General features: G+C 49.9%; 45 protein-coding genes, 2 rRNA genes and 1 riboswitch (1 of these 48 running past the window's edge). Of the genes, 39 read left to right on the top strand and 8 right to left on the bottom strand.

The window, feature by feature from the left end; genetic code table 11:
* The 16 genes from GT1_RS16670 to GT1_RS16745 form a co-directional block, all read left to right on the top strand.
* Positions 1 to 114: ribosomal RNA gene (locus tag GT1_RS16670) — 23S ribosomal RNA — on the top strand; the annotation flags it as partial.
* 204 nt (positions 115 to 318) lie between these two features.
* A 5S ribosomal RNA gene (rrf, locus tag GT1_RS16675) occupies positions 319 to 435 on the top strand.
* A 215-nt stretch (positions 436 to 650) separates the two neighbouring features.
* A riboswitch (SAM riboswitch) is annotated at positions 651 to 758 on the top strand.
* A 162-nt stretch (positions 759 to 920) separates the two neighbouring features.
* Positions 921 to 1976, top strand: a complete 1056-nt coding sequence (locus GT1_RS16680) for a methionine ABC transporter ATP-binding protein (protein ID WP_075752076.1) — start codon at positions 921 to 923, stop codon at positions 1974 to 1976.
* On the top strand, positions 1945 to 2598 hold the full coding sequence (locus GT1_RS16685) for a methionine ABC transporter permease (RefSeq protein ID WP_075752078.1): 654 nt from the start codon (positions 1945 to 1947) through the stop codon (positions 2596 to 2598). The genes GT1_RS16680 and GT1_RS16685 overlap by 32 nt, the downstream gene beginning before the upstream one ends.
* A gap of 58 nt (positions 2599 to 2656) precedes the next feature.
* Entirely contained in the window at positions 2657 to 3853 is a 1197-nt protein-coding gene (locus GT1_RS16690) for a pyridoxal phosphate-dependent aminotransferase (RefSeq protein WP_373325898.1), read from the top strand.
* 183 nt (positions 3854 to 4036) lie between these two features.
* Positions 4037 to 4855, top strand: a complete 819-nt coding sequence (locus tag GT1_RS16695; RefSeq protein ID WP_188399665.1) for a MetQ/NlpA family ABC transporter substrate-binding protein — start codon at positions 4037 to 4039, stop codon at positions 4853 to 4855.
* Positions 4856 to 5182: 327 nt separating this feature from the next.
* Positions 5183 to 6019 carry a 3-methyl-2-oxobutanoate hydroxymethyltransferase gene (gene panB, locus GT1_RS16700; protein WP_188399666.1) on the top strand — a complete coding sequence of 279 codons (837 nt, stop codon included), beginning with the start codon at positions 5183 to 5185 and terminating at the stop codon, positions 6017 to 6019.
* Positions 6020 to 6291: 272 nt separating this feature from the next.
* Entirely contained in the window at positions 6292 to 7251 is a 960-nt protein-coding gene (locus tag GT1_RS16705; RefSeq protein WP_188399667.1) for a bile acid:sodium symporter family protein, read from the top strand.
* 282 nt (positions 7252 to 7533) lie between these two features.
* The gene (locus tag GT1_RS16710) at positions 7534 to 8454 is read left to right on the top strand and encodes a ketopantoate reductase family protein (protein ID WP_075752086.1); all 921 of its coding nucleotides are present in this window, start codon (positions 7534 to 7536) and stop codon (positions 8452 to 8454) included.
* A gap of 236 nt (positions 8455 to 8690) precedes the next feature.
* Positions 8691 to 9959, top strand: a complete 1269-nt coding sequence (locus GT1_RS16715) for a lactate racemase domain-containing protein (protein WP_075752088.1) — start codon at positions 8691 to 8693, stop codon at positions 9957 to 9959.
* A gap of 125 nt (positions 9960 to 10084) precedes the next feature.
* The gene (locus tag GT1_RS16720) at positions 10085 to 10861 is read left to right on the top strand and encodes an IclR family transcriptional regulator (protein WP_075752090.1); all 777 of its coding nucleotides are present in this window, start codon (positions 10085 to 10087) and stop codon (positions 10859 to 10861) included.
* A gap of 170 nt (positions 10862 to 11031) precedes the next feature.
* A complete protein-coding gene (locus GT1_RS16725; protein ID WP_198930876.1) occupies positions 11032 to 11592 on the top strand; it encodes a GNAT family N-acetyltransferase in 561 nt (186 codons plus the stop codon).
* Positions 11593 to 11906: 314 nt separating this feature from the next.
* Positions 11907 to 13181, top strand: a complete 1275-nt coding sequence (locus GT1_RS16730; protein ID WP_075752092.1) for an exonuclease SbcCD subunit D — start codon at positions 11907 to 11909, stop codon at positions 13179 to 13181.
* Entirely contained in the window at positions 13178 to 16384 is a 3207-nt protein-coding gene (locus GT1_RS16735) for an AAA family ATPase (protein ID WP_188399668.1), read from the top strand. The genes GT1_RS16730 and GT1_RS16735 overlap by 4 nt, the downstream gene beginning before the upstream one ends.
* A 60-nt stretch (positions 16385 to 16444) precedes the next feature.
* A complete protein-coding gene (locus tag GT1_RS16740; protein WP_223226324.1) occupies positions 16445 to 17716 on the top strand; it encodes an exo-beta-N-acetylmuramidase NamZ domain-containing protein in 1272 nt (423 codons plus the stop codon).
* A 221-nt stretch (positions 17717 to 17937) separates the two neighbouring features.
* Positions 17938 to 18600 (top strand): DUF1638 domain-containing protein, encoded by a 663-nt coding sequence (locus GT1_RS16745; RefSeq protein ID WP_075752096.1) that lies wholly within the window; start codon positions 17938 to 17940, stop codon positions 18598 to 18600.
* A gap of 160 nt (positions 18601 to 18760) precedes the next feature.
* Here the strand turns inward: GT1_RS16745 and GT1_RS16750 are convergent, their stop codons facing one another.
* Both GT1_RS16750 and GT1_RS16755 read right to left on the bottom strand, forming a co-directional pair.
* Positions 18761 to 20116, bottom strand: a complete 1356-nt coding sequence (locus tag GT1_RS16750) for an MFS transporter (protein ID WP_075752098.1) — start codon at positions 20114 to 20116, stop codon at positions 18761 to 18763.
* A 176-nt stretch (positions 20117 to 20292) separates the two neighbouring features.
* On the bottom strand, positions 20293 to 21984 hold the full coding sequence (locus GT1_RS16755; protein WP_075752100.1) for a sigma-54-dependent Fis family transcriptional regulator: 1692 nt from the start codon (positions 21982 to 21984) through the stop codon (positions 20293 to 20295).
* Between the two features lie 677 nt (positions 21985 to 22661).
* Here GT1_RS16755 and GT1_RS16760 point away from each other — a divergent pair.
* The 7 genes from GT1_RS16760 (at position 22662) to GT1_RS16790 (ending at position 29252) form a co-directional block, all read left to right on the top strand.
* The gene (locus tag GT1_RS16760; protein ID WP_075752102.1) at positions 22662 to 23465 is read left to right on the top strand and encodes a methyltetrahydrofolate cobalamin methyltransferase; all 804 of its coding nucleotides are present in this window, start codon (positions 22662 to 22664) and stop codon (positions 23463 to 23465) included.
* Positions 23466 to 23499: 34 nt separating this feature from the next.
* A complete protein-coding gene (locus GT1_RS16765) occupies positions 23500 to 24135 on the top strand; it encodes a corrinoid protein (protein WP_075752104.1) in 636 nt (211 codons plus the stop codon).
* Between the two features lie 46 nt (positions 24136 to 24181).
* A complete protein-coding gene (locus GT1_RS16770; protein ID WP_075752106.1) occupies positions 24182 to 25336 on the top strand; it encodes a uroporphyrinogen decarboxylase family protein in 1155 nt (384 codons plus the stop codon).
* Positions 25337 to 25487: 151 nt separating this feature from the next.
* Positions 25488 to 26849 (top strand): MFS transporter, encoded by a 1362-nt coding sequence (locus tag GT1_RS16775; protein WP_075752108.1) that lies wholly within the window; start codon positions 25488 to 25490, stop codon positions 26847 to 26849.
* A gap of 260 nt (positions 26850 to 27109) precedes the next feature.
* Entirely contained in the window at positions 27110 to 27862 is a 753-nt protein-coding gene (locus GT1_RS16780; protein ID WP_075752112.1) for an MBL fold metallo-hydrolase, read from the top strand.
* 19 nt (positions 27863 to 27881) lie between these two features.
* A complete protein-coding gene (locus GT1_RS16785; RefSeq protein WP_075752114.1) occupies positions 27882 to 28763 on the top strand; it encodes a diacylglycerol kinase family protein in 882 nt (293 codons plus the stop codon).
* Positions 28764 to 28778: 15 nt separating this feature from the next.
* Entirely contained in the window at positions 28779 to 29252 is a 474-nt protein-coding gene (locus GT1_RS16790) for an 8-oxo-dGTP diphosphatase (RefSeq protein WP_075752116.1), read from the top strand.
* Positions 29253 to 29354: 102 nt separating this feature from the next.
* Here the strand turns inward: GT1_RS16790 and GT1_RS16795 are convergent, their stop codons facing one another.
* Positions 29355 to 29684 (bottom strand): citrate lyase subunit alpha, encoded by a 330-nt coding sequence (locus GT1_RS16795; protein WP_083945325.1) that lies wholly within the window; start codon positions 29682 to 29684, stop codon positions 29355 to 29357.
* Between the two features lie 256 nt (positions 29685 to 29940).
* Here GT1_RS16795 and GT1_RS16800 point away from each other — a divergent pair, with 256 nt between their 5' ends.
* From GT1_RS16800 to GT1_RS16845, 10 genes are all read left to right on the top strand, one after another.
* Positions 29941 to 30300: an OadG family protein gene (locus tag GT1_RS16800; RefSeq protein WP_075752118.1), complete on the top strand. Its 360-nt coding sequence runs from the start codon at positions 29941 to 29943 to the stop codon at positions 30298 to 30300.
* A 46-nt stretch (positions 30301 to 30346) separates the two neighbouring features.
* Positions 30347 to 31468, top strand: a complete 1122-nt coding sequence (locus GT1_RS16805; RefSeq protein WP_075752120.1) for a sodium ion-translocating decarboxylase subunit beta — start codon at positions 30347 to 30349, stop codon at positions 31466 to 31468.
* Between the two features lie 474 nt (positions 31469 to 31942).
* Positions 31943 to 32509 (top strand): tryptophan transporter, encoded by a 567-nt coding sequence (locus GT1_RS16810; RefSeq protein ID WP_075752122.1) that lies wholly within the window; start codon positions 31943 to 31945, stop codon positions 32507 to 32509.
* A 3-nt stretch (positions 32510 to 32512) separates the two neighbouring features.
* Positions 32513 to 33376: an energy-coupling factor ABC transporter ATP-binding protein gene (locus GT1_RS16815; protein ID WP_075752124.1), complete on the top strand. Its 864-nt coding sequence runs from the start codon at positions 32513 to 32515 to the stop codon at positions 33374 to 33376.
* The gene (locus GT1_RS16820) at positions 33369 to 34202 is read left to right on the top strand and encodes an energy-coupling factor ABC transporter ATP-binding protein (RefSeq protein WP_109298175.1); all 834 of its coding nucleotides are present in this window, start codon (positions 33369 to 33371) and stop codon (positions 34200 to 34202) included. Before GT1_RS16815 ends, GT1_RS16820 begins: the two co-directional genes overlap by 8 nt.
* Positions 34195 to 34866 carry an energy-coupling factor transporter transmembrane protein EcfT gene (locus tag GT1_RS16825; RefSeq protein ID WP_075752126.1) on the top strand — a complete coding sequence of 224 codons (672 nt, stop codon included), beginning with the start codon at positions 34195 to 34197 and terminating at the stop codon, positions 34864 to 34866. Before GT1_RS16820 ends, GT1_RS16825 begins: the two co-directional genes overlap by 8 nt.
* 205 nt (positions 34867 to 35071) lie before the next feature.
* On the top strand, positions 35072 to 36304 hold the full coding sequence (locus GT1_RS16830) for an LL-diaminopimelate aminotransferase (RefSeq protein WP_075752128.1): 1233 nt from the start codon (positions 35072 to 35074) through the stop codon (positions 36302 to 36304).
* A gap of 337 nt (positions 36305 to 36641) precedes the next feature.
* On the top strand, positions 36642 to 38270 hold the full coding sequence (locus GT1_RS16835) for a hypothetical protein (RefSeq protein WP_143558939.1): 1629 nt from the start codon (positions 36642 to 36644) through the stop codon (positions 38268 to 38270).
* Positions 38271 to 38673: 403 nt separating this feature from the next.
* Positions 38674 to 39978, top strand: coding sequence for a magnesium chelatase (locus GT1_RS16840; RefSeq protein WP_223226325.1), 1305 nt, complete (start codon positions 38674 to 38676; stop codon positions 39976 to 39978).
* Complete coding sequence (locus GT1_RS16845) at positions 39971 to 41656, top strand: VWA domain-containing protein (protein ID WP_188399670.1); 1686 nt, start codon at positions 39971 to 39973, stop codon at positions 41654 to 41656. Before GT1_RS16840 ends, GT1_RS16845 begins: the two co-directional genes overlap by 8 nt.
* A 50-nt stretch (positions 41657 to 41706) precedes the next feature.
* Here GT1_RS16845 and GT1_RS16850 read toward each other — a convergent pair whose 3' ends face one another.
* On the bottom strand, positions 41707 to 43359 hold the full coding sequence (locus GT1_RS16850) for a serine hydrolase (RefSeq protein ID WP_075752136.1): 1653 nt from the start codon (positions 43357 to 43359) through the stop codon (positions 41707 to 41709).
* 40 nt (positions 43360 to 43399) lie between these two features.
* Positions 43400 to 45355 carry a DUF5050 domain-containing protein gene (locus tag GT1_RS16855; protein WP_083945327.1) on the bottom strand — a complete coding sequence of 652 codons (1956 nt, stop codon included), beginning with the start codon at positions 45353 to 45355 and terminating at the stop codon, positions 43400 to 43402.
* 722 nt (positions 45356 to 46077) lie between these two features.
* Between GT1_RS16855 and GT1_RS16860 the strand changes: the two genes are divergently transcribed.
* Together GT1_RS16860 and GT1_RS16865 are read left to right on the top strand one after the other, a co-directional pair.
* Positions 46078 to 46665 carry a tryptophan transporter gene (locus tag GT1_RS16860; protein ID WP_075752140.1) on the top strand — a complete coding sequence of 196 codons (588 nt, stop codon included), beginning with the start codon at positions 46078 to 46080 and terminating at the stop codon, positions 46663 to 46665.
* Positions 46662 to 47969, top strand: a complete 1308-nt coding sequence (locus GT1_RS16865; protein WP_188399671.1) for a phenylacetate--CoA ligase family protein — start codon at positions 46662 to 46664, stop codon at positions 47967 to 47969. Before GT1_RS16860 ends, GT1_RS16865 begins: the two co-directional genes overlap by 4 nt.
* A gap of 236 nt (positions 47970 to 48205) precedes the next feature.
* On the opposite strand, the gene GT1_RS16870 is transcribed toward GT1_RS16865, so the two are convergent.
* Positions 48206 to 49285 (bottom strand): HD-GYP domain-containing protein, encoded by a 1080-nt coding sequence (locus tag GT1_RS16870; protein WP_083945328.1) that lies wholly within the window; start codon positions 49283 to 49285, stop codon positions 48206 to 48208.
* 319 nt (positions 49286 to 49604) lie between these two features.
* A complete protein-coding gene (clpB, locus tag GT1_RS16875) occupies positions 49605 to 52211 on the bottom strand; it encodes an ATP-dependent chaperone ClpB (RefSeq protein ID WP_188399672.1) in 2607 nt (868 codons plus the stop codon).
* Between the two features lie 390 nt (positions 52212 to 52601).
* Between clpB and GT1_RS16880 the strand changes: the two genes are divergently transcribed.
* Together GT1_RS16880 and thiD are read left to right on the top strand one after the other, a co-directional pair.
* Entirely contained in the window at positions 52602 to 54551 is a 1950-nt protein-coding gene (locus GT1_RS16880; protein ID WP_188399673.1) for a bifunctional diguanylate cyclase/phosphodiesterase, read from the top strand.
* Positions 54552 to 54555: 4 nt separating this feature from the next.
* Positions 54556 to 55359: a bifunctional hydroxymethylpyrimidine kinase/phosphomethylpyrimidine kinase gene (gene thiD, locus GT1_RS16885; RefSeq protein WP_075752148.1), complete on the top strand. Its 804-nt coding sequence runs from the start codon at positions 54556 to 54558 to the stop codon at positions 55357 to 55359.
* A 74-nt stretch (positions 55360 to 55433) separates the two neighbouring features.
* On the opposite strand, the gene GT1_RS16890 is transcribed toward thiD, so the two are convergent.
* The gene (locus GT1_RS16890) at positions 55434 to 56003 is read right to left on the bottom strand and encodes a hypothetical protein (RefSeq protein WP_075752150.1); all 570 of its coding nucleotides are present in this window, start codon (positions 56001 to 56003) and stop codon (positions 55434 to 55436) included.
* Positions 56004 to 56300: 297 nt separating this feature from the next.
* Here GT1_RS16890 and GT1_RS16895 point away from each other — a divergent pair, with 297 nt between their 5' ends.
* Positions 56301 to 57515, top strand: coding sequence for a metallophosphoesterase (locus tag GT1_RS16895; RefSeq protein ID WP_188399674.1), 1215 nt, complete (start codon positions 56301 to 56303; stop codon positions 57513 to 57515).
* A gap of 58 nt (positions 57516 to 57573) precedes the next feature.
* A protein-coding gene (locus tag GT1_RS16900; protein ID WP_188399675.1) for a mismatch-specific DNA-glycosylase crosses the window boundary here: on the top strand, positions 57574 to 57671 show its 5' portion. It continues 406 nt past the right edge of the window; only the first 98 of its 504 coding nucleotides appear in the window; its start codon is at positions 57574 to 57576; its stop codon lies beyond the right edge, outside the window.

The raw sequence follows: 57671 nt of genomic DNA on the forward strand, positions 1-57671 counted from the left end.
TCTGTCATTCGAAAGAAGTAAGGCCCCTTGTAGACGACAAGGTAGATAGGCCAGATGTGGAAGTGGAGCAATCCATGTAGCTGACTGGTACTAATAGGCCGAGGACTTGACTTAAATACCTCGTTTGCACAAGTGCAAACATTTGATAGAATCTAATTGCGTAATCTTTCTTCTGTGAAGTTTTCAGGGAATACTAGGATTAGGAGGTTCCGCGCTCCGCTTGGAACTAAGCGATTCACGCAAGTTCTAGCGTCGCTAACGCTCCTAATAACTTGGTTCTCTGCTTATCAGGGAATACTAATAAAGTATTTGCCATAATCCAGTGACGATAGCTGTGGGGCTCCACCTGTTCCCATCCCGAACACAGTAGTTAAGCCCATAAACGCCGAAGGTACTTGGCTGGAAACGGCCTGGGAGATTAGGAAGTTGCTGGTTGTAAAAAGCACTCATGAAAATGAGTGCTTTTTACTTTGTATATAAGCTAAAGGTGTAAATTGTTACATGCGAAAATATATAAATAATATGTTCTGCCTGGCTCTGTAATGATTTCTGTGAGGGGAAGGCTTGTGCGGCAGTAGCTTTTTATATAAATAATTCTTGACAGTGGTTTACAGCCTATGTTAATATAACTCATAAACTTAATATAGTATTTTTCATCAAGAGTTGGCTGAGGGACTGGCCCTATGAAGCCGCGGCAACCATCGCAGATGCGAAACGGTGCCAATTCCTGCAACCCGCAAGGGGCTGGCAGATGAGAATAGCATAGTGTGTGTATTATGCCTCTTCTTCTGCGAAGAGGTTTTTTGTTTTTAAGGATGTTCGTTCGTTATCGCTCAGAACTAAGTGACTCACACAAGTTTTTGCGTTGCTAACGCTCCTAAAGACTTGGTTCACTACTTAAAGGAGGAAAACATACAAGCATGATTACGTTAACCGGGTTACAGAAGATATATCAGGGAGAGGCGGGACCGGTAGAGGCTCTTGATAATGTATCTCTTACCATCGAACAAGGTGAGATTTACGGGATTATCGGTAAAAGCGGTGCAGGCAAAAGCACACTTATCCGTTGTATCAATCTTTTAGAACGGCCGACTGCAGGTAAGGTAATTGTTGATGGTCAGGATATGACTGCGTTATCTGAGACTCAGTTACGCGAAGCCCGCAAGAGTATTGGCATGATATTTCAGCATTTTAATTTGCTTTCTTCGCGTACTGTTCTTGAGAATATAGCTTTTCCGCTGGAACTTGGCGGTATCAGTCGCGCTGAGCGGGAGAAGCTGGTTTTGCCACTGCTTGATTTGGTTGGTCTTGCTGATAAGAAGGACGTATATCCTGCTCAGCTCAGCGGCGGACAGAAACAGCGGGTAGGCATTGCCCGGGCATTAGCCAGTCAGCCTAAAGTGCTTTTGTGTGATGAAGCAACATCAGCGTTAGACCCGCAGACAACCGAATCCATTTTGGCGCTGCTTAAAGACATTAACCGGAAACTGGGACTTACCATTGTCCTGATAACTCATGAAATGCATGTCATTAAAGCTATCTGCGACCAAGTGGCCGTGATTGAAGGCGGTCAGCTTGTGGAAACAGGCAAGGTTTTTGATGTGTTTACCAGGCCGCAATCGGATACTGCCCGGGAATTTATTAAGGCTGTTATCAATAACAAGGTGCCGGAAGCGTTGAGCCGATTGCTGTCAGAGGAACCGGTAGCCGGCGGTAATGTTGTCGTAAGACTTTCTTTCTTTGGCGCGGCCACCAATGAGCCGGTTATAGCCGGTTTAATCAGGCGGTTTGCTGTTGATGCCAATATTATTTCAGGCAATATTGATCATCTGCAGGACACTCCATATGGTACGCTACTCATTGAATTGTCCGGTGAACCGGAGGATGTCAAAAATGCATTAAAATATTTACAAGCACGTGATTTAGGAACAGAGGTGATTGGTTATGTCGCAAGACATGCTTATGTTGCTGGTTGAGGCATTGGGTGAGACATTATATATGGTTGCGGTTTCTTCGCTGGTATCGGCAATCCTGGGGATTCCGCTTGGGGTTATATTGGTCATAACCGGTAAAGGACATATTAAAGAGCAGCCGGTGTTGAACCAGACGTTAGGAGCTATTATAAATGCTGCAAGGTCAACTCCGTTTATTATTTTAATGGTAGCCATCATCCCGTTTACCCGGCTTATTGTCGGTACATCTATTGGCACAAATGCTGCTATTGTGCCGCTTACTATTGCCGCCGCCCCCTTTGTTGCCCGTATTGTCGAATCGGCTCTCAAAGAAGTAGATGCAGGACTTATTGAGGCGGCACAAGCGATGGGAGCATCACCCAGCCAGATTATATTGAAGGTACTCATTCCGGAAGCTATGCCGTCCATTGTTTTGGGGCTGACGCTGACAGTTATTAGCCTTATTGGTTACTCTGCGATGGCAGGGGCGATTGGTGGCGGTGGTTTGGGGGATTTGGCCATCCGCTACGGTTATCAGCGGTTTAGAGCTGATGTTATGTTAGCAACAGTAGTCATTCTTATTGCTTTGGTACAAATGGTTCAGTCAAGTGGCGATTACTTTGCTCACAAATTAAATAAAAGATAATGTAAGTCTGTAATCAAATGGCCTGCAAAGGTGTTACTGTATTAGTTGGGAGGTATTTATAGTGCAAAATGTTATTCAGAGTATGGGCGAAGGCGGCTACGCCTCAGCTAAAGCCAGACAGTTTACCGAATCAGTAATCAGGGAAATGAGCCGGATTGCCGCGGCCCATAATGCCATTAATTTGGCACAGGGCTTTCCCGATTTCCCGGCCCCGGAAGCCATTAAGCAGGCTGCTGTAAAGGCTGTTATGGAAGACCACAATCAATACGCGGTAACCTGGGGAACGAAAGGGTTGCGTGATGCCATTGCCGCCAAAGTGGAGCGGGATTATGGCGTCACCATCGATCCGGAACGTCAACTGACTGTGTGTTGCGGTGCTACGGAAGGCATGATCGCCACGCTATTGGCTACTGTCAATCCTGGGGATGAAGTTATTATCTTTGAACCGTTTTATGAAAACTACGGAGCTGACGTAATTTTATGTGGGGCTGTGCCCAAATATGTCAGCTTGACCCCACCGGAATTTAACTTTAACCGTGAGGAACTGATTGCTGCATTTTCCGATAAAACCAAAGCGATTATTATTAATACTCCCAACAATCCTACAGGTAAAGTATTTAACCGCGAGGAATTGGAACTGATTGCCAAACTGTGTATCAAACATGATGTACTTGCTATTAATGACGAGATTTATGAACATATTTTATATGACAATACCAAACATATTCCGCTATGGACTTTGCCGGGAATGGCGGAGCGTACAATTGCGGTAAACAGCGTTTCAAAGACCTTTAGTGTTACCGGCTGGCGGATTGGGTATGTTCAGGCTTCTGCTGAGATTACCGCCTCTGTCCGGAAGGTGCATGACTTTCTTACAGTAGGCGCCGCTGCTCCGCTACAGGTGGCCGCCGCCGCCGCCTTTACTTTTGGCGCAGAATACTATGAAGAGCTATCCGGTTTCTACCGTGAACGCCGCGACTATTTGCTTACCGCTTTAGAGAAGGTTGGTTTTACTTGCGTAAGACCACAGGGCGCTTATTATATTATGGCTGATATTACCCCGTTCGGCTGGGATGATGACGTTGCTTTTGCTAAATATATGGCCAGCGAGATTGGGGTTGCTGTTGTTCCGGGTTCGAGTTTCTTCCGGGCGGAAAGCACAGCCGGTAAAAAACTGATTAGGTTCTGTTTCTGCAAAAAGTTTGAAACCTTAAGCGCTGCTGCTGAACGGTTGCAGAAGCTTATAAGCAGATAAGCAGAGAGCCAAGTTTTTAGGAGTGATAGCGACGCGGAAACTAGTGCGAATCGCTTAGTTCTGAGCGGTAGCGATAAGCAGAGAGCCAAGTTTTTAGGAGTGATAGCGACGCAGAAACATGTGCGAATCGCTTAGTTCTGAGCGGTAGCGAAGAACCTCATCATAACACAAGGAGAGATAAAAATGAAAAAATATATAAAACAAATTGCATTAGCTGCTATTTTAACCTTATCAGTGGCCGGGCTGGCCGGCTGCGGCAAGCAAGCGACGGCTCCGGCAGCAGATAAGCCGCTAAAAGTGGGCGTGACCGCCGGTCCGCATGCTGAAGTTATGGATGTTGTCAAAAAAATCGCGGAAAAAGAAGGCTTAAAAATTGAAGTCGTTGAATTTAACGACTATGTTCAGCCCAATGTGGCATTACATCAAGGTGATATTGATGCCAACAGCTTTCAGCACCAGCCATACCTTGACAATATGGTGCAAGACCGTAAATATGATATGGTATCGGTAGCTAAAACAGTTATATTCCCGATGGGCATTTATTCTAAAAAAGTCAAAGCCATCAGCGAACTTAAGCCAGGCGCAACCATTGCTATTCCCAATGATCCCACTAATGGCGGGCGTGCCTTGCTGCTGCTGGAACAACAGGGGCTAATCAAGCTTAAAGCCGGTGCCGGGCTTAAGGCGGCTGCGGCTGATATTGCCGAGAATCCCAAGAACTTTAAGATTAAAGAACTGGATGCCGCTCAAGTACCGCGGTCGCTGGAAGATGTAGATCTGGCAGCCGTTAATACCAATTATGCCATGACTGCCGGTTTGGTTCCAAATAAGGATGCCCTGGCGATGGAAGACGGCAACTCGCCTTATGCCAATATTATTGCGGTTAAGTCTAAAGATAAAGACAATCCGGCGATAGCTAAGCTTATTAAAGTATACCAGTCCGAAGAAGTTAAGAAATTTATTGAAGAGCACTTTAAAAGCTCGGTAATAGCAGCTTGGTAATCGATTAAGCAAATGTAAAAACCACGGTAAATGAAGGGAACAAGCTTACTTCAATTGACCGTGGTTTTTTTATTACAGATGGCGTATGACAATAGCCTGGCATATACAAAAAACTCTTGACAAATAATGATGAAAGCTATACAATTTGGCTAAATAACAAAATAGTCTGTCAAATATTTAAAAACTATATAAAAATTCAACTTGGGTAAACCAAGTAAATTTTTTCGAAAAAATACGAAACGATCGTTTCGTATAGTGAAACAAAAATGTTTTCCCTGTTTCGCGTAAAGCGGGACAATAAGTATATTTTCGAAGGAGAGGATATCTATGGCAAAGGTAAAAATTACAATTCCACAATGTAAGGCAATGAAGGGCAAGGAAAAAAAGTTCACAATGATCACCGCTTATGATGTTTTACTGGCTTCTGTAATTGAAAAAACTCCGATTGAAATGATTCTGGTGGGTGATTCGCTGGGGATGACGGTATTGGGATATGACAGTACTGTACCGGTTACGATGGAGGATATTATTCATCACACCAAACCTGTGGTCAAAGGAGCACCAAATACTTTTGTTGTTGGGGACATGCCGTTTGGCTCTTACAATACGGGAATTGAAGACGCTGCCCGTAATGCTAACCGCATTATGAAAGAAGGCGGTGCAGATGCCATTAAACTGGAAGGCGGCAAAAATGTTGCACACATCGTAGAAGCATTGGTGAAGGGCGGCATTCCGGTTATGGGTCATATTGGCCTGACACCGCAAACCGCAGGTCAATTGGGCGGCTTTAAGGTCCAGGGCAAAGATGCGGAGGCTGCAAAGCAATTAATCGAAGATGCAAAAGCGCTTGAGCAGGCCGGTGCTTTTGCCATCGTATTGGAATGCATACCTGCACCGGTAGCTAAACGAATTACAGAGGAACTGTCCATTCCTACTATGGGAATCGGAGCAGGACCCTATTGTGACGCGCAGGTGCTGGTTACTCAGGATTTACTGGGAATGTTCGACCGGTTTGTACCTAAGATGGTAAAACAATATGCCAAGCTCAATGCGCAAATGGTAGATGCACTAAATTCCTTTTATCAGGAAACTCAGGCTGGCGTTTTCCCCGGACCGGAACACTCTTTTGGTATGGCAGAGGAAGATTTAAAGAATTTGTATTAAGCAAACCAGACGGTTTAGTGATGTGATTTGTCAGCCCAAATTCCACGATAAGAATAACAGCGGCTTACCGCTTATCGCCAGATTGCGTAAGCCAAGTTTCTTTATGCGTAGTTTAATCCTGTTGCGGTGACAGACTGGAAAGTAAGAAGAGCCATATTGGAATATATAGTTAGACAACCTGGCTTAAAAATGGTGGGCAGCAGGTATCAAATTATACATGAGTGTAGTTGAGCAAAACCAATTTAAAGCAAGGAAATGGAGGAAAACAATAAATGGCGTTTTTAGAAAAAATTGCTATGACAATTACAAAATTATTTCCCGTATGGCTTATCTTCTTTTCCGGTCTGGCGTTTTTGTATCCGGATACAATCAAACATCAGGGACCGCTGGTAACTTATCTGCTGGGAACTATCATGCTGGGGATGGGGCTGTCCATGTCGGTAGATGACTTTAAGCTGGTATTATCCAGACCTAAAGATGTTATTATCGGTATTGTACTCCGGTATTTAATTATGCCAACAGTAGGCTGGGGTGTTGCAAAGCTGCTGGGCTTGCCTCCCGCCCTGGCTGCCGGACTTATCCTGGTGGGCTGCTGTCCCAGTGGTACGGCTTCTAATGTAATGAGTTTTCTGGCAAAAGCCGATACGGCTTTGTCTGTGACAGTTTCCAGTTTTAATATTATTTTGGCACCGCTTTTGCTGCCTGCTACCTTTATGTTGCTTGCCGGAGCGGAAGTTCATGTCAGTGCACAGGCTATGTTTTTGGATGTAGTAAAAATTGTACTGGGGCCAGTTGTATTGGGAATGGTATTGCGTGGTTTGTTTAGCAGCTTTGTTGACCGCATCATGAAGATTGTCCCGGTAATTTCGGTAATTGCAATTATTTGGGCTATTGCAATTGTAGTTGCGATGAGCGCCTCCAAGCTGGTAACAGTCGCTCTTATTGCATTTGCGGCTGTTGCAATGCATAATGCTCTGGGTTTGCTTTTAGGTTATGGAGCTTCGAAGGCTCTTGGTATGGGGGAACGTCAGGCAAGAGCTATTACTTTTGAAATTGGCATTGAAATGTCCGGACTGGCAGTTGTGCTGGCGATAGCCCATTTAGAACCGCTGGCCGCCGTTCCGGGTGCAATCTTTAGTGTATGGCATAATTTCACCGGCTCTATTATTGCAGGTTATTGGGCAAATAATCCGCCTACCGATGGTTCTTTACCAGATTCAACCGGCGTGTAATTTGCCGTAAGGGTTGAGATTAAGTCTATAATTGGCACCAAACATTAATTAACATGCTAAAAACCTGTTATAGCGAGCGAACGTTGTTCTTTAATACAGAACATGTTCGCTCGTTACCCCAAGTGGGAGAATTTAACGGGTTATGCCGGCAGGCTTGACAACAGTCAGAGCGGATTATGGCAGTATATCCGGATTTCTGTGAAAGAGTGGACCAACGGGGCTGAGAAACCGGAAATATGGCGGAAAACGATAAATTACTTTGGCAGGAAGAGGTGTTATAGTATGAAGATTACGGTGGTGGGCGCCGGAGCTATTGGTGGTTTGTTTGGCTCTTTTCTCTGTAAAAGCGGTGAAGAAGTGACTTTTGTTGATATTAACCGGGAGCATGTAGCGGCGATTCAAGCGGCAGGACTGATTATCGAAAGGCAAAGCGGTACCGAAGTACTTACAGTAAAAGCCACTACCAATATCGAAGAGGCCGGTACGCCGGATTTGATTATTTTTTCGGTTAAAGCCTATGATAATCAGCAAGCGGCTGAGGATTGCCTGAAAATCGTCGGGCCTGATACCATTGTACTTACTGTGCAAAATGGGGTAGGAAACGTCGAGACGCTATCTGCCGTACTGGGCGCCGGCCGTATTATCGCCGGTACGACGGCTTTCGGTTGCACTGTCCTGGGACCAGGCAGAATTAAACCCAGTGAAACCGGATCAATCTCAATTGGCGAATTGGATGGCCGGATAACTCCGCGTTTGGAAAGGGTAGTTGCCGCCTTTACTAAGGCAGGGGTTGAAATGCATACAAGTCAGAATGTCGACAGTCTGATCTGGACAAAGCTGCTGGTCAATGTAGGCATTAATCCGCTTGGCGCCATTACCCTGCTGACAAACGGGCAATTGCTGGAGCACGAGGAAACAAAAAGTCTTCAGGCTGCTGCGGTGGCGGAAGGTGCGGCTGTAGCTAAGGCTAAAGGAATTGAATTCATGACGGAGAATATTCTGGAACATGTACGGGGGGTTGCTAGGGGAACCTATAATAACAAAGCCTCTATGCGGCAAGATGTGGAACGCGGCTCCCGGACAGAGGTACTTGCCATTAATGGTGCAATTGTGGCAGAAGGACAGAAACTAGGTATTCCCACACCGGTAAACGAGACATTGACTAAGCTGGTCAAGGCTATTGAAAAACGGGGAAAAATTTAAAGACCTCAGCAGGTCTTTGCCTTTGCGCAAAACCCCGGATTAAGTTAGGCAGGAACTCATTCCTATGGGAGGAATAACAATTTATCCGATGACTAACCCGCTCTAAGACTCTCGCTTCTGCAAGCGGGAGTTAAGAGCGGCTAAGTCCCTGGATAATTCCGGCTAAGATTCAGATGGGGTTAAAACCCCATCTGAATCAAGTTTCCATTTATAAATAAAGTGAAAGAGGGAATGGTATGCGCTTTCCCAGAATGGCATTAGTAAAGCAAAGTTCAGATATACCTGTTATTGAAGACGTGGTAACAGTGGTCAGGCAGGAAATAGCGGCCTTGAACCTGAAGCTGCCCGGCCAAGCCCGCATTGCCATTGCTGTAGGCAGCAGGGGAATTTCCAATCATGCCTTGGTGGTAAAAACCATAGCAGATGAACTGAAAGCCCTGGGTACCAAACCTTTTATTGTTCCGGCAATGGGCAGTCATGGCAGTGCCACCGCCGAAGGGCAGATAATGGTTCTTGAAACACTGGGAATAACCGAAAAAAACATGGGTGTGCCTATCTGTTCCTCTATGGAGGTAGTGCAGCTTGGAACCACCGCAACCGGTATTCCTGTCCTGATTGATAAAATTGCCGTTGAATCTGACGGTATTGTTTTGGTGCACCGGGTTAAAGCGCACACTGATTTTGACGGAGCTATTGAAAGCGGGATGATGAAACTCATTACCATTGGCCTTGGAAATCATCAAGGTGCGCAAATGGCGCACCGGTTTGCCGTACAGCGCGGCTTCAATCAGGTGATACCGGTGGTGGCGCGATTTGTTTTGCAAAAGGCACCGGTGTTGTTCGGTCTGGGTTTGGTAGAGAATTTTTATCATAAAACAGCTATTATTAAAGCAGCAAAACCGGACCAATTGGAAGAAACCGAGAAAGAGTTATTGCGGGAAGCAAAAAAAATGATGGCCCGGATTCCTTTTGTTACGCTAGACGTAGTTATTGTTCAGGAAATCGGCAAAAAGATATCCGGCACAGGCATGGACACCAATGTAGTCGGCAGGATGTATAATGTGGCTGAACCGGAAGCTGAATTTCCTAAATACACGCGGATTGTGGCGCTGGATTTGGCGGAGGATACTTATGGCAATGCAGTGGGTATTGGCATGGCTGATTTAACAACCCGCCGGCTGGTGGATAAAATTGATTATAAGGCCACGGCCATTAATTGTCTGGCTGGTTCGGTCCCGGAAAAAGGCAGGGTGCCGATTACGATGGAATCCGATAAGGACGCAATTACTGCTGCACTTATGCTTTGCGGGCCGGTAACGCAGGAAAATGCCAGAATGGTCTGGATAAAAAATACGCTGGAGTTAGAAAAATTCTATATTTCCGAAGCGCTGCTGCCTGAGATTCGCGGCAATCCTAATATTGAGGTTATCGCCGGTTTGGCGATGCTGCCATTTGCGGCTGATGGTAATTTATCCTGGAAACTACCTGCTGTCAGTATGCCATAATATAGTAATATTTGACAGAAAATAAACTGTACTATAAAATTGAATAGAAATCATACTCTTCGGCAAGCCGCTTTTTCGACGCAGTTGAGAGGGTTTTAATATTTTTATTCAGGAGAGAGCCTAGGATGAATGATTCCTCAATGGTAGTACATTCTGTCGAGAAGGCACTGACTATTTTAGAAACCTTGAGCAGGGTTGAGGAAATGGGTGTCAGCGAACTGAGCAGAGAACTTGGTTTGGGAAAGGCAACCGTTTACCGGATACTTACTACGCTGCGGCTTCACGGTTATGTTGAACAAACAGCTTCAGAAAAGTATAAACTTAATTTCAAGTTATTTGAGATAGGCAATAGAGTAGTTAATAAAATCGGGATTCGCAAAACGGCTCATCCCTATCTGGAACAAATGGCTGCGGTTACCAAGGAGACAGTAAACCTGGCGGTTCTGGATAACTATACGGTGATGTATATTGACCGGATTGAGAGCCGCGAACCGCTGCGGATTGGACTGGATGTCGGAACGCGGTTCCCGGCTTTTTGTACTGCCTTAGGGCTTGCCATGCTTGCCTTCATGAGCCCTGCTGCCGTAGATAGACTGCTTGACCAGACCCTACAAGCAGGTCAATTTACGAAACATACTCCCAATACGGTTACTGATCTTAGTGTAATTAAGCAGCAATTGACGATAATTAGAGAACAAGGCTACTCGATTGACGACGAATATTATTTACCCGGTATTCGCGGTCTGGCGGCACCGATTTTTGATCATTCCGGGAAGGTCAGGGCCGCTATCAGTGTTGCCGGCCCGGCTATACGGATAACCGATGAAGTAATTGCCAGTTTTTTCCCATTAGTAAAGGAAAGTGCCCGCAATATCTCTATGCTGCTGGGCCATTCTGGTTAGCGGTGGAGTGAGCCGGTTGTTCCAGAGTGGGACAAATACCATCTCTGCAAGCCTGTGTCCAGCCGGCAAGAAGCAGTCATAAATTCCGAATAAAATCGGTATTTAGTGACTGCTTTTTAATAAGTATATGTTGATTGTGCTGTGAAGTTAATTTGAAAGGAGAATAAATATTGGCTGCTGGAAAAAATGTATTTTCGGAAATACAAACTAAACGTCTATTGCTTCGGAAGATGGAAATTACAGATGCGTCTGTCTTATATGAATACTGGTCTGATAAAGACGTTACCAGATATATGAATATACTTGGGTTTGAGAGTATAAAGCAAGCAGAAGACATGATCGGTTTGTTAAACTCTCTCGCAGACAGCGAAAAAGCTTTTCGCTGGAGTATAGTATGTAAAGGCAGCAAACAAATTCTGGGTACTTGCGGATTTAATAATTGGGATAAAGAAAATCAGCGGGCCGAGATTGGCTATGAACTGGGAAAGCAGCATTGGGGTCAAGGGTTTATGACAGAGGCATTGGCAGGACTCATTTCCCATGGTTTTGGAATAATGGCACTTAATCGTATTCAGGCACTTGTTGAGCCAGAAAATACAGTATCCCGAAAGGTTTTAATGAAGCTTGGGTTTCAGGAAGAAGGTCTTCTTCGGCAGTATGAGCAAGTAAAAGGCAATTTTATCGATTTAATGATGTATTCTATATTAAAAAATAATAGTGGATTGGTATAAAAATCGGCTACTGAACAATATAAGTGTCAGTGGGGATGGGGTTATTGATAAGTGTAGTGCTTATTTTTAGCAACCTCGTTTTTTTGTTTTCAGAATGCTGTCCATTAGCAGCAGGGAGTAAATGTTTGACTTTTCCTGGAGCAGGAATTTACTTTTCATGGGGCGAAAATCCTTTCAAAGCTATTGTTTTTTGCGCACTTTTATCCAATGACTAACTTGCGTTAACACTTCCGGCTTTCCTGCGTTTTTGGGGCATAAAAGCAGGAGGTTATGTCCCTAGTTGGGCGGTTAACTATTGATTAAAGGGAGAAACCATGAGAATTTTACATACAGCCGACTGGCATTTCGGCAAGACAATTGAAGGACGGGACAGACTGGCCGAGCAGGTGGCTTTTGTTGAGGAACTGTGCGGTATTTGCGTTGAGGAGCGCATTGATCTTGTGCTGGTGGCCGGGGATGTATTTCAGAGCCCCAATCCCAGCGCGGCAGCCGAAGAGTTATTTTACTATGCGGTTGACCGTCTGGCAGACCATGGCAGGCGCGGCGTCGTCATTGTGGCTGGTAATCATGATAATCCGGACAGACTGTGCGCCGCAGCGCCATTGGCCGGACGGTTGGGCATAACTCTGGCAGGCTTGCCGAAAGAAGAGCTTGGGCCAACCTCGCCCGGTGCAGGGCGGGTATACCGGGTTGACGGCGGCCAGGCCTGGCTGGAGCTGGCTGTGCCGGGAGTAGGGCATACTGCCGTTATCGCGGCCTTGCCTTACCCTTCGGAAGGGCGGTTGAAGGAACTGGTAGCGCAATCGCTTGAGGATAAAGATTTGCGCCAGGGCTATAACGACCGGCTGGCCGGATTGTTCGGGGCGCTTAATGCCAGATACAGGCCGGATACAGTCAACTTGGCTGTCAGCCATCTGTATGTGCGTGGCGGCATTGAGTCAGATTCTGAGCAGCAGATTCAAGTAGGCGGCGTATATGCCGTCGACCCGCTGATTTTCCCGGCAAATGCCCAATATATTGCCTTGGGGCATTTGCATCGGCCGCAATATGTGGGTGGTACTCCGGCACCTTGCCGTTATGCCGGTTCGCCGCTGGCCTATAGTTTTTCCGAGACCGGTTATGCTAAGTCGGTAACCATTATTGAAGCTTTGCCGGGGAAAGATGTCAATATCCGCGAAATGCCTGTTGCGTCAGGGCGGCCGCTGGTCCGGTGGCGGGCGGCCGGTGGTCTGGCTGAGGTGCGGCAGTGGGTTGCCGACGGGCGGGACCGTGATGCCTGGATTGAGGTGGAACTGGAAATTGTTAAGGCGCTGGCCTTGGATGAAATCCAGGAGCTCAGGGCCATGCACCCCGGGTTTGTTACTATCCGCCCGGTGTTTAATTTACAGGAGGACAGGACGGGGCAGGAACCGGCCAGACTGAACAGTATGCCGCTCAATGAGCTGTTTATCCGGTTTTATGAACGGCAAAACGGTGGACTCAGACCGGATGATAAACTGGTGGAAATGTTTCTGGAGTTAAGCCAAAGTATTCTGTCAGAGGATGCCGCTGACAACGAAGGCCATGACAGCGGGGAGGCGGCAGGATGAAACCGATAGCACTCAAAATTGCCGGACTGCATAGTTTCCGCGAAGAACAGGAGATCCCGTTTGACAAACTGAGTGAATTGGGCGTGTTTGGTATTTTTGGCCCGACAGGCAGCGGCAAATCGTCTATTCTTGATGCCATGACGCTGGCTTTGTACGGTACGGTGGTCAGAGCCGGGCGGCGCACCCAGGGAATTTTAAATCATGCGGAAAAGCATGTAAAAGTATCACTGACCTTTTCGCTGGGGCAGGGAACGGCCCGTCATGTCTACCGGGTCGAACGGCGGTATGTCCGCAAAGACCAGTTAGCTGTCGGCAATACTCATAGCCGCCTTGTGGTGGTAACAGCTACCGGCGAAGAAGTGCTTGCCGATAAGGAGCGTGAGGTTACCGAACAGGTAACACAGCTGCTTGGCCTGCGGGAAGAAGACTTTACCAAAGCGGTAGTATTGCCGCAGGGAAAGTTTGCCGAATTTCTCAACTTGGGCGGCAAAGAGCGGCGCGAGATGCTGCAACGGCTGTTCTCGCTGGAACAATACGGCAATATATTGATAAAAAAAGTAAATGACCGGTTTGCCACTGCCGAAACAGGCTATATTGAAGTGGAAAGTGAACAGAAAGGGCTGGGGGATGCCTCGCCGGCGGCAGTGGCGCAGGTGTTGGCCATGCTGGCAGCAGCCAGGCAGGCGGAGGAAGCGGCAGTAAGGCGGCATCAGGCGGCGCAGCAGCAATATACAGAGGCCAAAGAGGTAACTGCGCTGCAGCAGGAGCTGATCCAAAAACAGGCAGAGCTTGCTGCGCACCGGCAGCGGGACCAGGAAATCAAAGCGGCGGCAACTGCCCTCGAAATGGCGGAAAAGGCCGGGCGGGCAGCACTTATATGGGAAGAATTAGCAGCCAGTGACGCCTGTGAGCAGGCTGCGGCCAAAAGTAAACAACAGATAACCGGGCAAGTCACCCGGCTGACGGCAGACACTGAGAAGCTGCAGGCTGTGTATGCGGCGGCCCGGGAGAAGCGCCTGCAGCAGGAACCCAGGCTGATTGAGCGGAAGGCGAAATTAGAGGCTGCTATCAGTTTGGAGGCAGAGGCAGCCAAGCTGGCTCAGGCTGCAGCGGACTTAGAGCAGCAGCTGCTGGCGCGGCAGGCTGCCTGCCAGGCAGCCTGTCTGGCGGTAAAACAACAAACTAAGCGCAGCGAAGAACTGACAGCCGGTATCAAAAACCTTGAACAACAACAGGCAGCGGCCAGTATCGGTGCCGAACTGCGGCTGCAGGCGCAAGCCTGCCAGGAGGCAGCGTATGTATTGCAGCAGCAGCTGGTGTCAGCCGACAAGATTAAGCAAGCCGGGGTGTTGCGGAAACAGCACTGCGATGACGCGCAGACGGCCGCGAAACAAGCGGCAGAACAACTGTGCCAGGCGGAGCGTAAGCTTAATGAGCTGGAAGCTGCCGAGGCGAAAGCTGCTGAAGAACAGCTGCAGGCGGCAGCCGCTCAGCTTGACCTGCTGGTAACAGGTGAAAAGCAGGCCGCAGCCGCCCGGCTGGCTGGTGAACTGAAGGAAGGCACTCCCTGCCCGGTATGCGGCTCGACAGCCCATCCGCAGCTGGTCAGTGTTGCCGCCGCTACAAGCCAGGTTAACTTTGAACAGGAAATAGCAGCCGCGAAAGAACATATCGCCAAGCTGACGCAAAGTCTGGCCGAAGCCGGTAAAGCCGTGGCGGCTGAGCGTCAGAACCTGAATCAGGCCCGGACAGCGGCAGCTACGTTGAGTCAGCAGGTTGTGAGCGCGTTGGCCGAATTGGATACGGTGAGAGATGAATACCGGGAGGTGCGGGAGCAGGTTGCCGCCGCCCGGGAACAACTGGTCAAAGCCCTGCAGGCTGCAGGCAAACTGATAGCCGGTGACGCAGCCATTAGCACGGTAATTGCGCAGGTATCCGAACTAAACGAATACATTACCGAGCAGGACCGGTTAGCTGAAACCCTGGTGAAACAGCTAATCAGCCACCGGCAGGATTATGAAGCTTGTCAGACTGAGATCACCCGCTGGCAGCGTGCAGCTCAAAGCGAGGAAGCAGAATTGGCAGCCCTGACGGCACGCCTGACCAGCCTTAACGAGCTGCTGGCCGCCAAAAGACAGGAGCTCTATGCGGTTACCGGGGGAATACCGGCCAGCCAGCTGTTAGCCCGGGCCGGGCAGGAATTAGAGACGGTTCGCCGGGAAGAGCGGCTGGCAGAGGAAAGCTATAACAACGCCGCGGCGGCTTTGGCCGAAGCCGGACAGGCCTGTATCCGCGCCGATACCAGCTGGCAGGAGGCCGCCGGACGGCGGGACATGCTGAAAATACGGTTTGATACCAAGTTGGCAGAAGAGGGATTTACTGATGCTGCGGCTATGACTGCCGCTCTTATGCCGGAGGCTGACCAGGAAAAGTACCGGAGTTTGCTCAAAACCTATGCGGAAGCCGGGCAATGGCTGACCGCCCAGAGTGAGCAACTGGCCGGCAGGCTTAAGGGACGAAGTATAACTGAGACCGAATGGGAGCTGGTGAACCGGCAGGCTGCCGCAGCCGAAGCAGACAAAAATGCTGCTACCGAACAGCGGGTCGAAGCCGACAAAGAGTATCGTGACCTGTCGGCAAAACACCAGCGGTGGTCGGAGCTGGAAACCGCCAGACTTGAACTTAAAGACCGCAGGGATTGTTTGCAGGCGCTGAAGACCTTGCTGCGCGGCAATGTGTTTATTGAATTTTTAGCCCAGGAACAGATGGAACTGGTGGCCAGGCAAGCCTCAGACCGTCTTAAGCAGATTACCCAGCACCGGTATGCGTTGGAAATGAGTTCTGACGGCGGCTTTCTGATTAGAGACGACGCCAATGGCGGGGTAAGACGTCCGGTTAGCACACTGTCGGGTGGTGAAACCTTCCAGGCCTCGCTGGCACTGGCCTTGGCGTTATCGGTGCAGATTCAGCTCAAGGGCAAATATCCGCTGGAGTTTTTCTTTCTGGATGAAGGCTTTGGTTCGCTTGATCAATATGCGCTGGATGTTGCCATGTCGACACTGGAAAAATTGCATATGGAGCGCCTGACCATTGGCGTTATTAGCCATGTGGCCGAGCTAAAACAGCGTATGCCCCGCCGTTTGCTGGTTGAACCGGCAGAACCGGCCGGACGCGGCAGCCGGGTTCATCTGGAAGAGGCATAAAGCAGGCTTGGCACAGGTTGGTCGGCGAATTAATTATCGTGAATTGGATGGAGGTTAGTTGTGCACAGTAAACGCTTACTTATGATGTTTTTTCTGGTGTATTTTCTGATAGCAGCAACAGGCTGCAGCGCCGCCCCGGATTTGTCCGGGCAGGCGGCAGAAAAGCCGGCCCCTGCTCCGGCCCTAGCTCCGGTGCGGCTGGGCATTGATAATATTGACAGACACCTCACTGTTTTTCAGGGAAAGCGGGTGGGGCTTATCACCAATCAGACAGGGATGACCAGCGATTTTCAGAGCAGTATTGATGTGCTTAAAGCCAAGACCAACCTTGTTGCCCTATTTTCACCTGAACATGGGATTCGAGGGGCTATACCTGCCGGGGCCGCTGTTGGCAGCTATCTGGATGAAGCTACCGGTGTGACGGTCTACAGCCTGTATGGCCAAACCAAGAAACCAACCGCTGCCATGCTGGACAATATCGATGTCCTGGCCTTTGATATGCAGGATATTGGCGCCAGGTTCTACACCTATATGTTTACCATGGCCTATGCCATGCAAAGCGCCAAAGAACAGGGCAAGACCTTTGTTGTGTTTGACCGTCCTAATCCAACCGGCGGTGAAGCGGTGGAAGGCAATATTATTCAGCCGGGGTATGAATCCTTTATCGGCCTATATCCCATTCCGGCCCGCCATGGCCTGACAATCGGCGAAATGGCCCGCCTGATGAACAGTGAGTACAATATTCATTGCGATTTGGTGGTAATTCCGATGACAGGCTGGCAGCGTAGGATGCACTTTGACGATACCGGGCTGCCCTGGGTTATGACATCCCCCAATGTTCCGACACCGGATACTGCCCTGGTGTACAGCGGTACGGGAATTTTTGGCGGTACCAATATATCGGAAGGTATTGGCACTACCCGGCCCTTTGAGCTTGTCGGCGCACCCTGGCTTAATGCCGCCGCATTGGCGGAACGCATGAATGCCGCAGGTTTGCCGGGGGTAGCCTTCCGGCCGGTGTATTTTACACCAAGACAGGCCGAGGTCAAATACACTGGCAGACTGTGCGGCGGGGTGCAGCTGCATGTGACTGACAGGCAGGCCTTTCTCCCGGTGCGGACAGGTCTGACTCTGCTGTATGTAATCAAGGATATGAGCGGCGGCAAGTTTGCGTTTACTTTGCCGTCCACTGCCGCTACGGCGACCATCGACCTTTATACGGGTGACAGCCGTGTGCGGAACGAAGTGCCTGTGGCTGAAATATTACATGACTGGGATGAGGCTGCCGCGCGGTTTAAAGCACTGTCTAAACAATATTATCTTTATAATTAACCAATCCAGAAATTGGCTCCTGGCTGTACTGTTTAAGGTACGGCCAGGAGCCAGTTGTATTTATCGCACCTGTCGGACTTTGCTGTCGGTTTGGCGGTTGGCATATTTTTTGCAATATATTTTTCTATACATATTAGCTGAAGGATAGATTTACCATGACAATCATGGAAAAAATTGTACCGTTTACTAAGAAGAACGCACGTAAAGGAGAGAAGGTACTCATGAACAAGGTTCTATTAATTGGCTGTGAAGTTTTGAAAACGCAAATTGAAAGGCAGGGAAAGATACCTGCCGATGCGGTTTATCTGGAACAGCTGCTCCACCGGACGCCGGATAAGCTGCGGCAGGAATTGCAGCAGCTGATTGACCGATCCGGACGATATCAGACCCTGCTGTTTGCATATGGGTTATGCAGCAACGCGATTATTGGCCTGCGGGGGGCTTCCGGCCAGCGCCTGATTATTCCCCGCTCGGATGATTGTATCGGTCTGGTGTTGGGCTCACGGCAAAGATATCTTGATGAATTCCGCAAGAACAGCGGCACCTATTATTTTACTGCCGGCTGGGTGGATGGCGCACCGGATCCGTTGAAGGAGTATTGGAAAAATATTGAGCAATATGGCGAAGAAGATTCTCGCTGGATTGCCGAGGAAACCCTAAAGCACTATACCCGGGCCTTGTTTATACAAACCGGTGACGACCGGGACCGGTTCGCGGCTGCTTATGTCCGGCAGTTTGCCGACTTTTTCCGGCTGCGGTATGAGGAAATTGCCGGGAGCGACACTTACCTGCGAAAACTGATCTACGGTCCCTGGGAGGATGACTTTGTTATTGTAGAAAATGGCGCTGTTATTACCAGCGAGCTGTTTGCTGATCCAGACTAACCCGGACGCAGCGTCTTATGAGCGGCGCGTGACGCAACTGGCTGTCGCTAAGGCGCGCCTGTTTACTTTACACTTGCAGGCCGGCCGAGGCTGGTTTGGAATTCCCGGTATCAAAGAGAGCCGTGTCGAAACTCGGATTCGGCACGGCTCTCAATACTTCTTACAGATTGCGGATTTCTTCCAGGCGTTTGCCTTTTGTCTCTACGCCGAAGATAAGCGTCACCGTGCCGCCGATTATAAAAATCGCCGCACCGAGATTAAACAAACCGCTGTTTCCTATGTACGGCAACAGCAGGCCGAAAAGTGTCGGTGCAATCAGCGAACCCATTCTGCCAGCCGAGGAAGTTGTACCGCAGCCGGTGGAACGGATTCTTGTCGGGAATACTTCTGAGGCATAGGTGTAAATGAGCGACCACATACCGAACATGAAGAACTGCATGCAGCAGCCGAAGACAAACAGCTCGGTAAGCGTTTGTGACTGTCCGTAAAAATAGCAAAATACCGCCGCGAGGATTAAATACGAAAAGATCATTTTTTTGCGGCCGAATATTTCCACGAAATAAGTCGCGCACAGGTAGCCTGGTATGGCGGGTAAATACATCAGCAGGACGAAACCACTGGATTTAACCACACTGAACCCGGCATTTACCAGCAGGGCCGAAATCCAGGTATTTAAACCGTAAAAGCCAAACAATACACAGAACCAGAGCGTCCAAAGGGTCAGTGTCTTCTTAATCTGGTCAGGCTCAAACAATTGGGCCAGTTTGGATTTACCGGAGTAATCCCTTTCGTCGACAATCGGTTCCGGGATGGCCGGCAAGGGTTTGCCGGTTACTTTAATGACCTGGGCTTCCATAGTTTCGACAATGGCCTTTGCCTTGTCCAACTGCCCTACCGATTCATGCCAGCGGGCTGATTCCGGAATCTTGTATATTACCATGAACACACAAAGTCCGCCCAGCGCTTGGATCAAGAAAACGTATCGCCAGTCGACATACATCAACGCTACCCAGGAAATGAGGCCGGCTAAGATACAGGCCAGCGGGAAGCCGCCCTCCATAAGACAGATGGCGCGTCCCCGGCTATTGGCGGGGAAAAGCTCCGACAGCATGGACTGTGTCATCGGGAACTGAGCGCCCATTCCCAGGCCCAGGAAAAACCGGAAAATCCAAAAGAAAGTGATGTTTGGGCTCCAGGCCAGTCCCAGACTGGCTAAGCTCCAAATAAAGATGGATATCACCAGCATTTTTTTGCGGCCGAATTTATCGCCCAGGTAGCCGGACAAACTGGCACCGAAGAACATGCCCAGGTAGGTGGATGAAGCGACAAGACCTTTGCTTGTAGATGTAAAGGTAAATTCATTTCCGATGGAAGCTAATACAAAAGTCGCCGTTCCCAATCCAACAGAACCTAATATCCAGCATATTTCATGCAGAAGCCACAGTTTCCACTGAACCGAACATAGCGGCAGTCTGTCTAGACGTCCGGCTATGTTGTTTTCGAACCGTTCCCCCATGGTTTACTCCTCCTCGCAGTATTCAAGTTGTTTCGAATCAGTTGGCTGTACCCAGTGCGTAACGGTGAAAGCAGTTTTGGTTCCAATCCAGACGACCACCATCCATTAAAATCCTACTTTTCACTAAAGCAATTTTCGTGCCAACACATTTGTTCTGTCGGTAAACAAAACGGGAATTACCGCAGGGAGATACCGTGCTTTTTTGCTTTTCGCATAAAGGCCGACTGACTTAGGCCCAGCAGAGAAGCGCTCTTTCGAGTGCTGTTGGTACTTTTGTAGGTTGCGAGAAGGAGTTCTTTTTCTTTTTGGTCTAAAATTTCCTGTAAGGGTATGGCAATAGTACCATCGTTATTGCCGGAATTTCCTTTGATTTCATAAAAGCTTGCCAACGGAATCTCAGAAGATGTGCTGGTAATGAGCAAGCGTTCCACGGTATTCTCCAGTTCCCGGATATTGCCGGGCCAGTGGTAGTCCAGAAAGGCGTTGAGTACCAGGGGCTGGAAGAATTTGTTCATGCTGTATTCCCTGTTGAGCTTTTTGATAAAATGCAGTGTCAGCGCCAAGATGTCTTCCGGCCTTTCACGCAAAGGCGGAATCAGGATAGGAATAACGTTCAGCCGGTAATAGAGGTCCTCCCGAAAGGTTTTTTTCTTTACCATGTCCTCTAAAATCCGGTTAGTGGCGGCAATAATGCGTACATCAACATGAATCGGTTTGTTGCCGCCGATACGCATGATTTTTTTATCCTGGATGGCTTTGAGAACCTTGACCTGCATATCGCCGGGCAAATCGCCGATTTCATCCAGGAATAAGGTGCTCTTGTCGGCAAGCTCAAATATTCCCGGCTTTCCCCCTTTGCTGGCGCCGGTAAATGCGCCGGCCTCATAGCCGAAAAGCTCCGATTCAAAGAGGTTGGGAGGAATGGAGCCGCAATTAATTTCCATCATAGGCTTGGCATTGCGTTTGCTTGACTGATGAATTAAATTGGCAAAGACACCTTTGCCTACACCGGATTCACCCAGCAGCAAAATGGTGGAATTGGACGGCGCCACCCGCATTGCCAGCTCGACAATATGCCGCATTTTGGCGTTTTCGGTGTGGAAATTCAATATGTTGGGGGACATAACTTCGTTGAGCTTTTTTAAATAATCCTGTTGCAGCCGTTTGCTTTCTGAAAGCTGCTCTTTCAAATTTCTCAGTTCGGTTACGTCGCGTACATTGCACAGAACGCAAATGACTTCTCCAGTGCGCCCAAACACTGGGGTTCCTGTGAGCAGCATATCTTTACCGTTCCGGAAGTCGACAATGGACATGGTTTCTTTCCTGTCAACAACCATAGGCGACAGGCCCTGGTGAATTAACCCGTTTTCCACCAGCGTGTCAATATGCACATTTATATAGTCCTGTTTGCGGATATTGGCCATTGCCTCATAGGATTTATTGGTCTGGCGGACAATACCCTTGGCGTCAACGATAATGATTCCATCGGCCACGGCGTCAATGATTTCCTGGGTCAGGGCGAAAATATTCTCGTCCCAGTTGGACCAACTCTCCCAGGCTTCGGACAAATGCCACAAAATAGTGATATTTACTTTGTTTTTCGCCGGACGGAACGGAAAAATGAACATTTCATAACAGTGGTTGTTGGGAAGGGTGCAGCGCAGGGACTGTTCCGTGCCGTCGGTTATAACGGTGTCAAAGATTTCTGAGATATGCAGGCTTTCTAAAAAAGCAATCATGCCAGCCGTATCCCCGAAAATCAATTCGGCTTTTTTATTCCAATAGAGAATTTGTTTTTCTTCAGAGATTGTCACAATGATAGTTTCTTTATTATCTGTAACACGTTTCACCTGATGTAATATCTCCACACAAGCCCCTCCATTTGGCAAAATTATTGAAATATTTAAACTTTGCGATTCGTTATCGACTCAATCGATAGTGCTTAATTCCTTTTAAAGTATACAGGTTTTTCAAGTCAGCGCCAATTGATATCACGGTAATGCGAATCGTAAATGACTCTATATTGTTTTCCGCTGCTTTAAAGTGTAGATAAAAGCATTTTGGTAGTACTAATACCGCGCGAACTGCCAGTATTTTCGGCTGACATTGATTCGAAAACAACTCATAATCGCCGTACTGTCGGGCAGAACAATGACAATATTGTTAAAAAATTTTGAATTTTAATATTTTTTAGGAATACGGGGAACGCAGTCAGGAGGATTTCCGGCTGCAGCTTCAAATTATGGCATGCTTGCCATCCGGCTAAGTGGTTTTCAGTATTTCCCAACTATATACATAAGCAACGACCATGCCATTCTATTCAAGTAGATAAACTATTATTTTTTGAAGATTGGCATAAATGTTGCATAGGCATAAACCGAATCCATCATCCAATCCAGAAAGCATTAAAATCCGGAATGAAGATCCACAAAACAGTAGTCTGGTGCCGGCTTGTCCCAGCGGGTGAAAGCAGCAAAAAAAAGGTATATTTTCTGCTGATGCACGAATGCTCCGTAACAACATTAGGAGGAGATGATAGTAAGCGATGATTATTATTGGTGAAAAAATAAATGGTTCTATTCCCGCCGTAGCCAAGGCCATCGAAGGGAAGGATGCGGATTTTATCCGGAACCTTGCAACAATACAGGCCAATGCCGGGGCCGCGTTTATCGACGTGTGCGCGTCGGTCGATAACCAGATCGAGCTTGAAACTATGCAATGGCTTATCGGGCTGGTGCAGGAAGTTACCGATACACCCATTGCCATTGACAGTCCTGATGTCCGTATTTGTGCCGCGGCGATGAAGTTCTGCAACAAGCCTGGCCTTATTAATTCGGTATCCATGGAAGGTGACAAGATTGAGGTCATCTTTCCGTTAATTGCCGATACAAAATGGGAATGTGCCGCACTCTTATGCGACGACACCGGGCTGCCCCAGAATGCGGAAAAGCGGCTGGCTGTATTTGCCGCCATCATGGAAAAAGCGCAAGCCTACCGTATTGCTCCAAACCGCCTGCATATTGATCCTCTGGTACAAATGCTCTGCACCTCGGAAGACGGGATCAACACCGTTACAGAAGTAATTAAAGCCATCAAAGCGCAATATCCGGATATTCATGTTACCGGTGGCGGCAGCAATATTTCCTTTAATCTGCCTGCCAGAAAACTGGTCAATCAGGCTTTTCTCGTCCTGGCAATGAACGCGGGCATGGACAGTGCGATCATTGATCCGCTGAATCGGGATCTGATGGGGATGATTTATGCTACCGAAGCACTGCTGGGCATGGATGAATACTGTATGGAATACATAGGAGCCTACCGGGAAAACAAATTCGGGCAGCAAAAATAACAAATAGATTTTATTAAACCAGGAGGAATGCAACATGTCAAAAATTCAGGAAATCGTAACCGCGGTTGCAAGCGGCAAAATGAAACTGGTTGGCGGCCTTGTCGAGGAAGCGTTGGCGGAAGGTATTGCCGCCACTGATATTTTGAACGACGGCCTGATTGCCGCGATGGGAATTGTAGGCGATCAGTTTAAGGCCGGAGACATCTATGTTCCGGAAATGCTGGTGGCTGCCAGAGCAATGAAAAAGGGTGTGGATACGCTCAAACCCCATCTTGCTGGCGGAGCTGCGGCTACTCTGGGGAAATTCATCATCGGTACGGTCGAAGGCGATTTGCATGATATCGGCAAAAATCTTGTGGGCATGATGCTGGAGGGTTCTGGCTTTGAAGTGATTGACTTAGGCGTTGATGTTCCGGCGGCAAAATTTGTTGATACCATAAAAGCGAACCCGGATTGCCGGATTGTCGGCCTGACCGCCCTGCTTACCACCACAATGCCGGCTCTGCAAGCCTCTGTCAGTGCTATTGCAGCAGCCGGACTTAAAAGCCAGGTTAAGATTATTATCGGCGGCGCGCCGATAACTCAGGCATTTGCCGATAAAATCGGTGCCGACGGTTATGCGGAAAATGCAGCTTCGGCCGCAAGCCTTTCCAAAGAGCTTATCGCGTAACCGGATAAAGCAGCACCAGCCAAATATATAAGGGAGGGGTTATAGTATGAATTCTCGTGAGAGACTGCAAATGGCTCTGAATCATCAGGAACCGGACCGTATACCACTCGATTTAGGCTCAGGCCATGCGTGTAAGTTTACAAAATATTTTTATAAGAAGCTGTTGGATTACTTTGGTCTGAAAGAAGACAATTTGGAAATTGCTCAAAAACCTTACCAACTGGTTTATGCGTCAGATAAGGTAATGGATTTGCTTGGCTGCGATGTCCGTAATGCCAGGGTAAAATATGTGAAAGAGCATGTAAGCCCGTATGTGCGGGAATGGGAAGATGAAAAGTACACGTATTTCACCAATGATTTTGGTACCACCTACCGTATGCCTCACAAGCAAAGCCTCTACTACGACCTGTACGACACTGCCCTGGGCAAAGCGGAAGATGAGGAAGACGACGCCAAGTATATCTGGCCTTGTCCCAACCGCCTGGTGCCTGGTACGAGAAAAGAGCTTGAGGATTACCGCACGGCGGGCTTTCTGACAACAACCTGCCAGGTGTTTGGCAATGGTTTTTTGCAAACCGGGCCGTTGGTCTACGGTTATGAAAATTGGCTTGCTATGCTGGTGGCCGAACCGGAGCGTTGCGAGGCCTTTATTGACAAGCTCTACCAAAAGAAAATCGAATGGTACGGTTATCTGTTTGACGAATATGACGGACTGCTTGACGTAACCGCGGAAGCCGACGACTTCGGCACCCAGCGCGGAACCTTCTGTTCACCGAAAGTACTGCGGGAACTGATTTTCCCCTATCACAAAAAGCTCAATGAATTTATAAAAAAATCACAGCCTGGTATTAAAACCACACTGCACACCTGCGGTTCGGTATATGAGGTAATCGGGGACATTATCGAAGCCGGCTATGATTGCCTGAACCCGGTGCAGATTGCCGCCACCAATATGGAGCCTGAGCGCCTGAAGAAAGAATTCGGGAAGGTAATTACCTTTTGGGGCGGTGGCATCAATACGCAGGCAACCCTGCCGAACGGAACCCCTGAACAAGTCCGGGAAGAGACCAAGCGGAATATCGACTTGTTCGCTCCAGGCGGCGGCTTTGTCTTCTCGCCGGTGCACAATATTCAGGACGATGTGCCTATTGAAAATTTCATTGCTATGTGGGAAACGTTCCAGGCCAATTGCAAATACTGATCATAGTAGGGGAAGCACTGCCGTTTGTGGCGGGAAGCCTGGGAGGCTTCCCTGCTCAAACGGCAATTTGAGAAAAGTAAATAAATACAATAACAATTGGCAGATCGCTTTGGTTGACACAGAAATACTACACTGAGGGGGTATTTCCGGTATGGATAACAATGTGATCCTGCGTGCAAGTGTACCTGACCGGCTTGAGCGGTTGCCGCTCACCGGCTATCAAAAACGGATTTTTGTGCTGATTGCCGCCGCCTGGCTGTTTGATTCCATGGATCTGGCCATGTTGACTTTTGTGTTAGGTTCGATCAAGACGGATTTTGGCCTTTCGCCGCAGCAGGCCGGATTGCTTGCTACAATGAGCTTTATCGGCATGGCTGTCGGCGCGTCGGCCTCCGGCATGTTAAGTGATAAGTTCGGGCGAAAGGTGATTTTGCAAAATAGCATTTTGGTGTATAGCGGCGCCAGTATTCTGTGCGCTTTGGCTCAAACGGCGGAGATGCTGGGTGTGTTCCGTCTTCTGCTGGGCTTTGGCTTAGGCACGGGTTTTCCGCCGGCCATGTCTCTGGTATCCGAATTTATTCCCAGCCAGAACCGGGGACGCTATATCGCTATACTGGAAGGCTTCTGGCCTATCGGTTTTATCTGTGCGGGCATTCTTGCCTACTTCCTGATTCCTATTGGCGGTTGGCGGTTGGTGTTTTTTGCGGAAGCCGTGCCGGTTTTATATTACTTTGTGGTTAAATATTATATCGCTGAATCGCCGCGCTGGCTGGAGGATAAAGGCCGCCTGGAGGAAGCCGACCAAGTGGTTGCCGAATTTGAGGAAGGAGTCAAAAAATCCTTGGGCGGTCAGGAATTGCCGGTTGTTGAGCCCAGGCCTTATGATCCGGCTAAACAGGCGGACAAGTCTTCCTTTGCGGATTTATGGGCGCCGGGTTATGCCAAACGAACGGTTATGATCTGGAGCTTATGGTTCTTTGCTCTGCTGGGTTATTATGGCTTAACCACCTGGCTTGGCACCTTGCTGCAGCAGAAGGGCTTTGAAGTAACAAAATCGGTTTTCTATACGGTAACTATTTCCCTTGGCGGTATTCCGGGCTTTCTGACTTCATCTTATCTGGTTGAGAGCCTCGGCCGTAAGCCGACCAATGTAATTTTTCTGCTGGGAGCAGCGGCAGGAGCCTATTTCTATGGTATGGCGACAACCATGAACAGCCTAATTATTTTTGGTTTAATTATGCAATTTTTCATGCTGGGTATGTGGTCCTGCATGTATGCTTATACGCCGGAGCTGTATCCTACCCGCGCCCGTGCTACCGGAGCTGGCTTTGCCTCGGCGGTGGGGCGGCTGGGGGCCATTGTGGGTTCTTATCTGGTAGGGGCCATTTTGCCGCATGCCGGGATTGAAGGGGTTTTCGCGCTGGGGGCCGTATGCTATGCTGTCGCGGCGGCGGCGGTAATTATCCTGGGTGAGGAAACCAAAGGAAAATCCTTAGAAAGTATATCCAGTTAAACGTATGTCCATAAACAGAACACTCACAGCCCGGCGTTTTGGCCGTAGGCGGGAGTGTTCCTCTTTTTGTGTCGCATAGACGAAATCGGGCAAGTAACGACGGCTTTTAATGGCATGACAAAAAATCTGGCCGATTTAGTCCGTTGCATTGCTATTTTTTTCTTTACTATGTTTGAGATATTCAGGGGCTGCAAGGATATAAAAAAGTGTGGTATAATCTGGATAGTAAATGCCAATCGTTTAACCAGAGGGGGATGGTAATGAAAATTAGGCACCTGAGGCATGCTACTTTTCACTTACATATCCAAGGTGTAACTTTGTTGGTCGACCCTGTGTTAAGTCCGGCAGCAGCAATGACACCTATTGATAACTCACCTAATCAACGGCGTAATCCGCTGGTGGAATTGCCTGTCAGCGTCGAAGAGGTCATGACGGCAGATGGCTGTTTGCTTACCCATACACACCGTGATCATTTTGATACGGCTGCCGGTGAACAATTGCCGAAGGCTTTGCCGGTGTTTTGCCAGCCCGAAGATCGGGATAAACTACATTTGCTGGGGTTTACCGCAGTACAGCCGGTAGATCCGGTTATAACCTGGAGAAATATAGAGTTGATACGAACCGGTGGTCAGCATGGCACCGGCGAAATTGGCCGTAAGATGGCGCCTGTGTCGGGCTATGTGCTTAAGGCGGCCACTGAACCAACACTCTATATTGCCGGTGATACTGTCTGGTGTCCGGAAGTGGCCGAGACGCTGTCAATCCATAAACCTGAAGTCATTGTCCTCTACGGTGGTGCAGCCAGGTTTAACCAGGGTGAGCCGATAACCATGGGGAAAGAGGATATATTCCGGGTTTGTCAGCACGCGCCGGCAGCCAAAGTGGTGGTATTGCACATGGAGGCAATTAACCATTGTCTCTTGACCCGGGCGGAACTGAATGAATTTATCCAACAGGAGCGTTTGGGCGGCAGGGTGCGAGTCCCGGCCGACGGTCAATGGCTGGATTTTTAGGCCGGCAGGAGAGGTAACAATGAAAAAGTATGCGTTGATTTATAATCCCGTGTCCGGGGATGCCAGATTTAAATCCAGGCTGGATGAGGTAGTCGAATATCTGCAGGCAGCAGGCAGTCTGGTATTGCCCTTTCGCACCAGATACAAAGGCGATATCCGGCCATTTATCAACGAGATCAAGGGGTTTGCCACCGACGGCTTTATTGTAGCCGGTGGCGATGGCACGATGCATGAAGTGATTAATGCAATGCTGGCCGAAGACATTGATGTGCCGCTTGGCATAATTCCCAGCGGGACTTGCAATGATTTTGCCACCCATCTGAATTTCGGCAAAGATTTGCCAGGATGCCTGCGCGCTGTTACCGGCGGTTTATGGCGTGCGGTGGATGTTGGCAGCGTCAATGGGGAATACTTTCTGAATGTGGCCAGTGCCGGGCTGTTGACTTCGGTTGCCCATAGTGTCGATGCTTCTCTTAAAAACACGCTTGGCCGGATGGCATACTACTTTAAAGGTCTGGGGGAGTTGCCCAGTTTTCGTTCGCTTCATGTCAGGATAACGGCTGACGGTCAGGTATTTGAGGACGATATTTTGTTGTTTCTGATTATGAATAGCGGCATGGTGGGAAGCTTTCCCACGCTGGCACCGGCAGCAAAAGTCGATGATGGCAAGCTGGATTTGTTGATTGTTAATAAATGCAGTATTCCGGACCTGATGGGCCTGTTTATCAGTATTTTTTCCGGCAGGCATACCTCCAGCAGCCATATCCGGTATGTACAGGCGACAGACATTGTCATTGAATGTGATGAACCGGTAGAAAGCGACCTGGATGGCGAGCGGGGACCGCTATTGCCGCTGGCTATATCAACAGTTACCAATAAGTTAAAAGTTTTTCGGTTTTAAAAGGGGGACACGAGGATGTATTCGACAACATTATGCCTGCCTGTTCAGGGAAAGCCGGCTGAGCGTATTTTGCTCGGAATGAAGAAGACAGGTTTTGGCTGTGGCAAATACAATGGTTTTGGCGGCAAGATCGAGGACGGTGAAACGCCGGCGGCTGCCGCTGTGCGCGAGCTGGCTGAAGAATGCGGCCTTAAGGTACAGGAAAGCGATTTGGAAGACGTCGGGAAGCTGATGTTTTCTTTTCCTGATAAGCCTGAGCTTGAGCATGATGTGTATGTGTATATTGTCCGCAACTGGCAGGGGGAACCGGAGGAAACCACGGAAATGAAACCGGTATGGTTTGATGTGCCTGATATTCCGTATAAGGAAATGTGGGCCGATGACAGCTACTGGCTGCCGGCGGTGCTCAAGGGAAAAAAAGTTACCGGCAGCGTTGTTTTTTCCGAAGACCAGGAAGCGGTTGATTATATTAGCATCCGGACAGTATAAAGGGACCACGCCAAACAAAAGACAAACTCTAGCGAACGCAACAGAAAAATGGCATCCTGCTGCAGGAGCCATTTTTCTGTTGCGTTCGCTTTTCTTATAGTCTTATTCGGCCACCTGACTGACTACATCAATCACAGTACCGTCACGGTATTCCACAACAGCCACAATGCGGTCGCCTGTTTTAACAGCCTGCGGCGTCCCGGCAATTTTTTCCGCCTCCTGCTTAAGCTCGTGAATATCTTTCACCGGCAGTCCCGCCGCCGTTACTTTCTCCCACAGGTCGCGGCGCGAAGGATATATTGTCACGCCACGCTCGGTAACGAGCACGTCGACCGTTTCACCGGGAGTTGTTGCCGTCAGCACATTGTCTTTGACAATAGGCAACCGTCCCCACAGCAAATTGGCCACAATTAACGTCAAAAGGCTTGACAATAAATGGTTCTTTGTTTATTATGAATTTATAGGAAAATATGTCTAATTTGGGAGAAGCCTGTCATCACGGTTTCTCCCGTTATTTTATCTTGATAGAAAGTATAACTTTTGCCTGGATAAGGGCAACATCGGCTTCCGCTGTCGCCACAGGCTCGGCGCAAGCCGTATTTTCTTTATCTTAGAAAAGGAGGTAAAATCCGATACTGTAAATTACGGGGAATAATATTGTGATACGCCGTAGAAATGGGGTGAAAAAATGGAACAACCGGTTACAACTAATCCGTTAATGATTTCACTCATAAACTTGTTAGTAGTTTTTGCTGTTTTGTATGCTTTAATCTGGGTCATTAAATTTATCCGAATTATTGACCCGACACGTGAAAAAAATGTAGCTGAAACTAAAAAATTTCTTGTAAGTGTTCCTGCAACTGTTCCGGAACCGGAATATGCTGATGCTAGTCAAGATAAGTTTGAAATAGTGGCTGTTATTAGTGCTGCCATAGCTGCCTATGGTTATAGCCCTGAGCAAATTGTATCAATTCGCCCGGCAGGAGGCAAAGCCTGGTTTCAAGCCGCCCGCCTGGAAGGTGTATCTGCCAAAAATCAATCGTTTTAGGCTGCAAAAACTCTATTGAAGTATTCAAAAAAGGAGGAAAAAGATAATGGATGCACTTGCTGTTGCGCTTCAAGCTGTTTGGTCAGATAGTGGATTCGCAGCTTTTACTGTTGGTAATGGCATTATGATAATCGTTGGAATAATCCTGTTATATCTGGCTTTTGCCAAAGGTTTTGAACCGCTTTTGCTGGCTCCGATTGCTTTTGGCTGTATTCTTGCCAATTTCCCCAAAACTGGGTTTGAAGAAGAACCCGGCTTGATGCAGGCCATCTTATATGGTATTCATTACGAGATATTCCCGCCGTTGATTTTCCTTGGGGTTGGTGCTATGACTGACTTTGGCCCCTTGATTGCCAACCCGTCCACACTGCTTTTAGGTGCGGCCGCTCAGATCGGTGTATTTGTATCGCTTATGGGTGCTATGACTCTCGGCTTTAGTGTCCAGGAAGCTGCCGCCATCGGAATAATTGGCGGTGCCGACGGCCCGACGGCAATTTATCTCACCATTAAGCTGGCGCCGCATTTGCTGGGTGCCATTGCAGTTGCGGCGTATTCTTATATGTCGCTGGTGCCATTGATTCAGCCGCCAATCATGAAGGCATTAACAACTCAAAAAGAGCGTGAAATAGTGATGGATCAAATGCGCCCTGTCACTAAGTTTGAAAAACTGGCTTTCCCGGTAGCGGTTACTATTGTTATCAGCCTGCTGTTGCCGCCTATTGCTTCCCTTATGGGCATGCTGATGCTGGGGAATTTACTCCGTGAATCTGGTGTTACTGATCGTCTTTCCGATACTGCGCAAAATGCACTCATCAATACAGTCACTATCTTTTTGGCTACCGGTACAGGCCTCACTATGAAAGCGGAAAACTTTCTCACATACCAGACTATTCTTATTATCTGTTTAGGGCTGGTTGCCTTTGCCGGTGGTACAGCCGGCGGAGTTCTTTTCGGTAAAATCATGTGCTATGCAACCGGCGGTAAAGTCAATCCGCTGATTGGGTCAGCCGGCGTTTCAGCCGTACCCATGGCGGCTCGTGTAAGTCAGATTGTCGGACAAAAGGCAAACCCATCCAATTATTTACTAATGCATGCTATGGGGCCTAATGTAGCCGGTGTAATAGGTACGGCTGTTGCTGCCGGTACTATGCTGGCAATGCTAAAGTAGATTCCCCTTCATCCTGCTTGCAGGCCATAATGAGGGGTACGAGTATGTATATAGACTACACCGGCAATTGTTGTCAATCGCAAAAAGCCATTGACAGCTACCTTACCTTTTGCTATACTTTGCTCAATGACATATGGTTTTACATCGATGACCAGGAAGAGTACACATGGCTAGAGAGCCACAGCGAGCCAACGGCAGTGGGAGTTTGGCGCCGCTCAGCATGTCGAATGGACCTGGGAGATACAGTCCGAGCCGGTTACCGGGGTAGGCGCTGTCGGGATTCTTCCGCCGTTACCAGGAAGCGGGTATCGGGCTTATTGTCCTGTACTTAGATTGAGCCGGGCCGGAGAAATCTGGTCAACTGGGGTGGCACCGCGGGTTATAGTACCCCGTCCCTTGGAGCATGCAGTTCTGCATGTTTCAAGGGACGGGGTTTTGTGTTTTTTAGGGCAGATAATAAAAGGAGGAGTTTACGTGAACACCAAACAGCAACAACAAGAATTAGTTACCATTAAAACCGGGCAAGAGGGCCGTTTCCGCTGGGTGGCAGTCACGGCGCTGCTTCTGGCGATAGGTGCTATTTTGAAAATAGTTACTCCGGCTGTTGGCGGCATTACGCCCAATTGGCTGATTGCGATGTATTGTATTGCCATCAATCTGACCCGGGTAAATGTGAAACAGGCTGCAGGCATTGGTTTGGTGACAGGGGCCATTTCGATACCTATCTCCAAGGCTGCCCTGCCCTACGCTAATTTTGCCAGTGAGCCGGTGGGTGCTGTGGTGTGCGCATTGCTGGTCCATACATCATTTAGTCTGAAGCTGGGCGGTGTCAACCTGCGGCCGGCGATAACGGCAGGTATCAGCACCGTGGCCAGCGGTTTTACCTTTATCAGCATACTGAAAGTAGTGCTGGCCTTGCCGATGGCTGTTTATCTTTATGGCATGATGCCTGTAGTGCTGATGGCTGCCGGCATTAATATGGTCATAACCCAACTGCTGTATTTCCCGGCGAAAAGATTGTTTGGCGGTAAGGAGGATTAGCCAATGACAGCTGTCGAATTTCAACATTTTTCTTATGCGTATCCTGGCAGTGATCTGGTACTTAATGATATACATGTAACCATCCCCCGGGGATCGTTTAGTGTGATTACCGGCCCCAGCGGCGCCGGCAAAACCAGTTTGGCGCTGGCTGTTGCCGGTGTTGTGCCCCATTATTTTGGCGGTCGCCGGGGTGGGCATGTGCAGGTAGGTGGTATTAACGCCTCCCACAGCAGTATGGGCGAGCTGGCAGAACAGGTGGGGACCGTGCTGGCAGACTATGAGAGTCAGCTTGTGGCCCTGACGGTTGCGGAGGAAGTGGCGTTTGGTCTGGAAACTTCGGGCTGCAGCCGCAGCCAAATTACCGAGCGGGTTAGTCAGGCGCTGGCCATGGTGGGGCTGGCCGGGCTGGAGGAGCGGGAAGTAGCCGGTTTATCCGGCGGGCAGAAACAACGGCTGGCGATTGCTGCCGTGCTTGTTTTGTCACCCGATATTCTGGTGCTTGATGAACCGGCTTCGGCGCTTGATCCTGAAGGCGCTGCCGGTATTTACGAACTGCTGCATGAGCTTAATGTCCAGGGGAAAACCGTGATTGTCGTTGAACACCAGCTGGCGCGGGTTTTGCCTTATGCCAGTCAGATTATTGTTTTACAGGACGGCCAGATGAAATTTGCCGGCGATGTAGCCGAAACACTTACCTTTATGTGGCAGCAGCCTGAGCTTAAGCAAGGTGTGCCGACATTATGGAGCATTAAGCTGGCAATAGAGGAAGCGACAGGCATCCGGCTTGGTACCTGGAAAAGTGAAAGTCAGGCAGCAGAAGAACTAAATCGATTGACCTGTAAAGAGGGAGTGGCCAAAAGTGCCTGAAATTCTTTTAGATATTAATAATATTGTTTTTGACTACAACAAGGGCGGGCGGGCGCTGGATGGCGTGGACTTTGCCGTGGCAAGCGGTGAATTTGTGGCGTTAGCCGGCCGCAACGGCAGTGGTAAAACTACGCTGACCCGTTTAGCTATGGCGTTATTGAAACCCACCAGCGGCAGTATTACGCTTCAGGGGAAGAATACCTCAGCGATGACACCGGCCGACATGGCTCACAGCATTGGTTATGTGTTCCAGAACCCTGACAGGCAGATTTTCCGGGATACGGTTGCCAAAGAGGTGGCTTACGGGCCTGAGCAGTTGAAGTTTACCCCGGAAGCTGTTAATGAGGCTGTGTCCAAGGCGCTTAGCATGACCGGACTGACGGAGGCGGCAGACAGTTTTCCCAGAACACTTAGCCGGGGACAAAAGCAGAAGGTAGCCATTGCTTCGGCCATTGCTATGCAGCCCAAGATGTTGATTCTGGATGAGCCGACCAGCGGACAGGACCCCTGGGAAGCGCAAAATCTGATGGAACTGTTGGTGGGCCTGAATAAACAAGGCATTACCATTATTTTAGTTACCCATGACATGGAGCTTATTGCGGAGTATACTACCAGGGCGGTCGTGCTTGACAAAGGCTGCAAAGTGTTTGACGGTACGCCGGCGGCGTTGTTTGACGGCAGTCAGGATATCGCCAGGTGGGGCCTTATACCCCCGGCTGCCGTGGCTCTCAGCCAGCAGCTTAACGGGATTAACAGCACAGATGCCGCAGAACTGACCGGGTTGGTCAGTCGTGCGATAAACCAGAGGAGGGAAAACCATGCCTAGACTTGCACCGCTCACTAAACTTATTTTGACTGCTGCGGTTTCGATATGGGCTTTGCTGCTTCCCACCTTGACCGGGCAAGCCATTTTGGTTGGCGGCGAACTCTTGCTGCTGGCGCTGTACCGTCCGTCAGCCAAGCATTGTAAGGCAGTTGCCGGTTTAACGGTATTTGCCGTAATGCTGGCAGCTTTGCAATACGTGTTTGGCAGTACACTGGAATTTTCGCTGATGACTGGTCTTAAAATGTTTGCTATGTCCAGTATTTTTGTGTTCTTATTGGCTACAACCAGGTTGCAGGACCTGACAGCGGCGCTGGTCAGCCAATGCCGGATACCGTATGAATATGCTTTTATGTTTACTTCGGCGCTCCGGTTTGTTCCGGATTTTCTTGAGGAAAGTCAGATTGTCCGGGAAGCGCAGGCCTGCCGGGGCTATGTTTTTCGCGGCAGTCCGCTAAAACGCCTGAAAGACTATGTTGCCATTGTTGAACCCTTGGTGCTCCGGGCAGTATCGCGTTCGGAAACTATGGCGATGAGTCTTGAGCTCAGAGGATTTGGCCGTCAGGGGCGGCGTCAATTTACCGCTGACGTAGCGCTGGGCAGTCTTGATTATACTGCTTTGCTGCTGATGCTGGCGCTGACCATCGGGTTGGCGATTGTGCGATAGTTAGCGGGGAGCCTTTGTTGCTGCCAGTGGGGAAAAGCCCGGTGGCGGCAATTATTTTTTTTACAGAAAAATGCAGGAAAAGTATTTTTATGGCAGAATATACTATCTGTAGCAGCAACAACTGTTACTGCTTGCATGGCTCTTACTATTTTGGGGAACAATTCTTAAATGCCAAATTATTCAAACCAGAGAGGAGTTTCACAGCATGGCCTTCATAAACGACAATTATCTTAAATTGCCTGGGAGTTATTTGTTTGCTGAAATAGCAAGGCGTGTATCCAAATTCAAGGAAGATCATCCTGCTGCCGACATTATCAGACTGGGTATCGGTGATGTAACCAGACCTTTGCCTGAGGCAGTCATCAAGGGGCTGCATACTGCTGTTGACGAAATGGCTGACGCCCGGACCTTCCGCGGCTATGGCCCTGAGCAAGGTTACGCTTTTCTTATTGAGAAAATTATTGCTACCGATTATGCACCGCTGGGTGTGACGCTGGATGTTGACGAAATATTTGTCAGCGATGGCTCCAAAAGTGATGTCGGCAATATTCAGGAAATTTTCGGTGTGGATAACGTGGTGGCTATTACCGACCCGGTGTATCCGGTGTATCTGGATACCAATGTTATGGCCGGGCGTACCGGCGAACTGGCCGGCGGTAAATTTGCCGGTGTTACCTATTTGACTTGCAATGCCGAAAACAACTTTACCCCGGAACTGCCTGAGGAGCGGGCGGACATCATTTACCTGTGCTTTCCTAATAATCCGACAGGCACTACCTTGCCGAAGGAAGAACTGAAAAAATGGGTAGACTATGCCAAAGCCAATGGTTCTGTCATTCTCTATGATGCCGCCTATGAAGCCTACATTCAGGAACCGGGCATTCCCCACAGCATCTACGAGATTGAAGGGGCGAAAGAAGTAGCCATTGAATTTCGGACTTTCTCCAAAAATGCCGGTTTTACCGGTACCCGCTGCGCCTTTACCGTAGTACCCAAAACGGTTATGGCGGCAACGAAAGACGGCGGCCAATACCCTTTGAACAAGCTGTGGAACCGCCGCCAAACCACTAAGTTTAATGGTGTGCCGTATATTATCCAGCGCGGTGCCGAAGCGGTATATACGCCGGAAGGCCAGCGGCAGATCAAAGAACTGATTGACTACTATATGGTGAATGCCAAGACTATCCGTGAAGGCTTGCAAAGCATTGGCCTGGATGTGTTCGGCGGGGTAAACGCGCCTTATATTTGGCTTAAGACCCCTAAAGGCTATGATTCCTGGTCGTTTTTCGACAAACTCTTAACCGAAGTCAACATTGTCGGCACACCGGGCGCCGGTTTCGGCCCGGCCGGCGAAGGCTATTTCCGCCTTACGGCGTTTGGCAGCCAGGAAAGCACACAGGAAGCCATTGACCGGATTAAGACCAAATTAAGTTTATAATCAACTTTACCTGTAACAGAGATTGCGGCAATAGTGCTTGCAATCTCTGTTTTTAGGTTTGCCGGAGATTATAGCATCACGGCGGTACAAGGCCCGGCGCAGGCGGCCGTCACAGAATACTGCGACGCCGGCGCTTAACCTCCGCTTATGCATGACGGCCGCCTGCGCCTCAGTGATGTTACCTGTTGACAGAACTAGGAAGCAGTTGTCTGCGCTTGCTTAACAGGAAAAAGGCGGTGCAGGGGAGAATGATATATACATACTGTGTTTCAAAACAGGTCCGGATGCAGCCTGGCGGCGGCAGCCGGCAACCATTTTAGAGATACCGGAGGCGTGAATGATGAGTGACGAACAACAAACAGTAATAGAACCCCGTCCGGCATGGAGCCGGAAAAAAATCGGTTTGCTTATTTTTGCAGTGATTGTACTGGTAGGAGCAAGTCTCTTTCAATTTGCCGCCGGCAAGGTACGGCAAGTGGCGGAGCAAACGCTGCTGGTACAGGCTAATGAAGCGGTCAATGGCCAAGTCATAGTGGGTGGCATTGATTTGTCAATTTTAGGTTCTGTAGAGGCCAAGGAAGTCCAGGTGCTGGATGCGGCCGGTAAACTGCTGGCCAAGATCAGCCGGATACAAATCAGTTATAGCTGGAGTGACTTATTGAAAGGACAGCTGGGGCCGCAGTTGGTGACCGGTGTGGTTGTGGAAAAACCGGAAGTTTGGGTTGTCTATAACCAGGACAAGTTGAATTGGGATGGTTTGCTTAAGACGAAACAAGAACAAGAAGAAGCCAGCTTTGCCGGTCTGGTAGAGGTCGAGGGTGGCAAGCTGCATGTGGAAACAGCGTTTTTTGCCAAAACGGTAGACCAGTTAACCGGCAATATTGATTTCCGGCAGGCAGACCAGCTCGGTTTTGCCGCCAGCGGCAAAGTGGATGAGACGGCCCTGAAGCTGGGCGGACAATGGGGCAGTCAAGGCACTTCGGAAATTAATTTGTCCGCAGAAGGCATGGATTTGGCTAAATTGGGCCTGACGTCGGCAGATGATCCCATTCAGTTGACCGGCGGCAGGCTGGATGAACTGACGGTTAAACTTGGTAAGGATGCTTCAGGCGCGGTACTGCTGCAAACACTGGCAGGACGCTTTTCCGGGATTGCCACAACCGGCGCGCTGGCATTGACCCAAGGCAGTGCCCGGTTTGAAAAACAGGATAAGGCTATTCAGTTTCTGGATGGACAGGCTTTGTACCGGGGGCAGTCTGTTACCGGAGCCGGACGGGTGCTGACAAGTGTGGACGGTACGCAAACACTGGATTTTGCCGTCCAAATGCCGGCCGCAGACCCGGCAGCGCTGGTGCCCAGTCTGAAAACCGGCGGTATGCTGGCGGCACAGGGGACGATTACCGGCCCGGTTCTGTCGCCGGTGTTGGCCGGCAACTTTACTCTTGGCAGTATCCAGTTTGATGATATTGTTGTCAACGGTATCACCGGCGCTTTTTCCTATGCGCAGGAGACCATGAAATTACTGACAGCGCATGGTACCTCGCTGGGTGGTTCCGTATCGGCCAGCGGTGACATTAACCCCGATACCGAGCAATATTCCCTGTCTGTTTCCGGCAGCGGTCTTGACAGCTCAAAACTGACTGATAAAGATGTTAAAGGTCCCTTGGCCTTTACCGGAACGGCCAGCGGCGATGCGGCGGCTGCTGTGGTGCAGGGCAATTTTTCCATTGACAACGGCAAGGCGTACGGCATATCGTTCAGGACTCTGACCGGCAGCTTTATCAAACAGGGTTCGGCGGCAACCGAAATCGGCAATCTGGTGATCAAGACAGATATAGGAACCTTCTATCCTGAACAATTGAGTCAGAGTGTGATGGAAAGGCTTCAGGAACGCAAACTGCCGGTCACGAAAGAGGAAGTAAGGGAAGCCGTTACCGACAAACTGATCCAAAAGCTTTTCCGCTAGTTAGCTGAAGGCAGTTTCAATCCCAATGAGCTTTAGTCTGATGATATACATAGGCTGGGGAGCTTTATCCGGGAAGAATTGATAAGCCTGCTGGTGACAAGACAAAATAGAAGCATTTGCTGCTGCAGGCAGCGTTGAATCAGGTGGGGATAATTCCCCACCTGATTTGCTGTGCGGCAACAAGTTGCGGAGAATAGCTGTTAGCTTATTGCCGTTATTTTTACTGGGAAGAAAAGAGTTTTAATTTTTTCCGTATGCCGGCATCCCCTTGGGAAACACTACATAATAACGAAAACACGGCTTGCAACGAGCCTTTGGCAACGGTGGAAGTCGATGTTGATCCTGCTCTTAAGAAAGTTATACTTTCTGTTGGGGCACTAACCATTTCAGGGGGTGAAAGGTTATGATGAATCTATATTACCGGCTTATCCGTCACAACGGTAATCAGGATCTGTTCCGGGTTGTCGAAATGTCGGTGGCGGCCCTCTTGCATGAACGGCCTTTTCATATTCAGGCAGAAGGCTTGCGCGGCACAGGCAAGACCACCATTATGCGGGCAGCACGGGAACTGCTGCCGCCCATTACCCGGATAAAGGGCTGCCTGTACAATTGCCACCCTGCAATGCCGCATTGCCCCTTTCATCGCCGGTTGTCACAGGAAGAGATTGCGCTGTTGGGGACAGAGGAAATTCCCCGGCCGTTTCTGGAGATATCGCAGGCAGCCAAGTTAGGAACTGTTGTTGGCAGTATCGACCTTGCGAATTTGACCAATCCGGCCAATCCCCTGGCGGCACTTTTGCCTGGCACCATTCCCCAGGCCCACCGGGGCATTATTTTTATTGATGAAATCAACCGTTTGGCCGATACGGCCCCGGAACTGGCCGATGTTTTGTTAGATGTTATGGGGACGCGGCCGGGGCGGGTACAGATTGAAGAACCGGGCTTGCCGGTCGTTGAGCTGCCGGTAACGGTCAGTATTTGGGCGGCTTCCAATCCGGATGAAGATCCCGGCCCGCTGAGCCGGATCAGAAAACAGCTGGCAGACCGGTTTGACGTAACGGTCGTTATGGGGCGGCCGGACAATTGCCAGGCTGTTGTTGACATATTGGCAGGCAAAAGCCGGGAGCAGCCGGTGGCCGGGAATATCGGTCAGCTGTCAGGCAGTTTGGATGCTGTCGAAGTGAGCCCGGAGGTAAGGCTGATATTGGGGAAAATATATCTGGATTTTGGCCTGGAGAGCCTCCGCAGTGTGGCGGCTATGGAGACCGCAAGCTGTCTGGCAGCTTTGCTGGCAGGACGTTCCACCGCCGGTATTGCTGAGCTAACGCAGGTAGCACCGCTGGCGTTGGCACACCGGGTCAACGCCGGCACCATTGATGCCATTATGGGTTATCTTAACAGCCTGACCGGCGGGCAGGAAAGCGGGCAGGCCCCTGTGGCAGAAGGCGCTGAACAGGGAGCCTTCCGGGAAATATCCCCGTGGGTGGCTTGGTGGCTGGCCTGTAAACGGCGGCTGACGGCCTGGCTTCAGAGCCTGCCTCATTTACCAGCAGCCGGTATCAGTGGCGATGCCCAGGGTGGAGAAGGGAACGCCCGGATTGTCGATCCGCTGAAAACCACGATTATTGCACCGCCCAAACCGGCTTTGCCTATTTCTCAATTGCCGGATGAGCAGCTTGTGACCAGGGAACCCAAGCAACATGGGTGATCGATTGAGGGCTTCTTTGGAACAGTTGCCCTTGGGGCGTTTGGACCAGGCGGCAGCTGTTGTCAGTCAGGCAATTGCGGCAGGCCAGGGGGTACGGCTGGGGCAAAGCGCGGTGCTGAGTACGAAGGTCCATGCTTTTCAGCCCCGCTGCCCTGAACATGTCCAGATATTAATAAACAGCGATGCCGGTCAGGTCTTTTATCAACGCCAGGACGAAGGGGCTGTCTGGCATCTTGATATTTTCCATCAGTGTGGCAGGGTGGATCATCGACAGGCGGCCCGGCATCTTTGTCAGGCTATTGCTGTGTATAACGCCTGCGCCGCCAATCAGACAGAGCTGGCTTGCCGGGGGGCAGTTAATCCGGCGTTGCTGGATATTCAGACGGCAACCGGCGGCGGCAGAATTACCGGCAGCCTGCAGGGCGGGAAAAAACGATCGGTGCGCCGTGCACATGAGAATCACGTTCACGTGGCGCTAAGCATACCTCCTGATGAACTGCCATGTTTGTTTTATATTGTAGCAGCCGCTGAGGCGGCGGTTGCCGAATCAGGTCTGGAACTCCGGTGCAATGAAGGTATTTCGCATGTCGATTCGACAGATAGCCTGGCAGATATTAGCCCTTATACTGATCAGACCGATTCCCAGCTTGTCGGTAAACCACCGGCAGGACAAACCGGGCAGGAGGCCGCGTGTACCAGCGAGGCTGTTCCAAGCCGACCACCACCGGACAGCACCGGTTCACCGGCAGTACCGCCGCACAAGCAACAATTATCCGCAGGCGGCAAAGGCCAGACGCTTGTTGTTGTAAAGGAAGCCGGGATACCGGCAAGAGACCGGCAGGCTGCACCGCCGCTTGCTAAGGGCGCTTTTCCTGGTTTTTGCGCTCCTGGTCTGCATGACAGTTTGAGGCAGGCAGTACATAACGTACGGAGCAAGGCCGGGCCGATACCGGGTACGCGTACCCTTTTCTATAATCAGGCGGCAGGCAGGAACACAAGCGCTTCCCTGCCGTTTTCCGCCGGGGTTGATGTGGCTGCTACGGTAAGTGCGGCAGCCGCCCGCCTGCTTGCCGACGGCATGACCGGACGGCTGCAGATTAGTCCGGCAGATCTCCGGTTTGTTGGTCGGCGGCCCGGACGGGGGAGTGATATCTGCCTGTTGGTTGATAGTAGTGGCAGCATGGCAGGTTTCAGGCTTCAGGCAGCCCGGTATGTGGCCGGGGAACTTAGCCGTTATGGCTGCAGCCGGCTTAGTTTGGTGACTTTTCAGGATAACCGGGCAGATCTGATTGTACCGTTTACTGCCGGTAGGCAAACTGTTCTTAGCGCTTTTGATACCATTACGACCTTTGGGGCTACGCCGCTGGCTTTGGGCATTCGCCGTTCGCTGGCCTATATTGCGGAGCAACAGGCCCGCAAGCCGCTGCTGGTACTTGTTACCGACGGGATACCCAGCCGGAAATACGAGGAGGCAGTAAATCCGCTGACAGATGCGCTGGCGGCTGCCGTTGAGCTGAAACAGGCTAATTGTGCTTTTTTATGTATTGGTCTTGATGCAGATGAGGGTTTTCTCAAAAAACTGGCAGATACAGCCGGTGGTGTCAGCTATATTTTTACTGAGCTCGAAAAACAGCTGAGCAGCCCGGGACAGGCAACAGATGATTCTTCGAGACAATGAAACAGAGAACCCTGTAGCAAGCGGGTTCTCTGTTTTTACATAGGCTGTGATTATACTTTTATCTTGACATTAATGCTTAGCGCAGCCGCCAGTTCCCGGACGGGAACTAATAACTGCCCATTTTGCTTATAGGGGGCCTGCGGGAGGAGTGTGGTTTTGCCATTGACTGCCATCGCAGGCTGGCCGGCAGTCAGGGTGGCTTTGTTTTGTCCGGCGGTAAAGGTAACGGTATCGCCTGTCTGTTCAATACCGGTGGCAAGCGCATCGGCGGCTGCGATGGCCGGCAGGAAAAGCAGCTGCGTTTTGCCGGCTTTCATTACTGCGGCAGGAACTCCAAGCGCTATTTTGCGATTATTTACGGTAACAAAAACAGCATTGTCCTTTGTCTTGATTTGCTTGGCACTGCTTTTGCCTTTGGGGGCAAAAGCCTCAAACAATGTTTTGGCGATGGTGTTTTCTACACTGTAGAAGGGGTTGGCATTGGTCAGGTTGGCGCCATTGACCATAAACACTATGCCAAGGTTGCTTTCCGGGTCATAATAGGCATCACCTGACAGGCCGTAAGCTTCACCGGAGTGACCGAGCAGGCGTCTGCCTGGTACTAAGTCGTCAGTTATATGGAAGTTGAGCCCTTTTTGTTTATAAAAACCGTCCATGCTATTGCCAAACCACTGCATGCTATGCATCAGGTCGGCAGTATCTGCTGTAAGGATACGGGTGCGCTTATACACACCGCCATTCATATGGGCCTGCATAAACTTGGCCAAATCGGTGGAACTGGAGCGCAGACCGCCGGCCGGGGAGCGGCCAAGCGCACTGCCCAGGGGTGCTGTAATTGCTGTTGGTGCAGGCTTAGTACCGTTATAATTATCCCTGGTTGGGCGGAAGCTGGTCAAGTTTGCCGACGGGCGGTACAATACGGCAATGTTCTGCCAGTTTTTGATATTGGCAGGCTCAAAACCGGCATCCATAGTAAGGGGCTTGAAAATATATCTGGCACAGTAGGTATCAAAAGGCAGGCCCGAGATTTTTTCAACAAGCGAACCGACAATGCCTGTGCCAAAGTTGGAATAACTAAATTGTGAGCCTGGGGCATAACCGGCAAAGGTTGCCCGGGTATAATACCGGCCGCCGGGAACCAGCAGATCTTTGATATCGATGGTTTGCAGCAGTTCAGGGTTGTTTTCGACAATACTGTTATACATGCCGCTATCGGTGATGCTGGAAGTATGAGTAAGCAGCTGCCTGAAGGTGATATTGGCGGCAGGATAATACGGATTGCGGACCGGGTAGCCAAGATAGCTGCCAATATCGTCATCAAGGTCGAATTTTCCCTGGTCGTAGAGTTGCATTAGCGCGGTGGCGGTGATCATCTTGGAAATGGAAGCTGCCCGGAATAGCGTATCTGCCGTTACCTCACGGCCGGTATTAAGGTCAGCCCAACCGTAGCCGCCACTCCAGATCAGTTTATTATCTTTGAACACCGCAGCCGAAAGGCCGACAACTTTATGTGCTTCCATGGCTGCCAGCAGCCTTTTATCCAGTGCTGTTGGCTTGGCCGGTTGTTTATAGGGCTGCAAGGCAAAATAGCCGGGCGGCGGTTCCGGCTGACTGGCCAGAGCCGGCTGGGCTAACAGGCTCAAAACCAAGGTGATGCCGGCCAGAGCCACCGGAACAAGTTGTAAAAAGCGGATTGGGAACATGGATAAGCCTCCTTATGCATTGCGAATAGGTATCCCGGCACTACCGGTTTTCAGTGCTGATAAACTGCCGGTTATAATAAATGGCGTTATTTACAATATCGATTGGCAGTGGTCCAACGCCTAAATCGCAGACCAATTGCTTATTATGGCCGGCAGCGGTCATACGGTATAACGCATGGTTGGCCGAGGCATTAGTATAATAGACATAGCCGTTGCCAGCAGCTATGAAGCCGGCTGGATCGTTAGATAATTTGACGCGGTGGCGGCCATCGGTGCTGAGGGCATACAGTTTTTGCCCGTCACTGTAGTTGCTGTAATAAATCGTGTTATCAGCCACTGCCAGGCAAACAGCCTGATCTTCGGTAAGCTTGCTGCGCCCTGTCCCGTTCGGTTTAATGCGGTATATTTTGTAGCCGTCGGTGCCATTGAGATAGTAAATCCAGTTATCCAGAACCTGTACCGATTCAGCCTGGTCGCTGCCGATTTTTTGCGGGAAACCTCCGGCAAGCGGCATTCTATAAATGTTGTTATCTTGGGCTGAGCGGCTGTTAGTCCATTTCACATATACCAGCCAGTTACCGGCAATCGCCAATTGGCTGACCGGATGGTTTCCCAGTTTGGTTTTGTCTGTGCCGTCAGGTTTTATCCGGTAAAGGCGATGATCGTCCGACCAATTGCTGTAATACAAATATTTCCCGGAAATAACCAAATTCCAGGCTTCGTCATCCGTAAGGGAAACCGGTGTGGTTTCGCCTGGTTTTAGCCGGAATATTTTTTCCCGGCCGCCGGCCGGTATGTCGCCGGCAAGAGCAAGGTAATAGAGTGTACCGTCAGCGGCAGCAGCTGCCAGGCCACTATTGGCTGTGTTGGCGGCAATGGGGATCGGGGCGGCCAAGGCAGTGACCGGAGCGGTAACCTGCGGGGGACCGGCAAAGTAGCTGTCCGTTGCCGTAAAAATAGCCTGGGCGGCTGCCAGCCGGTACACCCGCTGGGAGATCATTTTTGCATCCTGTGGATGCGGCAGCATGGATACTTCGGCGATGACTGCCGGGATTGAGGTGGAATTAAGCAGGACTAAATCCGGCCGGTCCTGCAGTGGGTACTGGGGAATCCGGAGGGTGTCTGCCAACTGGCCGGCGATAAGCGCAGCCAATTCCTTGCCCGGCCGGGCAGCCGCCGAGTTATACAGTGCGGTTGCGCCCCGCTTTAGCTCCGCAGTGGGTGCGCTCTCTGGCAGGGAGTTATTATGGATTGAGATTAGCGCGTCAGCCTGCAAAATATTGGCGGCATCAGCCCGGTCAATTAGGCGGGGATTGCTGTCATCTGTCCTGGTCATGTACACGTCATACCCATGCCGGCGGAATATATCGCGGCTTAGCAAGGCAATGTCCAGATTAAGGTCTTTTTCCAGGAGAAAGTTGGTGGTTGCTCCCAGAGCACTGCCGCCGTGTCCGGGATCAATAACCAGGGTTTTCGGCGGTTGGCCTGCGGCAGTATCAGCAAACGTCAGTACAAGGTAGGTACGGAAAGTAACAGTATTGTCCGCTTGTTTTACCGGTTTGCGCTTGACTGTGGTCAGGCGGGGCTGGGTGGTGCTGTTATTAAACCTTGCTGCTATTGTCAGCTGGTTTTCGCCGGCAGTCACTGTCAAAGTCTTTACCCGATGAGAGGGCAGGGGGGTGATAACAGCCGTTCTTCCCGCAAGTTCCGGCAGGGACGGCCGGGCCTCCAGGGTGACTTCCACCGTGTTCGCTCGTTTATTTATATGATACTGTGGTTCTAATTTATGTAACAGCAAGTGGCCCGCACCGGTCACCTGTGTTTCCACCGCTATCGCGATAACGTCTTTGTGCTCAAGCTGAAACAGTTTGACTTCTACGACCGCCGGCGGTAAATGCGGTGGGGTTTGTAAGCCGGTGTCGGCAAGCGCCGGCAGGGGGAAAAGCAACAGGATGGCAGCAAGCACCCAGGTGAAAGCAGGTATAGGCATAGACATAAGCACACCTCACTTTAAACAGTCGTTCGGGAGTGTAATGTTAGGATTAATTCCGTGTTAAAGAATCTGACAGGTGGAGGCGGGCGATGCATTGACAACGCTCCACCACGGGCGTTTGACTTCCGCGTTTGCCAATACACCACCCGCTTGGAAAAATAGTTAGCACGTTATATATAACATGTATAGCATTCTGGCAAAAGATTGGCAAGTTTAAATATATAGGTGATTGAGTATTGACAAATGTACGTGTCCCTTGGTATTCTATATACACAAAATCAATATTGCTGAATATCAATGACCAGGAAGAGTAAACATACGCAGGAAGCTGCAGCGAGCCAATGATAGTGAGAGTTTGGCGCTAAACCGGTATGGCGAATGGGCCTGGGAGATACAGTCCGAGCCGTCTCAGGGACGGGGTAGGCGCTGTCGGATTCTTCCGCCGTTAGCAGGAAGCAGGTATCGGATAGTATCCCGTACTTTGATAAGCCGGGTCAGATGTTTGTCATGACCAATGAGGGTGGCACCGCGGGTTATTCCCCGTCCCTTGAGCTACGCAATAGCGTAGTTCAGGAGACGGGGTTTTTATATTTTGTGCCTGATACTTTAGCATTGCGGATAAGCCGCCAGCTGCGTTGTTGCCCTTCCGGGCGGTACGCTTAGCAGCTGAAGACTTCTCTGCAATTCCGGCAGACAATTATTTGTAGATAGGGAGGGACGTAAAAATGGAAAACAAACAACAGGAACTGGTTACCGTTGCCACCGGGCAGGAGGGGCGGTTTCGCTGGGCGGCGGTATCGGCGATGCTGCTGGCCATTGGTGCCATTCTCAGGCTGGTTAGTCCAAGTATTGGCGGTATTTCACCTAACTGGATTATTGCGATGTATTGTTTGGCGATTGTGCTGTTTCGTCCGTCACTGGGACGATCCATGGGTATTGGGTTGGTGGCCGGAGCGTTGTGTTTGGCTACTTCCAAATCGGTTTTTCCCTATGGCAATCTCATCAGCGAACCCATAGGAGCGCTAGTTTGCGCTATTGTAGTCAGTCTGCCGGTCAGCATGAAAATAGGGCTGATGGATTTCCGGCCGGCGGTAGGGGCCTTGTGCGGCACGTTGGCGAGCGGACTGACCTTTACCACCCTGGCAAAACTTATTCTGGGTTTGCCGCTTAATGTTTATCTTTATGGCATGCTGCCGGTAGTACTGACAGTGACTGTCGCCAATACGGTGATTGCCCAGGCAATGTATTATCCGGTTGCGGCATTGCTGAACGGTTTTGCCGCTAAACACAAGGAGGAGGAGATTCGTAAATGACTATTTGGAATCAAGCCATAGAAACAATGCCTATCGAGGCGATGCAAGAGCTGCAGCTTGGACGCCTGCGAGAACTGGTGGCCAGAATATATCGCAATGTTCCTTTTTACCGGGAGCGGCTAAAGTCACATGGGGTAGTACCGGAAGATATCAAGTCGCTGGCCGATATCGCAAAACTGCCGATGACAACCAAACAGGATATGCGTGATAATTATCCCTATGGGTTACTCGCGGTGCCGCTTCGCGAAATTTCCCGGTTTCATTCATCCAGCGGTACCACCGGCAGGTCAACCGCTGTTGCTTATACCAAAAACGATTTGGCTATGTGGGCTGAATCGCTGGGCAGGACACTGGCTGCCGGTGGTTTGGGGGCAGACTCGGTCTTCCAGGTTGCCGTCAATTATGGTATGTTTACCGGCGGTTTAGGAATGCATTATGCGGCCGAACATGTGGGAGCCGCCATTGTACCGGCTTCTTCCGGCAACCCGGTTCGTCAGGCCATCCTGATGAAGGATTTTGGCGTAACCGATATCATCATAACGCCTTCATATGCTCTGCATGTGGCTGAGGCCATGCAGGAGCAGGGTATTGATCCAAAATCTCTGGGGCTGAAGGCTGTGTTTTGCGGTGCGGAAGCCTGGACAGAGGGGATGAGGCTGGAGATTGAGAGATTATTTGACACCCGGGCTTATGATGTATATGGTTTAAGCGAAATTATCGGACCAGGTGTGGCTACCGACTGCCGCTGTCAGGAAGGCCTTCATTTCCATGAGGATTTGTTTTATCCGGAGATCATTGATCCGGTAACCGGCGAGGTGTTGCCGGAAGGAGCAAGCGGTGAACTGGTGATTACCACCCTGACCAAAGAAGGAATGCCGATGCTGCGCTACCGCACCCGCGATCTTACGGCGCTTGAACGAAAATCCTGCGCATGTGGACGTACCGGCATTACCATGAAACGGGTCACAGGCCGCAGTGACGATATGCTGATTATCCGTGGCGCCAATATATTTCCCTCTCAGATTGAGAGTGTGCTGTTAGAAATGGGCTCTACTGCGCCGCACTACCAGTTAATCATTGATCGACGCAATAATTTGGATGAACTGACAGTGCTGGTAGAACCGACAGAAGCAGGCTATATAGAGCTTGGTGAAGCCGGAATGCTCGGGATGGAAAAAGCCATCCAGAAACAGCTGAAAGCCGTGCTGAATGTCAAGGCCGCTGTGCAGATGGTGCCGCCGCATACCATTGCCCGCAGTGAAGGCAAGGCCAAGCGGGTAGTGGACAACAGAAAGCTGATATAAAGTAGACTTAGCTTCAGGAGGGGGTTTGACCCCATCTGAAGTTAGTCGCCCTTATCCAGGGACTTAGTCGCTCGCCTGTGCCCGTAGGGGTATACTCCTACCTGGAGAGGTGGGAGTCTTAGAGCGAGTTAGTCATCGGATAAATAACAGGATAAAAAAAGTAGGCTGCCGCGGTTTTCTGGCAACCTACTTTTTTTAACTATAAGGGTGGTTATCCTCTGAGGAATAAGCCTGTTTTAATTGGCGTTGGCCAAACAATCCTGCGCGACAAGGCGTTGGATAAAAATATTTTTGGTTGTGGTAAGATCAATGATTGTGCCGGTATGGGTTTTAATGATCGGTTTGTCCAGATGGTTGGGGTTAAAGAAAATAACCTGGCCTGTGCGTCCGTCGTTTAAGAGTACCGGCGAGTTGGTGAGACAGTCACGTACATGGCGGATAAACGGCTGACAGATCCCTTGGTCTAATTTATCGAACAGTTCTTTCGCCATATAGGTCAAAACCGGGAAGGGATTGGCATTCTCAGCAGCGTAAGCGTGCTGGTGAAAAAAGTCGGCAACGGCAATAATCCGGGCATAGGGATGGATTTTTTCACCGGCCGAGCCTAAGGGAACACCACTGCCATCCATCCATTCATGATGCTGCAAAGCGCTGAATAATACTTCCTGCGGTAATGACGGCACATGCTGGAGCAGTTTGCCGCCGTGGATTACATGGGCTTTGGGCTCAGGCTCGCCATCCTTGGCGATAACCAGTTTGCCAACATCATGTAAAAGACCTGCCAGAATGAGTACTTTTATCTGGTCATCGCTAAATTTAAGCTTGCGGCCGATAATGCTGCTGATGAAGGCTACCATAACCGAATGGCGGGTAACCTTGTCGGCGAGATTGTAGTCGCTTACCAGCAGGTAATCCATGATCGCCGGGCCGGTGGACAATACGGTAGAGTAGATGCTAAACGAAGTATCCTTTAGTTCCTGAATCGGAATTTGACGGCTATTCCGGATAAAATTAAAAGACTGGGCGGTAGTTGTTATCAACCCGTCGTATTCTTTAAAGAAGGTTGTGAACTCTTCAGTCACACGGCCCGGGGTGGCAGGGGCCTGCTCCGGTGATGCCTGTTCTGCCGGTGGGCCGTCAGGTGAATCACTAACGACAAAGACATGGCTGACATTCCACATCATTAATAGTGAAATCGTGCGGGGTGCAATTACTATGTCTTTTCCCAACAGCACTTTGCCGGTGGGTGATAAAACCGGTTCGCCGATTATCATACCTGGCATCAAATCTTTTACTGCAGTCATCGCAGTTGCCATAAGACCAACTCCTTTTGCTGACTATGTAGATTTTGCAAAGCAGACTTAGCTTTAGGCGAAGTGTTAAGTCCACCGGGAGATTATTCATTCAACCTCCAGTGGATTCCACTTTTGACTTCTGCTTGTTGCAGCTGGAGGTTTCAGCCTGGTTTGCCGTTCACTGAAAAATATCTCGGCAGTTTAAGTATAAGTTGTATTTTATTGGAATTCAATCAGTCAAAAGTCATAATGCTATTAGTACTTAAGTCCTGCAAGGGAAAACACAGTACTTTTTGTCAGACTAAGGAAAAATCCCGGCATAGGCCGGGATTTGGGCAGGTTAGTCCTGGGAGGCGGTAGTTACCTTTGGTTCAACGGTAAAGACCAGTTTCCCGGCAGGAGCGTGTAAAGTAACTTTGCTATTTTCCTGTATTTCGCTGCGAATGATCATTTTACTAAGTTCAGTTTCTACCAACTGGCTGATAAGACGTTTTAAAGGCCGGGCCCCGAATTGCGGGTCATAGCCTTCGTTGGCCAGCAGTTCAAGGGCGTTGTCATCCCAGGCCAGGCTGATGTTAAGCTGTTTATGCAGGCGCTTATTCAGGTTTTCCAGCATGATGGCGGCAATTTCAGCCACTTGAGCCGCAGTGAGGGCGTTAAAGACGATTATATCGTCTATCCGGTTTAAGAATTCAGGCCGGAAATGGTGTTTCAAAAGCTCCAGCACCCGTTCTTTGGCAGCCGCAAATTCGTTGTTGAGGATTTCGTGGGAGCCGAGATTGGAGGTCATGATGATAACGGTGTTTTTAAAGTCAACGGTACGGCCTTTGCTGTCAGTCAGGCGCCCGTCGTCCAAAATTTGCAGCAGGACATTGAATACATCATTATGGGCCTTTTCCACCTCATCCAGGAGCAGGACGCTGTAAGGACGGCGGCGGACGGCTTCGGTCAACTGACCGCCTTCATCATAGCCGACATAACCGGGAGGCGCGCCGATGAGGCGGGCAACCGCATGCTTTTCCATGTACTCACTCATATCCAGGCGGATCATGCTGCGTTCGTCATCAAACAGCACCTCGGCCAGTGTTTTGGCCAGTTCGGTTTTGCCGACACCGGTTGGTCCTAAGAAGATGAAGGAGCCGATCGGGCGGCCGGGGTCTTTGATCCCGGCCCGCGCACGGATGATGGCCTCGCTGATGGCGGTGACGGCAGTATCCTGTCCGATTACCCGGTGGTGCAGAACCGATTCCAGATTAACCAGCTTTTCCCGTTCACCGGTCATGAGTTTCGTGACAGGCACACCGGTCCAGCGGCTGACTACTTTGGCAATATCGTCTTCATCCACTTCTTCTTTAAGCATGGCTTTGTGAGACCGGTTCTGAGTCAGCTGTTCTTCTTCGGTTTTAAGCTTTTTCTCCAGTTCAGGCAGGCGCCCATACTTAAGCTCAGCCAGGCGGTTTAAGTCGTAGCTTCGTTCGGCGGCTTCCATTTGGGTACGGACGGTTTCGATCTCTTCCTTTACCTCCCGCAGGCGGACGATAGCCTGTTTTTCTAACTGCCATTGGGCCTTGAGAGAATCTGCCTGCTCTTTAAGGCTGGCTAATTCGTGATGGATGCGCTCCAATCTGTCCTTAGAAGCCGTGTCGGTTTCTTTTTTTAATGCCTGCTCCTCAATTTCCAGCTGCATGATGCGGCGGAGGGCTTCATCCAGTTCGCTGGGCATGGAGTCAATTTCGGTGCGCAGCTTGGCTGCCGCTTCATCGACCAGGTCGATGGCCTTGTCCGGCAGGAACCGGTCGGCAATATAGCGGTCAGACAATACGGCGGCGGCTACCAGGGCGGCATCCTTGATTTTTACGCCATGGTGCACTTCATAGCGTTCCCGCAACCCCCGCAAAATGGAGATGGTATCCTCGGTACCGGGCTGATCTACCATAATCGGCTGGAAACGACGTTCCAGAGCGGCATCTTTTTCAATATGCTTGCGATACTCGTTCAGCGTTGTGGCCCCAATACATTTTAGTTCACCCCGGGCCAGCATGGGCTTCAGGATATTGCCGGCATCCATGGCGCCTTCGGCGGCACCGGCACCGACGACCGTGTGCAGTTCGTCGATAAATAATATAATTTTACCTTCTGCTTTGGTAATTTCGCTTAAGACGGTTTTGAGGCGTTCTTCAAATTCGCCGCGGAATTTGGCGCCGGCTACCATAGCTCCCAGGTCAAGGGAGTATACGGTTTTGTTTTTCAGGCTTTCCGGCACATCACCGGCGATAATCCGCCGGGCCAACCCCTCGACAATGGCGGTTTTGCCGACACCCGGCTCGCCAATCAGTACTGGGTTGTTTTTGGTACGGCGTGACAGAATTTCCACAACGCGGCGGATTTCTTCGTCACGGCCGATAACCGGGTCTAATTTGCCCGCTTTAGCCAGTTCGGTTAAGTCCCGGCCATATTTGTTCAGGGCTTGCAAATTTTCGTCAGGATTGTCGCTGGTGATGGATTGGCCGCGCCGGAACTGGTTTACTGTCTCCAGAATCTTACCTTTGGTCAGGCCGAAATCACGGCAGGCAGCCACCACATCACTGTCGCCATCCTCGGCAATGGCTATCAGCAAGTGCTCGACACTAATATATTCATCCTTCATGGCGTTAGCCTGTTTTTCGGCTAAGGCCAGTACCCGGATCATGGCGGTATTCATTCTCAGCCCGCCGTCCTGGCCGCGTACCGATGGCAGGGTTTTGAGCAGTTGCTCCAGTTTGGCGGTGAGCATGCGGACATCAATTTGCAATTGGGCCAGGAGATAGGCCGTAATCCCTACGGCATCTTTAATCAGCGCCAGCGCCAAATGTCTGGTGGTTAGTTCCTGATGGTAATGTAAGGCTGCCAGTTGTTGCGACTCCTGCAAGGCGGCAGCCGCTTTCTGGGTATATTTTTCATTGTTCATAATGTGTAACCCCCTTCACAAATAATGTAAGTTTTTAAACCGGTGGTTAGTAGCGTGCCAACCCTAATCCTACCGTTTTAAGGTTGGCATGCTACTAGGCTGTTTATAATTTAATATTACCAGAAAAAGGTTCTCAGTTGGAGTTGAATAAACGGCAATAACAGCCGATTTTTGCCGTTTAACAGCCAATTTCCAGGAAAAAATCCAGCCGGACGCAGGCTGTCTAACTTTTACTGACTTTTTGACTTTATTTGACTTTAGATGGTTTTAAAAATAAAAAAAATGCTTATAACAACCTGCATTTTATGGTATTAGTGTATAATGGAGGGGAGAAAAAAATACGAACTAAATTTTGCTGCAGGATATTTACGGGGAAGATGGTGCAAATAATTGGCTAACGGGTTTGATTTTGGTATAAGCGTAATCATTGTGCTGCTTATTCTGATTGATGTGTATCTTGTGGTGCGGATTAATAAGCACAAGCGGACAGAAGCGCTGCTGTGGCAGCAAAGTGAAGAGCTTAAGTCGGCTCAGTCAGAATTGGCCGCACAAGAGGAAGAACTCAGGCAGGGCTTTCATGAATTATATTTGAATGAAGAAAAAATCCGGCAGCACGAAGAATTGTCCCGCCTGGTGGCTGAAGGGGCTAATGATGCCCTGTGGGTCTGGGATATGGTTACCGATGCTCTGGTCGTGTCGGAGCGGGGACGGGAACTGTTGGGACTGCCGGAACACGTAGTCAATACGAAGGAAAAATGGAAGCAGCTTATCCACCCGGAAGATTTGCCGCATATGCTGGATAAATTGGAAGAACATTTGAGCGGATGTAACTCCTTTTATGGGGCTGAGTACCGGATTGCATCACCTGAGGGGGGTTACCGCTGGGTTTTATCCAGAGGCAAGGTAATGTTTGACAGTCAGGGGCAGCCGGTGCGAATGGCCGGCTCCTATACCGATATTACTGAGCGTAAGTATAAAGAAGAAAAGATTAAGCATATGGCCTATTATGATGCGCTTACCGGTCTTGCCAACAGGGAACTGCTGACAGAAACGGTCAATCAAGCTTTGGCCGCAGCCAGGCAAGACGGGTCGCAGGGGGCGGTCCTGTTTATCGATATTGACAATTTCAAACAGATTAACGATACCTACGGACATTCCTGGGGAGATAAACTGCTTGTCAATATTAGCGGCAAACTGACAGCCTTGGTATATGAGGCAGGCATGGTGGCCAGATGGGGTGGCGACGAAATTATTATCTTTCTGCCCAAGATCAATAAGACTGAGGAGTTTGCCGCTTATGCCGATAAGATCATGAGACTGCTTGAAAAACCCATTCTGGTAAATGAGCATGTTTTTTATATTACGGCCAGTGTCGGTGTTGCTCTCTATCCGATGCATGGCGATAATATTGACGAACTGTTGCGCAATGCCGACACTGCCATGTATCTGGCGAAAAACTCCGGCAAACGTACCTACATGATGTTTAATAAAACCATGCATGAGGCTGTTGTGGAAAAAACGCTGATGGAGGCCAGGCTGCGCCGGACGCTGGAGCAGCAGGAGCTTAGACTGCTTTATCAACCGCAAATTAATGCCAATTCAGGCCGGGTAGAGGGTTTTGAAGCACTGCTTCGCTGGGAAAGTCCTGATTACGGCCTGGTAGCGCCGCCGAAGTTTATTTCACTGGCAGAAGAAACCGGCCTCATTGTGGAGATGGGCAACTGGGTATTGGAACAGGCCTGTAGATTTAGCCGGCAACTGCATGCCGGCGGCAGCGGCTGGTTGTATACGGCGGTAAATATTTCGGTTGTACAGCTTATGCAGGAGGATTTTGTTGAAAAGGTGATCTCCGTACTGGCTGAAACAGGGGTGCCGCCACAGTATCTGGAATTGGAGATTACCGAAAGCGTGTTGATGGAACGGTTTGAGGAAAATATTCGCAAGCTGGAGGCGCTGAGAGAACTGGGAGTGAGGATTGCGCTTGACGATTTTGGCAGTGGTTATTCGTCCCTGACCTATCTGAAAAAATTGCCGATCGCTGCTTTGAAAATGGACAAGGCTTTTGTTGACGATATTGCAGTTGGCGGTGTTGATGCTGCCATTACCGGCAGCATTATTGAACTGGCACATCAGATGGGGCTGCAGGTTGTGGCCGAGGGTGTCGAGAACGGGGACCAGTTAAGATACCTTAGAGAGAAGAAATGTGATATTATTCAGGGTTATATTATTAGCCGTCCGCTGCCGCCGGAAGCCTTTGTTGTTTGGCTGCAGCAGCATGGCGGGCTGCTTGGCGGCCGGCAGGAAGCAGGCCATAGCTGGGCTACTTATTATGAGGGGTGATAATATGAAAAATGTATTAACAATTGCGGGCTCTGATTCCAGTGGCGGGGCAGGCATTCAGGCAGATATCAAGACCTTTTCCGCCCATGGCGTGTTCGGTATGAGTGTGATTACAGCGGTTACCGCCCAAAATACGCAGGGCGTATTTGCCGTGCAGGATATTACGCCGGAAATCATTGCAAAACAGATAGACGCCGTGTATGAAGATATTGATGTGGCTGCCGTCAAAATCGGGATGGTGTCGCAAATCGATACCATCACTACCATTGCGGACAGGTTAAAACAGCATGGGGCCCGGAATATTGTTGCCGATCCGGTTATGGTGTCCAAAAGCGGATTCCACCTTTTAAACCCGGATGCAGAAGCTACTTTGATGCGGGAACTGCTGCCGCTGGCCGATATTGTAACCCCCAATATTCCTGAGGCGGAGGTTATTACCGGACGCACGATTGCCACCCTGGAGGATATGGAAGCCGCGGCCCGGCAAATTTTTGCCTTAGGACCCAGGCATGTACTCATGAAGGGTGGTCACCTGCCCGGTGACTCAACCGATATTTTGTTTGATGGCGAACGGTTTGTCTATTTTAAATCTCCCCGGATTGTTACTAAAAATACGCATGGTACAGGCTGCACGCTGTCTTCGGCCATTGCCGCCAATTTGGGCCAGGGATTGTCTGTCGCAGAGGCGGTGGCTGCAGCCAAAGAATATATAACCATTGCTATTGAACACTCTTTCGCTATTGGGAAGGGTGTTGGCCCTACCCATCATTTCTATACCTTATATAACAAGGCAGGGATGTTTAAGTAAGCTTATAGCTATTGCCGGGCATTCCAGGGACGGCTGTCAGGGGCACTGGCTGCAAGCAGTCCGGGCAGGCTGTTTTATATATGCCTGCGGCTTAGCGGACTTTTTTTGAAGTAGGAATTCGGTGGCGGAAAAGCAGTCACTTCGGTTTCCAGTTCATCGAAAGATTCAAGCTCGCTGGAAATAGTACTTTCGTCTGTCGTAACGGGTGGCGGTGGCGCAGGGGGGGCCGGGAATATACCCTCAGGCGGCGGTCCGAAGCAGGAGCCGCAAGGGCGGTTTAATGCCTGCCGCAATGCTTCCAGAATAATGATCTGTTCGGCGGTGCGGCAAGGGTCATCGACGCTGCCGCAGTCGGACAGGAGTCTGACAATATCGATAGGGGCGCAGGTGACGGCTAAGAACTGGCTGCTGAAGGCTATCTTGCAGCATAAGAGTTCAAGCAGGATGTCAATTAGCGTTCCTGCCCGGTCATAACGGATGACTGACCGCTCGTAGATTTCAAAAGGCACGCCAGGGGTGCGCTGGATTTCTTCCGCTGCTCCGACCAGCAGCCGGTAAGAACTGACCAATGAGGAAAAGTTGGGAATAACAGCACTGATATCGCCTAAAATAGCATTAATAATAGTTAGCGTGTTGGTGCTCATAAATTACCCCTCCCCTTGTTGAAACTACTTATAATATATGCCGTATGTAGCCGAATGACCAATTATGCTGCTAATTTCGTTTTTGCCTGCGGTGGAGCATTGTTAATACACCATCCGCCGGCGCCTATCATATTCTTTAATGTGGAATATATATAAGTGGCATTTTGGGGAAATAACTATGGTACTCGAAGGAAGTCATTGTCTACGTCTGCTGCCTGCATCTGCGGGTTGTGGATAAATCTATTTGTCAAAAACTCAATGGAGGCGCGAATGCAGCACGGTCCGTCTATAATTCCGATGTTGATTATTTTTTCGTTCTTAGCGGGGATAGCCTGGCTGGGAGGCCGGGTTTTACCCAAATGGCATGAAGTATATGCCGGCCCAAGGGTTAGGTATGCATATTGGGGGGCCACACTGTTAGCTGTGGCGATTTTGATTTTTAGCCGCTGGCTGCGGCCGGCCGGCGGTTTTCCCGGTGAGTGGTTCCGGTACTTTATTTACTTTGCCTATATCTGGATTGTCGGCCTGGTATTTATGCTGGTGGTACTGCTGGCAGGCTATGTGGTCAAACGCCTGGTGCGGCGGTTGGCGGCTCGCCGGGTAACCGCTGCCTGTGAACAACCCGGGTCTGATACGGCAGAGGCAGCAGCCGGACAGCGGGGGATAACGCGGCGCCAGTTTCTTGAGGGAATGTCGGCCGCTATACCGGCAGTGCCGCTGGCGGTCAGCGCTTACGGGGTTATCGGCGGCGATACGCAGCTTGTTGTAAACAGGCATACGCTTATCTTTCCCCAGTTGCCGCCATCACTGGCAGGTTTTAGGATTGCCCAAATCAGTGATACCCATATTGGTTCGTTTTTTGGCATGGATAAGCTGGACAGGGTACTCTCCCTGGTTATGCAGGAGCGGCCGGAAGTTTTGGTGATTACCGGCGACCTGATTGATGACTTAGCCTTACTGCCGCCAACGATGGAACGTCTGACAGCTTTCCAGTCACAACTGCCGCAGGGGATTTTCTATTGCTGGGGCAACCATGAGTACTTCCGTGATATCAACCGTATTCGCCAGGCGCTGTACAAGAGCCCTATTGTTGTTCTGGAAAATAGCAATACGGCTGTTGGCAGCGGCTTGTATCTGGCAGGGGTTGACTACCCCTGGAGCAAGGACAGAGGGGAACAGGAAATGGTGCGGCAGCAGTTTTTTACCCAGGCCGTTCTCGGCATTCCGGCAGAGGCCTTTACTGTATTGCTTACCCATCATTCCGCTTTTCTGGATGAGGCCTTTGCCGCCGGCATACCGTTGTCACTGGCCGGGCATACCCATGGCGGTCAGGTGAATCTTTTTGGCAAATCGTTGCTGCCCATCCAATATAAATATATGCGCGGCATGTTCCGGCAGGGAGAATCCTATGGCTATGTCAGTACCGGCACCGGACACTGGCTGCCGCTGAGGATTGGCTGCCCGGCCGAAATCAGTGTTTTTACATTGCAGCGGGAAACCGCCAGAGTGTAGCCGGCAAGGCTTTACCGGAGAGCCATAAGGCTGTTTGGTTACAAAACGGAGGACATACATGAAGGAAGTACCGGATATTATTGCGCATAATCTCAAAATTTTGTTCATCGGCTTCAATCCCGGACTCAGGTCGGCGGCAACGGGTCATCATTTTGC

Source organism: Sporomusa sp. GT1 (assembly GCF_014634905.1).
Lineage (GTDB): Bacteria > Bacillota > Negativicutes > Sporomusales > Sporomusaceae > Sporomusa > Sporomusa sphaeroides.

What these genes read in the sequence shown, in the direction of transcription:
- clpB (WP_188399672.1), bottom strand. Translation starts at nt 52,211, where the DNA reads ATGAACAATGAAAAATATACCCAGAAAGCGGCTGCCGCCTTGCAGGAG.
- GT1_RS16785 (WP_075752114.1), top strand. Translation starts at nt 27,882, where the DNA reads ATGAAAAAGTATGCGTTGATTTATAATCCCGTGTCCGGGGATGCCAGA.
- GT1_RS16760 (WP_075752102.1), top strand. Translation starts at nt 22,662, where the DNA reads ATGATTATTATTGGTGAAAAAATAAATGGTTCTATTCCCGCCGTAGCC.
- GT1_RS16845 (WP_188399670.1), top strand. Translation starts at nt 39,971, where the DNA reads ATGGGTGATCGATTGAGGGCTTCTTTGGAACAGTTGCCCTTGGGGCGT.
- GT1_RS16735 (WP_188399668.1), top strand. Translation starts at nt 13,178, where the DNA reads ATGAAACCGATAGCACTCAAAATTGCCGGACTGCATAGTTTCCGCGAA.
- GT1_RS16765 (WP_075752104.1), top strand. Translation starts at nt 23,500, where the DNA reads ATGTCAAAAATTCAGGAAATCGTAACCGCGGTTGCAAGCGGCAAAATG.
- GT1_RS16865 (WP_188399671.1), top strand. Translation starts at nt 46,662, where the DNA reads ATGACTATTTGGAATCAAGCCATAGAAACAATGCCTATCGAGGCGATG.
- GT1_RS16685 (WP_075752078.1), top strand. Translation starts at nt 1,945, where the DNA reads ATGTCGCAAGACATGCTTATGTTGCTGGTTGAGGCATTGGGTGAGACA.
- GT1_RS16695 (WP_188399665.1), top strand. Translation starts at nt 4,037, where the DNA reads ATGAAAAAATATATAAAACAAATTGCATTAGCTGCTATTTTAACCTTA.
- GT1_RS16730 (WP_075752092.1), top strand. Translation starts at nt 11,907, where the DNA reads ATGAGAATTTTACATACAGCCGACTGGCATTTCGGCAAGACAATTGAA.
- GT1_RS16835 (WP_143558939.1), top strand. Translation starts at nt 36,642, where the DNA reads ATGATGAGTGACGAACAACAAACAGTAATAGAACCCCGTCCGGCATGG.
- GT1_RS16680 (WP_075752076.1), top strand. Translation starts at nt 921, where the DNA reads ATGATTACGTTAACCGGGTTACAGAAGATATATCAGGGAGAGGCGGGA.
- GT1_RS16715 (WP_075752088.1), top strand. Translation starts at nt 8,691, where the DNA reads ATGCGCTTTCCCAGAATGGCATTAGTAAAGCAAAGTTCAGATATACCT.
- GT1_RS16705 (WP_188399667.1), top strand. Translation starts at nt 6,292, where the DNA reads ATGGCGTTTTTAGAAAAAATTGCTATGACAATTACAAAATTATTTCCC.
- GT1_RS16895 (WP_188399674.1), top strand. Translation starts at nt 56,301, where the DNA reads ATGTTGATTATTTTTTCGTTCTTAGCGGGGATAGCCTGGCTGGGAGGC.
- GT1_RS16800 (WP_075752118.1), top strand. Translation starts at nt 29,941, where the DNA reads ATGGAACAACCGGTTACAACTAATCCGTTAATGATTTCACTCATAAAC.
- GT1_RS16775 (WP_075752108.1), top strand. Translation starts at nt 25,488, where the DNA reads ATGGATAACAATGTGATCCTGCGTGCAAGTGTACCTGACCGGCTTGAG.
- GT1_RS16890 (WP_075752150.1), bottom strand. Translation starts at nt 56,003, where the DNA reads ATGAGCACCAACACGCTAACTATTATTAATGCTATTTTAGGCGATATC.
- GT1_RS16860 (WP_075752140.1), top strand. Translation starts at nt 46,078, where the DNA reads ATGGAAAACAAACAACAGGAACTGGTTACCGTTGCCACCGGGCAGGAG.
- GT1_RS16780 (WP_075752112.1), top strand. Translation starts at nt 27,110, where the DNA reads ATGAAAATTAGGCACCTGAGGCATGCTACTTTTCACTTACATATCCAA.
- panB (WP_188399666.1), top strand. Translation starts at nt 5,183, where the DNA reads ATGGCAAAGGTAAAAATTACAATTCCACAATGTAAGGCAATGAAGGGC.
- GT1_RS16720 (WP_075752090.1), top strand. Translation starts at nt 10,085, where the DNA reads ATGAATGATTCCTCAATGGTAGTACATTCTGTCGAGAAGGCACTGACT.
- GT1_RS16750 (WP_075752098.1), bottom strand. Translation starts at nt 20,116, where the DNA reads ATGGGGGAACGGTTCGAAAACAACATAGCCGGACGTCTAGACAGACTG.
- GT1_RS16830 (WP_075752128.1), top strand. Translation starts at nt 35,072, where the DNA reads ATGGCCTTCATAAACGACAATTATCTTAAATTGCCTGGGAGTTATTTG.
- GT1_RS16710 (WP_075752086.1), top strand. Translation starts at nt 7,534, where the DNA reads ATGAAGATTACGGTGGTGGGCGCCGGAGCTATTGGTGGTTTGTTTGGC.
- GT1_RS16825 (WP_075752126.1), top strand. Translation starts at nt 34,195, where the DNA reads ATGCCTAGACTTGCACCGCTCACTAAACTTATTTTGACTGCTGCGGTT.
- GT1_RS16805 (WP_075752120.1), top strand. Translation starts at nt 30,347, where the DNA reads ATGGATGCACTTGCTGTTGCGCTTCAAGCTGTTTGGTCAGATAGTGGA.
- GT1_RS16850 (WP_075752136.1), bottom strand. Translation starts at nt 43,359, where the DNA reads ATGTTCCCAATCCGCTTTTTACAACTTGTTCCGGTGGCTCTGGCCGGC.
- thiD (WP_075752148.1), top strand. Translation starts at nt 54,556, where the DNA reads ATGAAAAATGTATTAACAATTGCGGGCTCTGATTCCAGTGGCGGGGCA.
- GT1_RS16815 (WP_075752124.1), top strand. Translation starts at nt 32,513, where the DNA reads ATGACAGCTGTCGAATTTCAACATTTTTCTTATGCGTATCCTGGCAGT.
- GT1_RS16790 (WP_075752116.1), top strand. Translation starts at nt 28,779, where the DNA reads ATGTATTCGACAACATTATGCCTGCCTGTTCAGGGAAAGCCGGCTGAG.
- GT1_RS16840 (WP_223226325.1), top strand. Translation starts at nt 38,674, where the DNA reads ATGATGAATCTATATTACCGGCTTATCCGTCACAACGGTAATCAGGAT.
- GT1_RS16770 (WP_075752106.1), top strand. Translation starts at nt 24,182, where the DNA reads ATGAATTCTCGTGAGAGACTGCAAATGGCTCTGAATCATCAGGAACCG.
- GT1_RS16870 (WP_083945328.1), bottom strand. Translation starts at nt 49,285, where the DNA reads ATGGCAACTGCGATGACTGCAGTAAAAGATTTGATGCCAGGTATGATA.
- GT1_RS16745 (WP_075752096.1), top strand. Translation starts at nt 17,938, where the DNA reads ATGAACAAGGTTCTATTAATTGGCTGTGAAGTTTTGAAAACGCAAATT.
- GT1_RS16855 (WP_083945327.1), bottom strand. Translation starts at nt 45,355, where the DNA reads ATGTCTATGCCTATACCTGCTTTCACCTGGGTGCTTGCTGCCATCCTG.